Below are 53217 nucleotides of genomic sequence, written 5' to 3' on the forward strand. Positions count from 1 at the left end.
CAAGGGACAGCGCCAGTGGCTTCTGCGCCAGGATCGCCTTGATATGTGTCTGCTTCAGCGCATGGCGGATCAGCGCCGGCTGCTGGTCGGGCGGAAAGGCAAGGTCGATGATCTCGACGTTTTTGTCCTCGATGAGCTGTTCCGGCGTGTCGTGGACGGCCGGGATATCCCAGCGTTTGGCGACCTTCTCGGCGCTGGCCTTGGTCCGCGAGGCAATCGCCACCACGGGGAAACCGGCTTCCTTGTAGGCGGCAAGGTGACATTCGGCCATGATCATGCCGGCGCCGACGCAGCCGATCCTGTATTCCCTGGTGCGGACTTTAACGTCCGGCTCGAAGCCGTTGCCCACCATTTCTTGGCTTGCCATATGTTCCTCCCGAAGCTCGTTTCTTGCAGCCGCCGTCACCTTGCCAGCGCTCCCCCGCTTTGCCCGAAATAATGCACCCGGCCCGGCTCGCAGGATATCGCCACCATCGCGTCCGGCCTGATGTCAGGCTGGCCGCGCAACAGCGCCCGCAGACGCGCCTGCCCGGCGGCGAGCGTCACTACGGTGTAGCCGCCGAGCGGCTCGACCTCGAACACTCGCGCCGGGCGGCCCGCGCCCCCCTCCGACCAGGCCTTGACCTTGATGTCTTCCGGCCTGAGTCCGATTTCGACGGCATCGGCCGGCGCCGCCTTGTCCGCGATGCGGATCGTGCCTTCCGCCGCCTCCACGCCTTCAGCGCCGTGCACCGACTTCAATATGTTCATCATCGGGGAGCCAAGCAGCCGCGCCACATAGGTGCTGGCCGGCCGGTCATAGATCTCGGCCGGCGCGCCGATCTGCCTGATCTTGCCGTTGTCCAGAATGGCCATTCGGTCGGCGACCGACATCGCTTCTTCCTGGTCGTGCGTGACATAGATCAGCGTCTTGCCGAGCTCGCGCTGGATGCGCTTCAGCTCGATCCGCGTCTCCTCGCGCAGCCGGGCGTCGAGCGCCGAGATCGGATCATCCATCAGATACGCGACGGGATCACGCACCAGCGCGCGGGCGATCGCGACACGCTGCCGCTCACCTCCGGAAAGCTGTGCTGGCGGCTTGTGCAGGATATGGCCGATATGCAGCTTGGCCGCGACGTCGGCGACGCGCTTTTCGATCTCGGCTTCGGCGACCCGGCGTTCGACCAGCGGAAAGCGGATGTTGTCGCGCGCGCTCATATGCGGAAACAGCGCCAGGTTCTGGAAGACCATCGCGACGTTGCGTTCGGCCGGCGACACCGCGTTGACCGGCTTGCCACCGATCAGGATCTCGCCCGTGTCCGGGGTTTCCAGCCCGAGCACCAGGCGCAGTACCGTCGACTTGCCGGAAAGCGGCGGGCCGAAGAAGCAGAAGAACTCATTGTCGTTGACAGTGAACGAGGCGTCATCGACGGCGAGCGTGTTGCCGTAGCGTTTGGTCACATTGCGGAAGACGATATCGGCCATGGTCTCAGCCCGCTCTCAAGGCAAGGCCGGTGGCGGCGTCGAAGACACGCACCGCCTCCACCGCAGGTGCGACGACGGCTGTCTGCCCGATCGCCAGCCCGACATCATTGTCGAACACCGCCTTAACCGCGGTTTCCCCGTCGCCAAGGTGGATGATGGTGCGCGCGCCGATCCGCTCGACGAAACTCACCGGCATCGACAGGCCAGGGCCGTGTTCAGCCAGCTTCACCTGCTCCGGTCGAAAGCCATAAAACACCTCGCCGCGCATCCGGCGTGCGGCATCGGCGATCTCGACCGGCAGCGGCGGCGTCGCCCCGAGCGGGCCGAGATCGACGACCAGGCCACCGTCGCTCTCCGCCAGCCAGCCCTTGAGCAGGTTCATGCCCGGCGCGCCGATGAAGCGGGCGACGAAGACATTGGCCGGATCGTTGTAGACCTCGAGCGGTGTGCCGACCTGCTGCAGCACGCCATGGTCCATCACCGCGATGCGGTCGGCCATGGTCATCGCTTCGAGCTGATCGTGGGTGACGTAGACCATGGTCTGCCGGAACTGCCGCTGCAGCTGCTTCAGTTCGGTCCGCATCACGGCCCGGAAGGCCGCGTCGACATTGGACAGCGGCTCGTCGAGCAGGAAGATCGCCGGCTCCATGATCGCCGAACGGCCGATCGCGACCCGTTGCAATATGTTGACCGAAAGCCGGTCGGCCTTACGGTCGAGCAGCGGCGTCAGTTGCAGCATCTCGGCAATGGCGCCGACACGGCGGTCGATATCGGCCTTTGCTGCGCCGCGCATTTTCGGCCCGTAGGCGAGGTTCTGCCGCACGCTCATATGAGTGAAGATCGCATAGTTCTGGAAGACGAAGCCGACGCCGCGCCGCCCCATCGGCACGCCGGCCATGTCGCGCTCGCCGAACAGGATCTTGCCGCTGGTCGGCTCTTCCATGCCGGCAATCATGTTCATCGTCGTCGACTTGCCGCAGCCGGACGGCCCGAGCAGCGCCATGAACTCGCCGTCGGCAATGGCCAGGTCCATCGTCTTCAGTGCGGTGAAGTCGCCGAATTTCTTGACCAGGTTCTGCAGATGGATGGTGCTCATGCCGTCACCTCGCGTACCTGGGCCATGCGTTTCATGGCAAACACCGCGGCAATGGACAGCACGATCAGTATGGCCAGCGCGATTGCCGCCACATAGCCCCAGATCAAGTCCTGGGTGGTGAGCTTGTAGATGTAGACGGAGATGGTTTCGGTAGCGACGCCGGGACCGCCGCCGGTCATGATGTAAAGCGTGTCGAAGATCTTGAAGTTCTCGATCACCCTGATCGCCAGCGCGATGACGATGATCGTCTTCATCTTCGGCAGCACGATGGTGACGAAGCGCTGCCACGGGTTGGCGCCGAGCAGCGTCGCCGCCTTGATCTGGTCCTCAGGCACGCCGACCAGGCCGGCAAGCAGGATCAGGAACATCAGCGGCGTCCACTGCCAGATGTCGGCGACCATGACGGCGATGAGTGCCAGCGTCGGGTCCGACAGCCAGGCGATGGTGACGGGAAAGCCTGAGATCGCCGACAGGATGTCGTTGACCGGGCCGCCTGATTGAAACAACATGAAGAACATGTAGCCGGCCACCGCCGGCACCACCATCATCGGCATCAAGAGGATCGAGTAGAAGATCCGTTTGCCCGGAAACTCGTCGGCAAACAGCGTCGCGAGCGCCAGCCCGAGCAGGACCTCCGTCGGCACGCAGACGATCATGACGATGGCCGTGCGCTTCAGCGCGCTCCAGAAGCGTGCGTCGACGGCAAGGTCGGTGTAATTGGCGAAACTGTTCCACATCGACCAGGCATTCCACCAACCGGTGCCCGACAGCGGCGACCAGTCGGTGAGGCTGATATAGAGCTGCATCAGGAGCGGGAAGACGGCGATGAACAGCACCAGGATCTGCGCCGGCAGGGTCAGCTGGAAGCCGAGCCGTGCGCCCTCGTCCGGCAACACCGACGCCGCTTTGGAGGCAAGCATGTCGCCCTCCGAAATCGTCGCTGCCACCGCGCTCATTGCTTGAGCGCCCCGAAGGTCAGCCCGCGCACCAGATGGCGCTGGATGGCGATGCCCATGATCACCGGCGGCACCGCGGCGATCAGGCCGAGAGCAGCCTTGGCGCCGTAGAGCTGTCCGGTCATCGAGGAGGACAGCGAGGCCATGTAGACAGGGACCGTCACCCATTCGCGCGTCGTCAAAAGCAACGCGATCAGATAGTCCGACCAGTTGAGGATGAAGACGAACAGCGCCGCACTGGCCAGCGGCGCGCGCATCATCGGCAGCGTGATGCGGGTGAAGACGCGCCACCGCGAACAGCCCTCGACCAATGCCGCCTCCTCGATCTCGCGCGGCATGTCGTCGAAGAAGGTCTTCATCAGCCAGAAGGCGAAAGGCAGCGTGACGATGCCATAGATCAGCGACAGCCCCCACCAGCTGTCGGTGAAGTTGAGGAAAGCCCACATGATCATCACCGGGGTCATGACCGCCATCGGCGGAAACAGGCGAAGCTGGATCAGCGCCAGCGGCAGGTTCTGGCCAGAGCCGAAGCGCGACAGCCCGTAGGCCGCCGCGGTGCCCGCCGACATGGCGATTGCCGTGCCGAACGTGGCCGACAGCAGCGACGACAGGATCGGCTTGAGGGCGGTGCGGTCGAGCGCGACGATCAGATTGTTGGTCGATTCCCCGAAGACGAAGCGGAAATTGCTGAGCGTCGGGTTCTTCGGCCACCAGGTCAGGTCGGCGCCGGTCGCCGACCATTCGGCGATCGGCTTGAGCGCCATCGACACCATCCACAGGATCGGCACCAGCGTCACCGCCATCGCCGCAAAGATCGCGGCATAGCGGAATATCTCGAAAGGAACTGAACGCTTCATCTTGCGGCTTTACTGGGTCCTTCGTTGGGCGAGGGGAAGAGCGGCCGCTCCTCCCCTCCTTGGTAAGATCCTGCGAGGATCAGGCGATCGGATCGAGGACGGTCGGCCAGGCCTCCTTGTTGGTCTTGATGGCCTCGAGAAGCTTCTCCTCGCCGGTCCGGCGGGCAATCTTCTTCCACTCGGCCTCGGTGTCGGCCATCGCCTGCTCGGCTGTCTTGGCCTTGGTCAACGCGGCGACGAGGTTCTCGTCCAGCGCGTTGTGGAAGGCGGTGGCGCCGGGATAGTTGATGGTGGGCACGGTGCGGGCGACCGTCTCGCGCACCACGTCCATGTGGTAGGCGTGATAGGTCTGGCGAACCAGCGGATCGGAGAAATCCGACAGCCGGAACGGATCGAAATAGCCGCCCGGATTGGCGGTCATCCAGGCGTAGATGCGGCTTGAACCCAGCCATTGCAGGAACAGGTAGCAGGCTTCCGGGTTCTTGGCTTGCGAGGAAACCGACGCCGACAGGTTAAGCCACAGCACCGAACGGCTGACCAGTTTTCCGTCGATCTCGCGGCCGGGCGGCAGCATGGAGCCGATCTTTCCAGTGACAGCTGAATCCTTGTTGCCGGCATTGTCGAGAAATTTCGGCAGGTTGGAGAAGGCACAGGTCATGGCCGCACCGCCCTTGGCGAAATTGCCGTACTGCTCCGGCCAACCCCAGGAGATCGCATCCGGCGAATGATGCGAGAGCGACGCAATGTACTCGCTGGTCGCCGCGATACCTTGCTCCGAATTGATCAGCGGCTTGCCGGCATCGTCGAACAAGAACTGATTGGGCGAAGCCATTGAGACATAACGCTGATACCAATTGGTATAGCCCCAGCCCTGGTTGCGCAGATCGGTCGAGCCGAACAGGCCCTTGTCCGGGCGCTGGAAGAAGGCTGCGATCTCGTCATGCTGCTTCCACGTCTTCGGCGCCGCCAGTTCATACCCGTATTTGTCGGAGAAGGCCTTCTTCTCGGCTGCGTCGCCGAACAGATCGGTGCGGTAGACCCAGGTCTGGAAATCGCCATCCAGCGACACGCCGTAGGTCGAGCCGCGATACTGGTTGAGCAGCGACACGCCCTTGCCGCCGTTGACGTAGCCACGCTCGGGATCGTCCCATTCCGGCTTATATTGTGCAACGAAGTCGTCGAGCTTGAGGATGCCGCCGGTTTCGGCGAGGTCGCCAAGACGGTTCCATTCGACCGCGTAGATGTCGTAGGCTCCACCCTTGGTGGAGATGTCCTGCATCGTCTTGGTGAATTCCTGGCCGTTGGGCACACCGACGATCTCGAGCGGAATACCGGTTTCCTTCTCCCATAAATCCTTGATCGACGGCGCGCCCGCCGGAAACGGCTGCGTCAGCTGGCCGATCGAACCGTCGGACAGGCCGAGCACGATCTTTGTCGGCGCCTTGCCGGCGCCCTTCATCGCCTTGGCTGCCTCGATGGCGCGGCCCTCGGGTGTGTCGGCGCCATACTGATAGCGCTCCGAGCCGTCGAATCCCGTCGGGCCACCGATCATGCCGGGCGCCAGGGCATCGGCCGCATAGGCACGGCTTGGGCGAATGAATTTCGGCGCGATACCTGCGGCGGCAACAAGGACTGCCGCCTTTCCACCGGACGCCAGCAAACGGCGCCGCGACACGCGGATCAAATTCGACATTGGAACTCCTCCCTCAGGGCCTTGTTCCTCCACGGCCCTTATGATGGATATTGACGGCACTACACGAACGCTGTCAACATCATAAATAATCAAGACACATCATAATATCTCAAGGGACGGGAAAAATGGCGTTTATCGAGGCTCTCGCACTGAAGCCGGTGCTTGAATTTGAGGGAACCAGGCTGCCCACCTCGCAGCTTTGGTCCGCTTCGGAATTTGGTCTAGCGCAGCGGCTTGCGGATCGGCCAAGGCCGGTTACATCATTTCCCATCAGAATCGCGAGCGGCGATGAGGCCGCTCTCCGACATCGGACCTATGAAATGCGTAATCTCGATGCGCCTTTGGCACATTTTGGAATGAGGTGATCGACAGTGCGGTCCACCCTGACAGACATAGCCCGGGAAGCTGGCGTTTCCGCCGCCACGGTCGACCGTGTGCTCAACAACCGCGCCGGGGTCAGGGCGCGCACTCGCGAGGTCGTGCTCGAAACGGCACAGCGGCTTGGCTATATCGCTGAAAATTCAAACAGTCCGAGCTCGCTCAACGCGCTGCGCGGTGAGGTCATACGGCTCGATTTCGCCCTGCCCGCCGGCACCAATTCCTTCATCAAGATGCTGCACCGCCAGATCGAGGCGCAGGCGCAGTCGCGGCCTGACCTCGACGTCCGCGTCGCCACTATCGAAGGCTTCAATCCGGATCGGCTCGCCCGTCTGCTGCAGGAACTGCACGGGCAGACGCAAGGCGTCGGTGTGATCGCGCTCGACCATCCGACGGTGCGCGAGGCGATCCGCTCGCTTTCGGCCAGCGGCGTCAAGGTGGTCACCCTCGCTTCCGACATCCTGCATGTGCCGAGGGTTGCCTATATCGGCATCGACAACCGCGCCGCCGGCCGGCTCGCCGGCTACCTGCTCAACCGCTTCATGGGCGCAGGGCGTCCGGGCAAGGTCGCGCTGTTCGCCGGTTCGCTCTCCTACCGCGGCCACGAAGAGCGCGAGATGGGCTTCCGCCACATACTGACGGAAGAATCGCCCAATCTGCAGATCGTCGAGATGCGCGAAATGCTCGACGACCGGGAAAAAGCCTACTCTGAGGCCTCCGCCCTGCTGGACCGGCACCCGGACCTGGCCGCCATCTACAATGTCGGCGCTGGCAACACCGGCATCGCCCGCGCGCTGAAGGAACGTGGGCGCGCGCTGTCGACGGTCTTTCTCGGCCATGAGGTGACGGAAGGCACCAAGGAGCTTCTGCTCGACGGCACGCTCGACGCGGTCATCGACCAGAACCCGCGCGTCGAGGCCCGCGAGGCGCTCAACACCTTGACCCACGCGGTCAGGGGATTGCCTTACGAACTGCACCAGCCGAGGCTGCAAGTGATCTTCAGGGAGAGCATCCCGGAGATCTGAACCCAGGTGAATGGCTGGGTTTTGTGAATCTTGCCGGCGCGCTCATCGACGCCAAGATCGTCAGCGTCGTCTATTCCAGCCAGCCGCTGAACAACACGCCGCTCGACCGCTTCGGCGACGGTCGGCTTCAGGATACTGGAAGACCAGCTTACCGTTGGCGCGCAATATCTCAGCGTTAGCAAGATCACGCGCACCAACCGCAGCAAACCGGACGAACCGGCGCTCGTCGATGACGGCTTCGATCTGGTCAACGTTTTTGCCAACTGGCGCATCAACGGCCACGCCAATCTCGATTTCAGCGTCGACCTGGCGGCGGGGCGCGGCGGGACGATGGCCGGCTAGAGCTTGCTCACCATCGCTTGCGCATCTTCGCCCAGACCGATGGCGATCCGGTCGCCGGAGGCAATGCCTGATATGTCGCAGACGACCAGCGGCATGCTGATTTCGTAGAGGAATTCGGCAACGATGGCGCCGACGGCAAGGATCGGGTCCGGCCGCTCCAGGATAATACCGGCCGGCGCCGTTCCTCTGCGGATCGCTTCGGCCAGAACCGAAGACGAGGACGACGACCCCAGCCCGCTCGGCATCACCAGGATCCTGCCGGCGATATTGCCGCCCAGGTCCGGATGCGAATGGTCGATGATGTCGCCCGTTTCGACGTCGATCCCGCCCCAGAAGCTGAGCGCCTGCGAAAGCACCAGCGCCGGGCCTTGTGCGGAGCCGGCAAGGTGGAATGTACCGGTTCTGGCCGGCGCCTTCATGGCGCGCCTCGCACGACGCGGCCGGCCGCGGCCGAGCGGACGCAGTCTTCCATGTCGCCGAAGGCCACCGAGACACCGATGTTGCCAGGTGCGTAATGCGCCCATTTGCCCGAATTGGTCATCACCACGCCGTCGAGACGCTCGAGGATCGATGTGACATAGGTGCATGTGTCGGTGACCGGGACAAGGCCGAAGGCTTCCATGCCGGTCAGTGTGCCTTCGTCCTGCAGTCGCGTCAGCGTGGCACGCCCTGTGTTGACATAGATCGGGACGCCCCTGCCCGGCGCAACTTCGCGCAGCAGCGGCAACAGGCGCATCCACTCTTCATGGGAGAAATGCGGCGTGCCTAACGACACGGCTGCAAGCTGCACGCCGTCGGGGACGCTCGACAGCCTGGCCAGCGCATGGCGGATATCAGCGCGAGAGATCCGGATTTTTTCCTCCGGCACCAGGCCGTGCAACGCCTCATCCAGCGTCGTCGCCTCCGGCGTAATGCCGACCGCATGAAACAGCGCCACAGCGCCCGTCGTTGCCGCCGCCGCCCCCAGCGCCTTCAGTTGGTCCTCGTCGCGCGGCTGCGGCAGGCCTGATATGGCAGGAATGCGGTCGCCGCTCTTTTGCCCGACAAGTAGTCCGACACCCACGAACAGGGCGTCGCTGGGCTCGAAACCGCCAGTCAGCTCGAACAGGATCTGGCCTCGTCGATTTTCACTCAGATGCAGCCCCCAGGCCGGCGCGCGTCCGGTCATTGCGCAGCATAAATCGATGAAATCGCCATAACGGTTGGTTCGCGCCCCGATCACCGAATTGGCAAAGACGATGGCGTTGGACTCACCCCAGGCGATCTGCTCGCCGAACCTTGGCCGGAATCGAGTCTGATAGGGTGCGCAGGTAAAGGTCGCCTGGCAGCCGAGGTCCAGATGCGCCATCATCAAGCGACGCGCCGGCGCTTCTTGCGACATCGGCATCTTCACCAGTCCGGGATGGATGAGGTCGAACGAACCGACATTCAGCGTCGTCGGCACCCGAACGCGGCCGCCGCCCTCGATCAGCCTTTCGACGAAATCGAGGCTAGCCTGGCCGTGATAGAGGCAGCCGTCGATATGGGCACCGGCAATATTCAACAACTTGCGCGCGCCGACCGCCTTCGCGAAGGCGACCAGGATCTTCATGGCGGCAGCCGCTGCCGAGCCTTGCTCGCCATGCAGCATCGACTGGTCGCCGGCCGTCAATTCCAGCGTCATCGGCAAATTCCCGAGCCCGCACTATGCCGATCAAGCACTCCCTGATTGCGGAGCGTCTGGCAAGACAGAGCTTCGGATCTCTTCTACTTCGCGGCGATCAGCAGACCAGACGTTCACAGCTCATCGCAAAGCGAGAGAGACGCGAAGCACGGTCGGAGAGCGGGCGATCCACGGCGGAAACGGCGCTATTCCTTCTGGGACGGTCCGTCGGCCGTGCTGCGGTCGCCATCTGCAGAATGCGGCAGGATGCCGAAGTCGCGCGACTTGGTCCCATGCGCCGCCGTCAGGAAACCATCGGCTGTGAGACCTCGCCTCAAAAGCTCACGTACCGCGGCCGACCGGCTCGGCATGTGCTTTTCGAAGCGCCAGTTCTCCAACGCCGCCAGTTCATCGACAGTCAGCATGATCTGCAGTCGTTCCGGGCGTTCCAGTTCGGACATCTCGGCCTCCAGTCATACCAGCCTAAACGCAGCTGAGTTAGTATGTTCCTGATTTTGTGTAGAATTAGGTACGTGAGCAGAGTACGTCAAGACCTTCAGATGTGTGACTCATGCAGAAGTCCGATGAAGCGGATCAAGCATCAAATGGGCAATCAACAAAATACGCTAACTATTTGAGACGAAGCGATTTTTCAAGGGTCCTCGCTTGCCAATCACGAGCCCTGGGCGCATGGTAGAACACGAGGGACAAACCGCTCCTGAAAGGAAGGTTTTCCATGCGCTACGGATTTTCGGTTCGCCTGCACGAAGACGTCGGTTCCCGAGTTCGAGCTACATTGCGGTCCGGGATTGCCATCAATCTGACTGCTGTCGCCGAAGCCGTGCGACTGCAAAACCTCGCCGAGAATATTGCGCGCGAAGACATCGAATGGCTCGTCATGCAGGCAGCCCAGCTCCAAGGCGCAGCTATCGAGTTCGACGGCTTCGCGGAAGCCGATCTGGCGGAGTTTGCGTGCACTCAGCTGATGCAAAGCAGCCCCGCATTGGGCTGGGACGCCCTGGAAGGCGGGGTGGCCGTTTCGCCGGATCTTGGCCGTCAAACACATTGAAGCGCGTGCTCTTGTGAGCCCAGCCATGCTGCCGCCACGTGCTCGGCAAAAAAGCCCGCCGCAATGGCGGGCTTTGGACGGCTGGAGGTCTGGTGGACGAAGGCCTCTCGGCCCGTCCGACATTTCATTCCGATGTATTCGCCTTAGCGGCGCGCGATAAGCAGGCACAATTGGCGCAGATCGCTATCGAAAGTGCCTTCGCTACTCAGCACTTCGACGCAGCGCTTCTTCATCCTGGCCAACTTGTCGCTCGACATGTCTGCGACGACCCGGGGTAAGCTGGGATTGCTGGGATTGGACGGGCTGCCCGGGTTGGACGGATTGCTCGGATTGGTACCACCGATCCCGACACCGGCGCCGACATTGATGCCGCTGCCGACCCTGACGCCCGCGCCAGCCCCAACGCCGCTGCCGATACCTACCCCCGCGCCGGCGGCAATGCCGCTCGAACCGCCAACCGTTGCGCCGGCACCAGCGTTGATGCCGCTTCTGCCCCCGACCGACGCGCCGGCGCCCGCGGCGATGTCCCTGGAACCGCCAACCGTAGCACCGGCACCGGTGTTAATGCCGCTGCCGCCCAGCGACGCACCGAGGCCGGCCTTGATGCCGCCGCTGCCGCCAACCGTTGCGCCGGCACCAGCGTTGATGCCCTGGCGGCCGCCAACCGTCGCGCCGAAGCCTGCCTTGATGCCGCCGCTGCCGCCAACCGTTGCGCCGGCACCGGCGTTGATGCCGCCGCGACCGCCAACCGTCGCGCCGAGGCCGGCATTGATGCCGCCGTTGCCGCCGATGGATGTTCCAACACCAACGGCAATTCCGTTCGCGGCATTCACGGGCATCGAGAGCATGAAAAGCGCTACGCTGCCTGCCACTGCACCGGTGATTGTTTTGATGTTGATGGTCATAACATTCTCCCTGCTGTAGTTTCGCTGAGCAACCCGCGAACTCGCCGGTTGCATTACGCCCTAAGTGCAAGGAAGAAGATCGGTTTCTTTGCCGATCAACTTGCTGGTCCCATGGTGTATTTTCAAAGAACAGCCGCGTGAAATTTGTATTGAAATTTTCCGAAAGTTTGAAGCGATGCGAGAGTCAGCTGGTGGGCGCCGCAACAGACGAACGTCGCAACGGGTCGGCGGCCGAAAAGGCGAATTCCTAATCTGCAAACCACAACATCAAACCGACCCCTTGGCAATGGAAGAAGATCCGCGCTGCGCGGGTTTGCTTCACCGTGCTGCGTCATTTTTGACCGGTCTGGACTGTCTCTGCTGCCGACCGCGGACGAAAGTACAGAGCGCCGAATCGCGAGATCCAGCGTTGGAATCAAATCCGCGCGAGTTCACGCTTTGCGTGGTCGCGCCTTGGGTTTGGTTCCGTCCTTGGCGGCCGGCGCCGGCTTAGGCTGACGGGCTTTCGACTTCGGCCGGCTGGCGGTCTCTTTCGTGGCGATTTCTGCGTCGATTTCGGCGGTAGCCTGATCCCAATGCTGCTGATGCGCCCCGTCGGGCCTGCCTGCCTGTTCCCAGATCGCGTGTGCACGCTGGCGAATCCGTTCCTGTCTGTCCCTCACCGTTGCCTCCGTCGGTTCATGCGTAAGCAACTTTGTTCTAGCTGAAATTTCGACCGGCGTCTTGAGCCCCAGGCAACACCGTCATTGAACCTCTCTGTCACACAGGACGGCGACGCCGAGGAGCGCCGCCTTCTTGATGATCAGCCCTTCAAGGTCGGCGTCCGAGCGCTCGGTTCCGGTGCGTTCGCGCAACAGTGCAATCGCCGCCTTCATCGACAGCAGCCCATCGCCTCGTTCAGCAAGCAGTTTGTCGACGGCGGCGGCCACGTTAGCCCGCTCGACATGCGGCAGCATGGGAATGGCTCCTTTCCTTGTTTCGCGACGACAGCGGCTCCATCCCGATCGCTCGGGATGGAGCTCTTATTCGGTAATTTAAACCGTGACCTTTCCAAATCCGGTTCGCGGTTTGGGAGCGCCGATCACTCGATGACGTGCACGATCTTGCGGGTGCCTGGGTCGACGAGCACGGTGCGATTGCCGACGACAACGTATCTGTACTTCACGTCGGGAACATCGATCGGTTGCAGCTCGACCGTATCTGGCACCGTGGAACCGATATTGAGCTCCACGCCCAGAAGATTGATCGACGCCAACGGGTGCTTATGGACGTATTCGCGGATGACCGTCTGCTGTTCGGGCGTGACAATCACCTGGTCCGCGGTGGCCACGCCGACGCCGGCGAGCAACACCAATCCCGCCGCAGCAGGAACAAGGTGGATTTTCATCGTCTACTCCTGTTGTTACGGGCCTCGCCCTTAAAGTTGCGACGCGGCATTCCGGTCGAAGCGGCGAACCCTCTAGGCAAACGCCCACGCCACCTTGTTGTTCCGTAAGTGGCGGCTAATCGAATGGCGGTGAAGTGCCCGCGCGGTGCGGCGAATGAACTGCGAATGAGCTACGGTGGCCCGCGTCGCAAGACGCGGGCCGATCGGTTTCCCGATCAGCAGCGACACCGGAGGGGGTGATATCGGCTGCGCCTGAAACAACGTTTAGGACAAGCTAATGTTCCTAAGGGAGGGCAACAAACCTGCCGGTAAAGCGCGGCGTTACCACCCATGGGCAAGCCCCTGTGGCAGCAAATGAAGCGGCTACTGCTTGGGCGGTTGTGGCGGCACCTCGCCAGGCTTGAGCACCGGGGTCTTGCCCTCATTCGGCGGTGGCGCCGCCATGCCCTGATCGCCCGTTGGCGGCGGCTTCAGGACCCCACCGCATGGCTCGAGCGTGTCGGACAAATTGCTGCCGGCCGGCTTCTGCTGCTGGTTCTTCTGATCCTGCGGCTCGACCTTGCAGCGGTCGGATTGCGCCTGTTCGCCCGGCTGCGCGGCCGCCGGCGCCGCCAGCACCATCGCACCTAGCATATACGGCAAGAAAATGAGCGGTCTCATGTCGAGCTCCTTTCGCGCCAGTATCTTCTGAATGTGAAGGCGGGCAGGCGCGATTGGTTCCGTCGTGCGGCAATGCGCCCGGACCGCAGCGGCCCGGAACCGGCCGCCAGACTTATGAGTTCAACCACTGAGCCAGTTCAGGGCTGCCGACATTATGGAGAACCAGCGATGGAACCGCGCAGGAAAGAACGAACCGACGACGAGACAGAGAGCCCGACCATCCAGCAGCAGGACTGGGATGCCATCCGGAGCGGGAAAATTCTCCCAGACGGCGTGCCGCAAAACGGCGACATCCGTTACGACGTCGAGAAAGACGGCGAATTGCCGGAGGAGGACGACGACAACGCCTACCAGGACAGCGACGAGGCCTTGCCGGACGATACGGAGGAACGCGTTATTTCACGCGATCTCGCACGCGAAGGTGGTCCTTTCGACGAGGAATGGGTGATTGCCTTTCGCACTGCGCTCGCTGTCCGGGTAGACGGTCGGATGAGCCCCTGCTTTCAATTCGGGAGGTCGAAGACCGGCTCCTGGCAGCGATAGACCAGACATTGACCGTCACGCGTCTTGATATACGCGGCGCGCGGCACTTGCGGCCAGTCGCATTCATTGCCGAATTGGCGGACGTAACGGTCGTAGGTGTTCTGGCCGGTGGTCAGCACCACCGAGCGATGCCTCTGGATCAGAAGCTGCGTCTGTTCGCATGTCATCGCGCGGCTGTCCGGCCGGGCGTCGGCCGTTGCGGCAAACAGAAGCGCCCCGGCTGTAAGGACTGCCGCTTGTGTCAGGACTCTGCCAAGCATGAGACCATCTCCCGTGAAGCCTAACGCGCATCTTGGTTTCGCAAGCGCCGGATCGAGCCACCCTCGCAAAGAAAAGATCGTACAGATTGCCAGGAAAAATGCAAAAGCCCGCCGCACCTTTCGGCGCGGCGGGCTTCAACTGAACGTCACTCTTAGTCAGGCTTGGGCGGCTTACTCCTCCTTCACCGGCCCGAACCGGCGCACGATCATTTCGAAGACGATATCCGAGATCCACATCGCCGATACGCCAATCAGAAAGGCCGCGGCCAGCGTCGTGGTGTCGTCGTCCGGCGAGGGAAAGGGCAGGCCGGCGGCGCGGAAATAATGCACGACCGGCAGCGTCAGATAGGCCGCCGCCAGCGCGCCGCAGATCGGCGAGGCCACCATTTCGCGGACCTTGTAGCGGTGACGTGACAAGGCCCGCAAAATGCCGCCGGACAGGCCGGCGACCAATACCGGCGCCTTGATGCCCAGAACGTCGAGCAGCTCATGCATCATGGCGTCCACCCGCACCATCTGGCGCCCTGCCCGTTGAAGGCGTTCATCTCGTCGAGCTCGGGCCGGGTCATGGCGGCGACGACCGGGGCGGATGGCCGGCGTGGCTGACTTTGGTCGCACCAGACTTGCCGCGGATTGCCGGTCGGCGCGGTTGTCGTGCAGCCGGCCAGCACCAGGCAGAGGATCAGCGCCTTGCCCATTTCTCAGCCTCCGCTCTTGCTGCCGCATCGGTCATGCCGGCGGCCTTCCGCCCTTCGGCGGAAGCCTCGCGGTTCATTTCGAGGCGGTCCTCGGCGGCCGCGATTTTTGCCTCGGCCTGTTTGACCGCCTCCTTCTTCGCCCGGTTGATGCCGCCGGCAATGTAAAGGCCTATGCCGCCGGCCACAGCAGCGAATACCGTCATGACGACCTTGTTGCCGATGATGGCGCTGAGAATGGCGAGGAGCGCGGCCATCACAAATCCTCGGCGCGGCGGCGGCGCAGGAACTCGGTCAAGACGCCGTTGATCACAAGAAACCAGGGGAACCATTCCCCTGGGATGACCGGCGAAAGAACCTGAGGGTCGACATAGGTGACGATGCTCGCGATGATGCCGATAGCCGCCTGAAGCCGCGCCCAGAATATTGTTTCGCTGTCGCGGAAGAAGCTCTTGATCCGGGTCCACATGTCATTTCCTTCCGAATAGTTTGAGGATTGCTGATGATTTGAGGATGGTGGCGATCAGCGCTGCCCAGAAGCCGGGCTTGGCGGCAGGCACAGGAGGCCCAGGAGGCGCGAGCGTGGCGGCCGCTTGTGGAACGGGAATTGGGCTCGCTGGCTCTGGCGGAGCTGCAGGGACGACCGCCGACGACACCGGGCCGGCAGACGGGCAAGGCGCGTCCTTGATGCGCGACCATTTGCGATAAGCCTCGGCAAGCCTGGTATCGTAGGCGTTCTTGCGATAGCCGGCGCCGTTGTAGCCCTTGGCGAATCCCGCCCAGTCATGGTTGCGCAGATTGTCGTCGAGCTTGTTCGTCTTGATGAAGTTGATCGCGGCCTCAAGCTGGGCTTCCTCGTCGGCCATCATGGCTTCCACCATGGCCTGCACTGTCGCAAACCCGGCGGCGGCGTGGTTTTCGCCGAGAACCTGGCCAAGACCCCATGACGCGGATTTGAGCGCCGCGGTTTCGTCGATCGCACAAGCTGCCTTGAGCCGCGGGTAGCTATCCCTGGGATAGGGCTTCTCGCCCCACTTCGGATAGGCGAGGCCAGCGGCTACCGCTCTTGCACGCTTGGCACCCGACAGGTTGCGGTAGAAGACGTGCGGCTCGAACAGGATGACCGGCCGGCCAAGGGCGTCGAAGCCGTGCCCGCTCGTTTCAACATCGAGGAACGCGTGCATCTCGTCCTCGCCGACGCCGATCCGGGCGCCGAGTTTCGGCAAGTCTGTATCATCGAGGCGCCTGGCGGCGGCCTTGAACAAAAGGTCCATAGGTTTCCTTTCCGCCCTTGCGGGCAGGGTTTTGAGGTTAAACAGCAGTGCGTGGCGGCAGAGCAGAATTGGGCGGCAGCGCGCGCCGATGTGGCAAGCAAGGTTGATGTTTTCGACCCGTCATGTGAAATGGCCGCGGGATGGTGCACATGTCTGATGATGAACAAACCGCTGCGGCGCGCTGGACGGTGAAGTCCGAACTCCGCGCCGTCGGTCGCGACAAGCCGCTGCTGCTGGTGCTGGCGGCGATCCTCTGCCTCTATTGTGCGTTTATCGCCGGACCGATCGTCTACGCGGTGCTGGCCATCAACGGCATTGCGGATTTCTTCAAATGAAGCCGGTTCCGGCGATCTCGCTCCGGCCCGGTTCCTGCGTCCACCGCGCCCGAAATTGCTCGACCTGGATGAAATTGCTTAGCCGGGATGAAACTGTTCCCGTCTATCGTTCGTACCTGTAGCGGGTACGGGAGGACACGTGACGATAAGAATCAGGCTTCCAGGCGGGACTTTGAAGATCAAGAAAAGGGACGAGCTGCGGCGGCGCGAGCAGAAGCGCGAGGTGCCGGTTTGGCAGGTCGGCAATTATTTCGTCATCTGGTGGCCGAGCGGCATGTTCGATCGCCCATCGTCGTCCAACAAGTCCTCGCCCAGGAAATAGCCCGGGCACCCGACGATCCCGACCCGGCACTGATGCCTCGGTGCCGGATCAGGAACCGCCGTGCGCGCCAAACTTCCGAGACCGCTCGACAAATCCCAGAAAAAGTCAGCGGACAGCGTTGACTCTTCCGCCACGGAAGGTTTTGATGCTGCATTGCACAATCAGGCGGGGGCCGATGGCAGTACGTATCAGAATGCTAGGCGGCACGCTGAAGGTGAAAGTGTACCGCGAATTGCGCGATCGCGAACGCGCCCGCCGCATACCTGTCGTCAAGATCGGCCGGGTTTATTTCACCTGGTGGTCGAACCGCCAGCGACTCATTGACGACCAGTCGCCACGGTGAACGTCCCAATTCTTCCGACCTGGCATGCGCCTGGGAAGCCCGCTCAGCCGCCGCAGGCGAGCTCGCAAGATAAGTTGATGAGGCTGCTGTTGACTCTTCCGTGACGGAAGGTCTCTACTTACCGCATTGCACGAAAATTGCTGCGTTGCACAACGGGAGTTGGACCGATGGCGGTGCGTATCAGGTTGCCTGGCGGCACTCTGAAGATGAAGACCTATCGTGAGTTGCGAGCCCGGGAACGCGACCGCCGCGTGCCTGTGATGAAGATGGGTTCGCTTTATTTTGTCTGGTGGTCGAAAAGCCAGGAACCTCACCAGAAGCCGCAGGACAGCAGACGGTAGCGGCTCCGCCGGCGACGGGTCCGCGTCAGCGATAAACCCTGACAATTCCGAAATACAACTCCAGCTGTAGGAATTTTTGGTCGGCCGGCTGTGCCATTGTTGTGCGCACAGCATCCCGAGCGGCCCTCGCAGAGCAATTCTTCCGACGTCTTTTCGGCGATTTTCAAACGGCGTCCAGACTGGCGGGCGCGGGTGGTTGCAAGCTTGCAAACCGCCGCCGCTTGTCGCAATAGCTAGGTCGTAAAGAGACGCATGGATGATGGAGGCTGACCTGTCTATTGCGAACAGCCAATTTCGGTTGTCGGCTCAGTTAGCCGACGAGCCACCAATCCGACGTGCAATTATTGATTCGGACCTCGAAGATATTGATTCGGACCTCGAAGACGCGGCGCGGACATTCTTCGAAGGGGTATCTGAACACCAACATTGGAAGCATTTCTTCGAGCGATCGCAGCTTTTCGCAGAGAGGGTGCGAAAGTCGCGCTTCGGCCGCAACTGATATGCCATTCGTTCCACCATTCCTCTACCGCCTAGCCGGCATCAACTCCGGCCCCGAAACGAAGCTAAGTTTGCGGAGCGTCCGCAGTTTGCGGCGAGGCAAGCATGCGATCGGCGAAGAATGCATCATCAACGGCGTCTTTTCCTTCGATCGCGCCGATGCAAAGATCACCGTTGGAAAAAGATCCTATATCGGCAAGAGCCACCTCGTGGCGGCTGAGAAGATCGAAATCGGAGATGACGTGATCATTAGTTGGGGTACCACAGTCGTCGATCACAACTCACACGCGACGGGTTGGCAAGACCGCAAGGAAGATGTCGCCGACTGGCATCAGGGAAAAAAGGACTGGTCAAAGATCACCATTGCGCCAGTGAAGATTGAAGACAGCGTCTTTATCGGCTTCAACGTCATTATTCTCAAGGGCGTAACGATCGGCAAGGGATCGGTCGTTGGTGCGGGGTCTGTCGTCACGAAAGACGTGCCGCCCTTTAGTATGGTCGGCGGTAATCCTGCAAAGCAAATCGGCGGCGCTGCTGCTAGATCATTGACTTGAGCACAGAGCTCCGGCCATGTAGGCCATGCTGCGCATCGCCGTCTTGGGTGCAAACCTTAGAAATTCGGTCCGCAGTCTGTGTTTTACCCATCCTTTTTTTTCGCCAGCCAAATGCTGTTCATAGGCGAGGTCGTGCGCAAAAACCTTTAGCCGTTCTACCTTTAGCCCGGACGTTTTGAGAAGGTTTTCAAACGTTTGGGTCGTGTAAAAGTTGATATGCCCATACGGCCCTGACATTCGAATGGCCTTGCTGAGATCTCGCGTATGCTCCAAAGGCACTTCAATATAGAGCTTCTTGCAGACCCGAGCTGCCTCCCTCAGAAACATCCGTTCGTGCTCGACGTGTTCGACGACGTGAATGGCAAGCCCGAGATCGAACGACTTGTCGGGATGAGGGATGTGATAGCCGTCGAATACGTCGATGCTGTCCAGTTTGGCGATTTTTCTTGCCTTGATGGCCTCGACGCCGCTCTTCGAAATCTCGACGGCGCCAAGCTTCTTACCGAGCCCCTTCCTGTTCAGCTTATCCAGCACCGCACCTTCGCCCGCCCCGATGTCAAGAATCCTGTCGAAGAATTGGCCTTGAATGACCGCTTCGATGTGCCCGACCGACTGGTTTGAAGCTATGTCCCGTTTTGCGGCTACTTTTCCATCGGCGTAATAGTCGTCATAGATGTCGATGATGCTGCCGGCATGCGCCATGAGACAATCCTACAAGGATAGCCCCCGCCGACCTCATCCTGCCATTGCCTGCGAATGGCGTCCAGCGTCGACTACGCCGCCTACCCAGACCTCAACGAGACCCTCAATGTCGCCGTCAGGAACCGGGATTTCGCGGCTGTGTGCCGGATCCTTCGGCTTTGCGACCATGATCATTGCGCCCACCACCAGCCATTCCTCGCCCTCCTCGAGCTCGGTGATGATTTCGCCCTTATGCTGAATAGCGAATGCCATTGCTTATCCCCTTTCCGCGACTTGTTCGATGAAGCGCAGCGCATTGCCGTCATGGCCGGCATCGTTGAAATGCAAGCCCTCTTGATAGTTTCCCGAATTGATGTAGTCGAAGCCGTCGATCGGGATGGTCAGCACATTGCGCGATCGATAGGTTTGACGGATTGCGCCAAGGGCGGCATCATAGCTCCGACCGCCCGTGTAGCTTGCATCCCATGCGGCTGACGGCCGCGTCGGCGGCATCACAAGGATACGCGGTGCAGCGGCCGCTTCCAGCGTGTTGATGATTGTTGCGATGTTTGCCGATATCGTGGCCGGCGGCGTGCCAAAGCTGTCATTGATGCCGAGCGCCAGGATGGGCACGATCTTGCCGCCGGCGTAGCCGCATTGAGCGGCGGCCGATGTAAGACGCGCGGTGTTGAATGACGAGAAGGCATAGCTGCCGTGTGCCGCGCGCAAGGTGCGCAGGCGCGGACGCGAGCCGGCCGCCTTGACGCCAAGCCTGATGAGCCCGGTAATCTCGACAGGACCGCCGACAGCCGTAAGAGTGTAATTGCCGCTTGCCGCCTGCCCGGTGAGCGACGGCCCCGAATACCTATCAAGCGCCAGGGCGCCGGCGCAGTTGACGGTTTTGTACGCCGCGCCGCCGTTGAAGACAAAGGCAAGCGATCCCTGAGCGGCGTCCTGAGTGTAGTGGACGTCGACCTGTTCATAGGTGCCGGTAAACGCCAAGGAAGCGCCGGCGGCGAGGATGATGCTCTCGCCGATCGGCCCGCGCGACCCTGTCGACACGCTCCCGGCGACGGTAACGCCATAGAAAGTCGGAAGGTAGGTAGAGCTTGGCCGCAAAGCAGTCATGCCCGGTTCATCGTCGGCAATGCCGATATTGGCAAAACGCGTAACCAGGTTGAACCAGTGTTTCGGCCCGTCGCTGGCAAGCGCCCAATGGCCGATGCTATCGGCGATCAGGCAGAGCACATCGTTGTTGGCGATGTGTTCGGCCATCGTCGCGCGAAAGCCGTCATAGAGATTTTGCAGCGACGGCCGGCGCGGAATGAAGAAGCGCTTACTGTTGACGGCCGGCTTGCCAGGTCCCCAAAAACCGTCGCCAGATGCGGGAATGGCCGTCAAGGCGAAATTTCCAGGCGGCACATAGGGATTGGGATGAGCGCTCGCCGCGGACGCAAACAGCGCGGTCGCATCGACGACGCCGTTAGGATCGGCGCCAGCCAGCAGGTTCATGCCGGTATTGCTAGCGCCGCCGGTCAAGGCCCGGTCGGCATCGGCGAGCAGACCGGTCTTGATCGTAAAGCGGACCTCGTACCGATGCTGGGCGGACGATGCTACGGTCGCGCCATTCGACAGCGCGCCTGATTTGATCCATGCCGGGATGCCTTGCGGGTTGACGTTGTTTTGAAATTTGTAGGCGCCACCGCTGATCGCCGGATATTTGCCGGCTGGGATTGGGATACCCAGCGGGATATGAACGACCCCGTTGACCAGCGTCACCGCATATGTGCTTAGGATGTTGACCACCAACCCGCCGAGATAGTCCACTACATGAATGAGCGCAGCGCCGGCGCCAGCGCCAGCGCCAACGTCCACCGCTGTAATATGGCCGTCGGCCGGCGCTGGCGTCTGCATGATGACGCTGTAGCTGCCCGGAACGTCCGACCCCGTGTTGACCAGCGTCGGCCAGCCGATTTCCTGGCTAACGCCGACAGCGGAAACGAGACCGTTTGCCGTGGTATAGGCAGCACGCGCCTTGACGGCGACTTCGCCGGTGAAGGTCGCCTTCCACTGCGGACCATTTACAGCGCCTATAGTCTTGGCAGTGTGCGAGGCCGGAACCGCCGCCGTGAACCACTCGACTTCGCCGTTCGGAATTGCCCCGGCAGTGTAGTACCAGCTACCAGCGCCAGTGCGCTGGACGCCCATGACGCTGCCGGCAGGCTTCAGGATCGAAAGCCCTGAAACAACAGACGACGGGCCGGCTGGAACGGACATTGTCTGCTCGGAAACCAGGCTAAGCGTCCCGTCGCCCTCGACGTGGGCAATAAGGATGTGGGCTGTTCCCGGCACGATGCCAAATCCAAGCTCCAAGGTCGACAGATATTCATCGACCGTCGACAGCGATCCAGGCCAGAAATAGACGCTGTCGTTCGTAATCACCGTGCCGCCGACGGAACCCGTGATCGGAACGGGTCCGACGATCCTTGAGCTGATCAGGCCAATTTCCGCCGTTGCCGCCCGGACGCCCGTATCAACTGCTACCGGTCCGGCCCCAACATTGAACAACCCCAAAGAACCTGTCGAAACTTCGGTCCAGAAATACTCACCGACATCGACATTCCTGCCCAGCACCGCCGCGGCGGCGGCGCCGGCCAGTCCTGCCGACGCCGCAAAGCTGAACGTCGGCGCCACTGTGTAGGAGCCCGGCGCCGTGATCAGTATCTGCGTCAGCGCCCCGCCCGCCACCACGAAGCGGCCGGCAGCGCCCGAACCGGTGCCGCCGGTAAACGCCAGGTCGAACATGCCGTTGGCGCCGCCCGAGCCTGGCGTGATCGCACCGTTGCCGGCGACGCCGAAGCCGATTGCCGCAGCAGTCGTCGGGAAAATGCCCTTGCCGTAGAGCGAAGCGTCGCGTGCAGCCTGGGCACTGATGACTGCGGCCGCGGCGGCGACGGCATCGGAATTGGTCGCAGCCCGGTCGGCTGTGGTTTGTCCGGCATTCGCGGCGGAAGCGGCGGCACTGGCGGATGCCTGGCCGGCGCTGGCTTCGGCAGCATCCTTCAGCGCCTGGGTTTCATCGCGCAACGCTTCGACCTCATCGACCATGTCCGCGATGTCGGGCGGAACGGATGCGGCGACGGTGATGGCATCGGCGCCGACGGCCGGCTCGTCGGCCGTGAACTCGAACACGCGGCCGGCATTGACCGATCCGATCTGGGTGTGGACGGTCGTGCCCTTCTGCAGGGTGCGCGTAGTGCGGGCATCGGCGGCGCGGAACCATTCGCCTGCGCTCGCGGTGTAGATGCCATTTTGCGTCGGGTCGGCCTGGTCCTTGACCAGCACGCGGTCGCCGACCTCGGCCGGCACGCCGTCGATCGCCTGCAGGCCGTGCAGTAGGATGTCGGCCGTGGTCGCGAGGCGCACGGGTTCGCGTTCGCCGGTCAGGAGACGAACGGCGGCAGTTGCAGGTCGGGACATGAGGGCTTGCTCCATAAAAAAAGCCCCGCACAAGCGAGGCTGGAAGGGGTTCAGTGCTGTCGGTGGGAAACTTAGGCTACGCGGCCGGACACCGCCCTATCCGGCGCAGCCGGCGATTTTCCGGACAGAGAGCGGCAACGGGCTACAGCAATCCGCCAATGAGCCTTCTTGTGCCGCCCATTGCCGCCAGTCCGCAGGCCATGCCGGCGCAGTCGGCGACCCAGTCGAGGATATCCATATCGCGCGCGATCAGTTGGGCGCCCTGAAGAAGCTCGATCGCCGCGCCGGTGATGGCGAGGAGCAGGACCAGTCTCGTCTTGTGTTCCGGCCAGCCGAGGCTTCCAAGCGCCGCCAGCACCGCGAATGCCGCGGCGTGGTTGAGCTTGTCGTGGTGGAAGGTGAAGCCCAGGTCCAACTCCTGCAGGAAGCGCACCGGCGAAAGCGCGAGCAGGAGAACGCCGGCCAAGGTGAGCAGAAAAACGATCCTTGCCATGGTCGAAAAAGAGTCAGTGCGCAACAGGTCAATCCTTCGTCTGAAATGGGAGGCGATCCAGAAGGCACCACCGACTGGGATCGCTCTGCGGTTATCAGGCCATAAGCCAGCATCGTGACCACAATCAGACCGCTGGCCCGGTTGCGGCACGCTCTACTCGGGCCGTCCGGCCACAAAACCGATAGCGCGCATCACAGACCGCGGGGGGTTGCACCCCTTCAGACCAGAGGCAAATACCGCCTCTAGCCAAGCTTCGAACGGGAGTTCCCCAGTGGCAGATCAGCGGAAACCCTGTTTTAGAGAAGGTCTCGGATATTGACAGGTGTTCCCGGTGGCAGGTCTTTCACCTTCGCAATAAGTTGGCCCATTATGTGCCAATAGACTTCCAGGTCCGACAGCTCCTGGTTTTTGATTTCGTCCTTCCCGTTGAGAAACAGCGGTATCTTATAGCCGACGCACTGGTTAAAGGCTGGCTCGGCGCCGCCGGCCTCACGCCAATCTGAGTAGAGATTGGCGGCCAATGCTGCATCTTCGTCCTCGATGACATCGACTTCGTGGAAGGTCCGGATGTTGGCGGGCACCTGAAGAGCCTCGCCCATGCCCGGCTCGAACATCACGACACCAGGTTCCCCTTGTTCCAGCCTTTGGCTATCGACTGCAAGCGCCGTCCCCAGCCAATCATAACCAAAGCAGGTGATCCGGCCGGTGAATTCCGGAAAACCCAGGCAGACACGTGCGTTCCAACGTGCCACGTCCTGCGCCCGGATTATCCTGTACAAACCGTGCTTGAACGAAGCACCGCCGAAGCTGGTCAGCAACTCGGCTAACCCAGGCACTTTCGTATCCAGGGAGAAATTGCCGGTGTCCGCGGGCACCCTGCTATCCACCGGGAAGTTTTGGCGAAATGTCTCGAACATTGCGATCTCCAATCTACCAGCCCGATCAATCTGACGGTGCCTAACCTACTCTTGCGGAAGGTGGAACGGTTTGATCGTAGCGGAAGGGAGACCTCGTTCATCAAACACATCGAAGACTCGCTCCGATAAGACGAGGTTAAAATTCTTGGCGATGCCGAAGTCATCGTGACCCGCTTTCCCGCTCACCTTCAGCCACACGAAAGATGGAAGCTCTACCTCGGGCTGCTGTTCGCGGAAATCTTCGGACGTTATGACTTCAACAGGGGCGAATGCCGCTCCGGTGAAGCCGATTTTTGATAATGCGTGCGCGGCCTCTTCCGTCACGAGAAAACATGGAAAGCTTGTTATAAGAACATCACCGATCCATCCCTCCATCTGGTACACAAGCTTGCTCACGATAGGAGGGTGGACACTGGTATCCATGATAGTGCCGTCACCCAATCCACCGGCCACATCGGGCAGAATGTCATAGTATCTCATCAGTCACCTATTGGTGGATCGAACAAATGTCCATACTTCTTGTCGATTTCAGTAACATAGTCAAGGACCTTCTGGCGGGTAGCGTGAGGGTTGTTCTTGTAGAAATATTCCCACTCGTTCCGAATTACCTTCTGGTGCAAATTTATGTCGAACTCTTTCCGGATTCCGCGAAGATTCTCGATTGAATGCAGCTCTTGCTCTGTAAAAAGCCCGGGATACCTTTTAAAAACTCCCTGCTCGACGCCATGATGCACTATGTAGTCGCTTTTGTTGAGACTAGGATTCGCGTCGAAAAAGGTTTTTCGATAGTCCTTGAATGGAGACCACCCAACCTTCGCCTCGGCATGTTTAACTTTGGACGTATCCCTAGCAAGCATCGCACCTAGTAACGCGGTATCAAAGGCACTATCGGACATTTCACCGGCTCGCGCCTTCCGGCGTGGGCTTGGTGGCGAGACCGAGCGCGCAAGCGCTTGCTGATGTCTAAGGGTTTCGGCATCTACACCATGAACAAGCGCCTCGCCGCCTTCGGCTAGGCCAGTTGGCAGCCTCGAAAATATTGGGAGTTTCTCTACCCATGGCTTGGCAATCTTCGCGGCAGCGCGTTCCAGGGCCACCGCCGCCAACCTATTGCCAGGAATTGCGCCCGCGGCATTGAGCAGTATTTCGTCGTAGTTGCCCTCCAGCGCTGCATTTCCAGCCTTCTCCAGTGCAAATGACGTCCCCAACGGCGTGAAGTCGGCCACCGAGATGCTGTCTTCGCCAAGCCCATCGGAGCCCACGAGTTTTTGCGCGAGAAGACGCCCTAGGCTCCCCCGCTCACTGTCGCCGGCTATCAATTTCCCGAGCCACTCTTGATTCGTCGGGAGGTAGTTGGTGAGTTCCGCGTTTGCTCCCGATCGTCCTGGCTCGACAGTGTTGGCCAAATCGAGCAGCATCATCGGGTCGACTACAGCTGCCCGGAACGACCTGTCCGCGATGCTGTTGTCCGTTTGGGATACGCTGGTCTGAAGCAGGTGGTTCAGTACCGCTTCGCGCGCGACTTGATTCGGTAGTGCGGCGAACACATTGCGCAGCTCTGCGGTCTGGTCTTGCGGCTGGGCCTTGAGTCTGCCGACAATGTCCTCAGCAACGGAGTTGGGTAGCGGCTGGGCGGTCTCAAAACCCAACTGTTGCTGGGCGGCGAGGGAGCCAATGATCGCCGCCTGATAGTCTCCCGGCGTCGACAGGTTGCTCCAGGCCGCATCAAGGTTCGCGAATGCCTCCCGGACATAGCCGCCGGGGTCGGCCCGCCTGGCCTTGAACGTCAGGTCCGCGGCGGTGGCGATAGCGTCGTGCCGCGCCTTGTCCTCTTCCGGCGCTGCACTGTCTGCCGCGGGGTCGGCGTCCTTGACCATGGCTCGCACGGCGTTGTTCGCAACGTCGCGCATGTCGTGGAAATGACGACTGACGTCGATGGTCCTGTTGAACGCCTCGAAGCGCCTGGCGCCCTCGGTGGCGCCATAGAGAGCGACGAACTGTTCCGACGTTGGGATCGGGCCGGAATAGGTTCCGGTGTCCCTGATGGCGACCGGCGCATTCTGCTCGGCTAGGCCAATGCTGATACGTGTGCCGATTTGCCGTGTCGCATCGGCAGCGTGGGCTCGCCGCACCAAGGCTGGCCGCTCTTCGGACGGAATGTCGTCCCGAAAAGCCTGCGCGACTCTTTCGTTCGGCGTAAGCTTGCCTACGCGGTCACGGGACGTAACCGGTGTGGCAGACCCACTCGCCCGAGGTCCGCCCACAGCCTCGATGATATCGTCCTTAGTCCTGCCGTCCGTTGAGACCGGCCCAGTCCCCAGCATCCCGGCGGCGCGCCTCGGGTCTTGGGCGATCATCGCCTGGACAAGCGCCTTTGCCGTGTTGCTGCGCCAGGCGGCCTCGGCCGCTTGCCGGGCAAGCGGGTTGCCCATCTTGCCGATCAGGTCGAGCCCGCTCTGCCTGATCGCCTCGAATGTTTCTGTGTCGTTCGGGTCGCTTTGCGCGATCGAGCTGGTATAGATTTGCTCGACCTTGCTCCACTCGGCCTGCTCATAGGTCTGGCGCCGCGCGTGCTGCTGCGCGGCCATGCGCGCCGAGCCGGCCAGCCGCAACGCCTGCTTTTGCGCGAGGAAATTCGCGCGTTCGCCCTGCGGCACTTTCGCCGCGGTGTCGTCGAAGATCTGGTCGAATAGGCCGGGCTTGACGACGCCGTCGCTGCGCGGATCGAGCTGGCCATACATGAAGTCGTGCAGGCCGCCGCCGTCGGCCGGCGCGGTCTGCACCGCCACGGCCTCGGCGTGCGCTATGCGTGCGTTCAGCTCGCGGCCGATAATGCCGGCGTCGAACGCATCCTGCTGCTGCTTCTGCTGCCGGAAGCGTTCGGCAATCGCCGACAACTCGTCGCCAAAGCCTTGCATGGCGGCGCCCACCGGCGAGCCGTTGGGATAGGAGGCCACAGTGCCGGTGTCGAGGCGGCGCTGGGCAAGCTGGAGCGGGATGGTGGCCATCAGTAGAGGCCTCCACCCGGCGCCGGCGGGAAGGCGCTTCTGCCGAACGTCACCGTCTTGGCCGGGTCGTAGAGGCCGGAGATGCCCGACACGAGGCTGCCGCCGGCCTTGAAGATCGAGGCGCCCACCGCCTGCTTGCCGGAAAAGCGCGCGATCGCCGCTTGCGTGGCGAGACCGTTCTGGCGCAGCTGCGAGCCGTACTGGATCGCCTTGAGGTCGAGCTGGCCCTGCCTGGCATTGGCCGTCAGCACCTCGGTCGGGGAACCAGAAATGGCGACGCCCGAAGTGCCGGCCTGGGCACGCGCCTGAGCCTGGAGGAGATCCTGTTTGTGGCGCTCCTGGCCCTGCTCGAAGGCCGAGCTTTGGGCGTCGGCCCGCGCCTGCTGTTCATAGGCCTTGGCCTGGTAGTCGGCCATCTGCTTGGACTGCTGGCCTTCCGCCAGCGCGCCGCCGACGGAAAGCGCCGTACCGATAAGAGCTAGTGTGCACATGGTCAGCCTCGTTCGCCGGCGGGAATGAATTTGCTGTTGATGCCGTCGACCGGTGCGCCGATCGCGGGGCGCCGGTCGAGCACGCCGCCGGGGCTGAGGAAGGACAAAAGCAGTCGGTCCGCCTGGATCGCCGGACGGCTGAGACGCGATGGTGTGGTGGCGCGAGGACCGGCCATGGCGGTGCGCCGGATGGTGGTCAGGTTGACCTTCAGGTCGACGGCGCCGTCGGCATCGAAAAGGCCGTTGGCGGCGGTGACGGCTCGGCTCAAGGCATCGGCCGCGAACAGCTCCTGGCGCAGCTGCTCGATCAGCTCGTGAACGCTCTTCCAGCGCTCACCGAGGGAAGCCGCCTTTGTTCGGATCTCGGCGCCAAGCGCTTCAATGTCGACGCGGGCTTCGCTTCGGGCGGCGGCGATGCGGCGCTTGTCCGCTGCCGCGATGGTCCTCTCGACGAGCGCAATTGCATCGTTGCAGTCGTCTAATGCGGCACGGGCTGCTGCCAGGTCGCCCTCGCCGAAAATCGCGCGATCCTCGGCCTGTTGCAGCTCCTGCTTGCGGGCGATCGCATTGTTGAGGTCGGTGTCGAGCAAGGCGCGGATGGCAGCGAAATCGGCAGCCGTCCGCGCCTTGCCGAGTTGCTCGGCATGGGGGATTTGAGTCACGGTAGGTTCCTTGGTTGGGGAAGCGATGGAGGACAGAGAGGTGATCTCCCCCCTCGAGGGGGAGATGGCCGGTAGGCCAGAGGGGGTCGTCTCGCGTGGAGCGCCAACCCCTTCAATTCGCGATGGGAGGCCGCGTCAGGACGTGCCGACCCCCTCTGTCGCCTTCGGCGACATCTCCCCCTCGAGGGGGAGATTAACTAAGGCTCGGCGTCGAACACCGGCGTCATCGCCCTGATCGTGCAGGGCGTCGGGTTGACATGACGAATGCGCACCCGCCCCTGCCCTTCCCAGCTATCGTCGATCGGCACCTCGACATTGCCGGTGAACAATTTCGCCATGCCGTCGGGTGCAACCACGGACGGGATGCGAACCTGCTCCCAGCGGCCGCGGATGAACGACTGGACCTGAAGCCCGGTTGTGTCGGTTTCCAGCAGCGAAAGAATGAGCTTGGCCACCTTCTTGCGCCGCCCGACGATCGATCCGTCGCGGCCGCCGACATCGAGCTCCAGCGTGTTGGCTTCGGACTGGTAGCCGAGCCCGACCTGCCATGTGACTGCCGTAGCTCCACCGGGCAACGAAACCGCGCCAGCCGCCACTAGAAGGCCCTTGTAGACCTTGCCATCGGCAAGCGCGTCGACTGTTTCGCCGTTGAGATGACCAAGCCCTGAGACCGTGCCGACAGCGACGCCGTCATAGGTCAGGCCGCAGTCGATTTCGAATGCATCCTCGATCACGCCATACTCAAACGCCGCGGTCTTTATTTCGATATAGCGCCTGGTCACGCCGCCGATCGTGCGCTTGACGATCAGCCAGAGATCGTCGTTGCCGTCCTGGCCGGGCGTCACCACGGCGCTTTCGACAACAGCCCAGTTCGATCCGGCGAAGCTTCCGGCGATCTGGTGGATATGCATGCCGCGAACGTCTTGCGACGGCTGGTGCGTGTAGCCGCCGAGCTCGCCATCCCCGAGCGGAAACCACAGCAGCGGGTCGGGGTCGGTCTGGAAGGCGAGTTCAACGACGCCTTTCTTCGGAATGTGCTCGGAAATCTGCCCGACATCATCCGAGGTGAAGCGGCCGGTGGCGTTTTGCGTCAGCTCGGCGATCGATTTGCGGGAGCGGGTCACATAGAGGAACGACTGCCCGGCATCGACGGGACGCAGCGGGGCACAACCGAAAGTCCGGGACCGGCGGTTCTTGAACGAGGACGGCGTCAGCGCCTCGTCGATGCCCGAGCCCGACAGGGCCCTCACCCCGCCAAGCGTTCCGATGATCAGCGCACCGTCCGATTCCGCCACCCACGTAATGTCATTGGCCTGACCGCCACCTGCCTGCACGAATTCCAGCGCGTCGGTGTCTTTCTCACCGGTGGCGAAGTTGTCGAAATCGCCGGTTTGCGAGGCATAGACCGAGAATTTGCGGCTGAACGCCAGACGCTCCTCGTAAAGCGAACCGCTCTGGACGTACTTGCCGGGCACGAACGTGCCGAGACGCCAGCGGATGATCGGGCTGAGATCGGGCAGAGCGTGCCCGTATAACTGGACCGTGACTACCGTCGTGCTGGGCCGGCCAACGACCTTGGCCCAGCGCCAGAAGCCATCCGCGCCAAGCAGACGAATGGCGCGACCGATATCGCTGGTCTGGAAGCCGATGCCGTCATTGATGCCGACGATCGAGGATGCCGAAAGATCGAACGGCGTTTGCGACGGCGCGTATTCGTGCAGCGCCAGTTCGGCGATAGCGGTTCCGTCGCTGCCGCCACCTGAAAACAGCAGCTGATAATATTCGTAGGCAACCGTGTTGTTGAAGCCGTCGAAGAAGCGGGTTTCCGACTTGGACCAGCCGGTCTCTCCGTCCCGGCTGTCGAGCGTCGTCCAGTCGGTGCCGTTGTGCGAGGCCTGGAATTGCCACTGGGTCGGCGATGCAGTGTCTGAGTGATCATTCGTGGCGGTAATCCAGTAGGCGTCGACCGTCTTGGTCCCGCCGCCGCCGAACTGGTAGCGCAGATACCCGCTCGGAAAGCCCGCTATATTCTCTCCCTTCTGCTTGTCGCCATCGAACACCTGCCACACGTCGGATGAGCCGTTGCTGTTGCTGACCGTGCCGCTTGGCAGCGTATTCGAGGCCATGACCGGCATGGCGTTGCCGGTTGCGGCCGGTGTCAACGTCGTGGCGGTGGTGTTGATCTTGTCGTATGGGCCGTCGAGAAAGACGAAATCGGCGAGCGTCCAGGTCGTGTGCGCGGTGCGCGTCAGCACTTTGACCGGATGATCCTTGTGGGTGATCCACATCTGGTCTGCCGACTGGACGAATTGCAGGTCGAACAGATCGGCCTCGAGATAAGGCGAAACGACTTCGACCGTGCCGACACGCGCACCATAGGCATAGACGCGGATGTAGAGATCGCCGAATTCGAGCGCATAGGCCTGGTCGGCCGAGAAGATGAACGGGATCAGCCGTGTCGCCTTTGACGGAGCCTTCACCTCAGCGCAAAAATACGTGCCGCCGCGCTTCCTGATGCCGCCATGCGGCAGCGTGACGAAATTGGTGCATTTCGACAGCGCCGCCCGGTAAAGCTCGAGCGAGGCGCGAGCATGCAAGCGGGGAGAAATCTCACCGCGGATGAAAGCGTCCTGGACCGGATAGAGCGTGGTCATCGGCCGACGAACCTGTTGTCGCCGCGCTGGAGAGCCCAGGAGGATCTGCAAAATCTGCCCCCGCGCTGGATGGCATTGGCCGAGTAGGCGGCATCCAGCGCCCTCTCATAGGCGCTGCGGGCGACGTCGATCATGCCGGCCTTGTGGGTCAAGGGATGCGCGATCTTGACGGCGAGCGCCGCCACCATCACTTCGCTGAACAGCGCATCCCAGTCGTTCGGGTCGGTCAGGTTGGCGACATAGCGGATGATGCGCGGGCCGGCCTGATCGGAATAGATCAGCCCGGCCTCCTGCCGCCATGAGAGCGGAACGCCGTCCGGCTCGCCATTCCCCGTCAGCGGCAAGGGCCGCAGGCAATCGGCGGGAAGCTCATAGGCAAAGTTCAGCGTGCCAGCACCGCTGCCGGTGTCGAAGCCGGCGACCGAGGCTGCCAGGATGGCGAAGACAAAGGCATGTTTGGTCAATTCGGCCTCGCGGGTCAGGTCGAAATGCAGATTGAGCAGGCGCGCCGCCTTGGCGTCCTGGTCGAGGCTGTCGATCGGCGCCTCGTCGAGCACGGCGAGCGCCATGTTGGCGATGTCGAGCGGGGTGATGGCCATGGCTCAGGCCTCCGGCTGTGTGATTGGTCGGGGAAAACGGGACATGGTGCCTCCACGGCAAAAAGGCCGCTTCGAGGCGGCTGGGGATTTCTTGTGATTTGTGGCTTGGGCAGATGTTGCACGTCTCGTGCATGAGGCCGTCACGCCACCAACCGCCCATCAGGAAATGGCGTGGCAGACGCTTCGTCAGTCGTCTTTTCCCATCGAGCAAGGAAGACGGCAATGCTTGGGCTATTGCAGTTTCACGACACCGCCGCGCAACGCGGCGATGTCTTGCCTTGATTGTGTCAGCCGACGCGTGCGCTGGTCGCGATCCACTGCCCTGTTTCGGCTGACTTGACAAAGGCGCCTGATTTCACCCTTCCGGCACCTCCTGCCATGGCCAAGCCCTTGTCCAGGGCATTCTGAAGACTTGGTGTGTAGTAGGCGGTGTTTTCCAGACCGCTGAAGAAGTTTATGCGATGAACGTTCCCCTTCTTGCTCATGACAATGCCCGCTTTTCGGAGCACTTCCTGAACTGTCTTGTACTTCATGTTCATAGTTACCTCCCTTGCCGAGACAGGCAGCATCGCCCTTTCTTGTAACTGTTTGGTGCCGTCGATTGACCAGAGGGCAACATGAATGTTGTAGCGAACCCCAAATTCACATCACTCTGACGCAGCGCGGCGGGTGAACTTGGGATTCGCCACAGTGGCCGACCTGGCGTCCCGAAGGGGCGAGACGTCGGACGCCCGCCCCTTCGCCGATCAGGACTCGGTCGTCTTCAGCGCGATGAACGTCATGTGCTTGACGCTCGAGGCCGTGCGGTCCCAGTTTGCCGCCAGTGCCAACTCGACATCGGTGGCGAATTCGCCGGCCGAGGACGCGTCGAGAAAGCGGGTGCCCGGCACATGCGGCACGAAATGCCGGCGGCCGACCATTTCAGTGACGCCGCCGCCATGGCCCTGCCGCGGCTTGCGGTCGAACTCGAGCGGCCCGCCTTCGGTGTTTACCGGCAGCTCGTTCCACAGAATCGCCTTGTCCTTGAACATGAACGCGGTGTAGACGCCGCCGGCAACCGGAATGTCGTCATCGACGACGGCCCTCAGCCCCATGTAATAGGGGATCAGCGGCCCGCCCTGCTCGGACGACGGCACATAGTCGATGAGGTCGGCGAGTTTCAGCGCCTTCATCTGTTTCGAATGCATCCAGATCGTCTTGAACTTGTCGGCGCGGTCGCCCATCAGATAGGCGGCCTCGATGATGTCGGTGTCGACGATGGAGGCGCCGGTGACGCGCACCAGGTCGCCGGCGTCATTGGCGATGTTGTCGGCCAGCACGCCTTTCAGGATGCCGAGCAGCGTCAGCTTGTTGGCGCGCTGCCAGTAGTCGGTCTGGCGACGCACGATGAGCTTCTGCGGATCGTCACCGGCAAGGATCGAGGTCAGGTCCGGGATGCCCCAGGCCTGCGCACGCACATTGCGGGCCGCGACTTCGCGGCGCGCGCCGATCTTCTTCATCTCGATCGAGTCGGCCGGGTCGTCATTGACCGGCTCGGAGGGATCGTTGCCGAGGTCCTTCCAGCCGGGCATGTCGACCGAACGACCGCCCAGGCTGAGCTTCGAGGCGATCGACGGGTCGGAAAACAGGATCCCGGCCTGGTAAATCTCCAGCGACTGGACGTGCTCCTCGAACGAGTATTGCGCGTAGACGGACGGAACGATCGCGTCCGCGATACGGGTGTAGGCGTCTGCCATTTTTGTCTTCCTTCAGGTTTGGGGTCAAAGAGGGTTGTTGGGCATCCACAGGTCGGGGTTTTCGCCGGCCTCGCGTGCCAGCCGCCGGGCGCGGGCGGGGTCGCTTTTGACCAGGGCCGAGATGCCAGTCAGGTTGCGCTCGCCGGCGGCATTGCGCTTGAAGGGGTTGCCTCCGCTCAAGGCAGCATTGCCGTCGATCGTGTCTTCGCGGAACATCGCCTCGCCGATAGCGTGGAACGCCTTGGCGATCTGCGGGTCGGTCAAGGCGCCGTCCGGCAGAAGGATGCCCTTCGCCTTGTAGGCATTGACCAGGCCGAGCTTCTTCATCGCCCGGTTGGCGACCTCGAGCTTCTGGCGAAAGCCATCGCTCCCGGTCGGTCCCCAATCCCGCACGAGGTCGTCGTGCGTAGTCTCGACCGAGCGGGCAACGGCGATTTGCTGTGCCTTGGCCTGCTCGGCCATGTAGCCGACGAAGCGGTCGTGATAGGCCTGTGCAACCTTCGGGGTAGCACCTGCCTCGACCGCCCAGGCCTTGGACGCATTGGCGAGCTCGTCCGAATAGGCGAAGTTTTCGGGGAGCCCGTCGGGGCGCCGGTACTCGACCTTGTCGGGCGAGGTCAGCGGACGCATCGCCTCGGGCAGCCGGGCATGGAACCTGTTCCAGTCTTCCGCGGCTGCATCGGCTGCCGGAACGCGCAGGCTCTCACCCTGCTGCCGCTCCAGCTCCGCATAGGAGGCGAAAACCCGATCGAGGCTTTCAGGCTTGGTCCAGCCCTTGGTTTCAGCGAGCTTGCGGTTGCCTTCGGAAAGACCGTCAAACCAGCTTGCGGCCTTAGGCGGGGCGGACCCGTTGTCCCCGTTGGCCGGTGGCCGTGCAAGGTTGCCCGCCGGTGGCGCCGCCACCACGGACCCGGCGTCTGCCAGATCTGTCATGAGAAGATTCCTTTTGCTGAGAGTTTGAAGGCCGGTGATGAGAGCACTGGCGGTGAAACTTGGTATCTCCCCCCTCGAGGGGGAGATGGCCGGCAGGCCAGAGGGGGTAGCCGCGCGTGGAGCGCCGACCTCATCTGTCGCCGGGGGTCGCGCCCGGTCGAACCGACCCCCTCTGTCGCCTTCGGCGACATCTCCCCCTCGAGGGGGGAGATTAGCGCCTACGCATTGTCGCCCCAGTTCTCCCAGAGCAGCGTGATCGTGCCGGTAACGGCAATCGTGCCGTCGGCATCGATGTCGGTGCCGGTGGCAAACGCCAGATTGAGATAGAGGTCGACCGGCGTCACGGTGCCGTCGAGCGTCAAGGCTGCGGCAACATCGGCAATCGACGCGCTCGACGGCGCGGCACCGGCGCCATCCAGCGTGCGGCCGGTCGCGCCCAGCACATTGACCATGGTTCCGGCAAGCACAGCGCTCGACCCTGCCGCCGAGCCGAGCGACCAGGTCAGCGCGGCATTGTCGTTGATGGTCGACGCGCGGGTAGTCAGCACCGCAAACTGCAGCCGGGCCGTACCGCCCTTGATACGGATCTTGCCATCGATGAAATCGAACAGCTTCTGGCTGGCAAAGGCCTGCGCATCGGTGACCGGCACCGGCATGGCATTGAATGAAAAGACCGTGCGGTAGGTGCCGCCCTGTCCGCTCGTCCTGGCGGAAAGTCCGGCCCTGGGCGGGGCAAGGCCGGCTTCTCTGGCGGCGGCACGCGAAAGCGTCCGGGCAAGACCTCGGGTCATTTGGTTTCTCCATTTTTGGGATTTGAGGAAGAGTTAGCCGCTGCGTAGAAAAAGCAGATCGGGCACATGGGCCGTCAAAGATTAGTCTCGTTTGGGCATCGTCTTGCCGAGCCGTCGTCTCCGGCCGTCAGACAAAAACAACCATGTCTTATTTCGTGAGGCACGGTGCCTATGTTCCGCCGCAAATGCGACCCTACTTGGCAAAATCAGCCTGCGTATTAGTTCATAGACTTCAAGGGAGTATCAGACGATGACCGTATCCAGAGCCATTGCCGCCATGTTCGTAACCGCCGCGCTGGCAGGCTGCGCGCAGACCGAAGCACAGCAGAGAACCAGCACCGGTGCGCTGCTCGGCGCCGGCGCCGGTGCGCTCGCCGGCCAGGCCATAGGCGGCAACACCAAAAGCACGGTTATCGGTGCAGCCAGCGGCGCCCTGCTCGGTGCGGTCGTCGGCAACGCCACCACCCCGCAACCGCGCGGCGAACAGCTCTGCCGCTATCAGGATCGCTACGGCCGCATCTACACCGCGCCCTGCGACGACCGTTATTATAACGGTAATTATTGAGCGTAACGAAGCGCCGGCGGCAGCCGATCTCCCCCCTCGTGGGGGAGATGTCCGGCAGGACAGCGGGGCGCCGTAGGCGCCAGCCATAACAGCAATTCCAATCAATGCAGAACATTCAATCCACGAAATTTTCGTCCACGAACATCTCGGCAAATTTCTGGGGTGGAGGGTTACGCCATTGACGCGAGCGATTTCGAGATTCCTTGCCACATATCCCGGATTGCTGCCGGCATCCCCTGCGGTATGTGGATAGCCTGGGCAATTGCGTCATGCCATTGTCCCTCGCCGCCATAGATAGATTGCAGTTTGGGGGCCATCCTTTTCAAGCCATCCTCCGACTCTTGAGAAAGTTCTCCGATCGCCCAGAGCACATAAACATCGAGCAGCCTAAGCAGCGGCTGTCCGTCATAACGTGGGTTAGTCAACATTTAACCTTTCACGCATCATAGGTGGCATAATAAATAACCCGTTCGCAGATGGCAGAAATGCTTGGCTTTTCTTTCTGCGATGCAACCAAAGCCTCGGTAATCTCGATCGCAAGGTTGATTTCGAGAAAGTATGCCAGGCCCTCTTTAGCTGCCTCGGGTGGTACCAACACCCCATCCTGCTGAGGCAGAACCATCGCGTCTGAATCCTCTGTCCAAGGCTCCGCCGCGTAGATTGTGGGCTCCGCTGCGTAGACCGGGTCCTCCTCGTCAAATTCCGACAACCGCCCAACGATATCCAGCAACTTCATTTTTTTCCCCATAGGGAAAATCCTCCTCGGCCATTCGGATGCAGTGCTTTCTGGAAGATACTCCCTCGATCATGTTGAGATCTAGGGACGAGTTGCATTACACCGGGTTCGTAAACTTGCACAATGATCGGCCGAAAGCGTCATGGCCTCCGCAAGGTCAGTGCTCCCCGCACCCTACCCATCCGCCGGTGCCGCTTTCTCCGGCGCCGCCTTAAGCAGAATCCCGATAGCTCGATTCCAGTAGCGCACCGCCTCAAAATGCCCTTGTCTGGTCAACCAGATCTTATTCTCCAAACTGACTGGATCGCCGATCTCAAACAGCTCCATGCCCTTGGGGCGTAAATATCTATTTTGGTCGGGCATTTTCAGTCCACCAACCGAGCAAATAGATCGGCGAGGTCACGCGCTATCGTCTCAGCGGATTGCCGATTCATACCTATGAATGGGATGCGTACGATTCGCATGGCCGCATCTTCAGTGTCGAAGCCATAGCCTTCACCTCCTCCGTCAGATGCGAATAAGAAGATGCCTGGCTCATATTTTTCAACCTCATATCCGCGGTTGAAGTCAGCCAGTTCTTCGGCTTTAAAAAAATAGTATAGTTATTGCCGATGAAACCTTCGCCTCCATTATGCTCTTTGAGGAAATCATGTAATCCTTGGCAGCACGACTCCCAACCGTGCGGACAGGCCGTCGACGACTGCGGATTCAGCCGGTGCGTCGAATGTCCCTCAGTTAAATATGTCCCATTGCTATCGTCCCAGGTCGCTCAGCAACTGGTTCCACCACGGCATACCCCTGTTGTCGGTGAACTGCCGCCAAACTTCACTGGATTGATTTCATGCACATCCACTACGGCGCGAACTATGGCAACAATAGCACTACCGACCGTCGTAGGGCTCAATCGTCGCTGACGGAATACCAAAGCGGTCGAGTAGATTCAGCACACGCTCTATATGACCACACGCAGATCGCCAGCAATGATAACATCGCCGAACCATCCTTCCATCTGGTAGGTGAGTTTGCTCACAACAGGGGGTGAACGCTTGTGTCCATGATGGTGCCACGGCCTATTCCGCCGGCGACATTGGGCTTTATGTAAAAATAGTCCACCATTCACCTAATGAGGATCAAAAAAATGAAAGCCCAACCTCATTGCTACTTACCATCGTAAGGCTCGATGACAGCAAACGGTATTCCCAATGATTCCAGCAAATCAAGAATGCGTTTCGAGATGACGAGGCGATAGTCCGCTGCGATCCCGAAATCGTCCCGGCCGGCCTTGCCATTCACTTTAAGCCAGACGAAGGGTGGAAGTTCCTGCCCAGGTTGATCCTCATGAAACTCTTCGGATGTTGTCACTTCGGCGTCGGCGAACGTCGCGCCTGAAAAACCCATCTTTTGCAGTGCGCGCTGGGTGTCTTCGGTGACGAGGTAACACGGGAACGTCGTAACGATCACATCGCCAAACCAGCCCTCTATAACGTAGTGAAGCTTGGTCACGATTGGCGGATGGACACTCGAGTCAAGAACGGTGTTTTCACCAAGTCCACCAGCGACGTTCGGCCATATGTAAAAATATTGCATCACTCACCTATTGGAGGATTGAACAGATGTCCGTATTGTTTGTCGATATAAGTCACGTAGTCCAGCACCTGCTGACGCGTTGGCTGGGGGTGCGACGCATAAAATTTATCCCATTCGAATCGGAAAACGATCTTGTGCAAAAGGTTATCTAATCCTTTTGGTATGCCGCGAAGATTTTGAAGAGAGTGCATCTCATCTTCAGCAACAAGGCTTGGATATCTGGTCCATATCTGTTGCTCTGCAGCGTGATGGACGACAACCTCTCCCTTTAGATTCGGGTTCGCATCAAGAAATGTTTTGCGGTAATTTTTTGAAAGAGCTTTGCCAAACGATGCTCCCGGATGCCTAATCTTAGAGGGGTCTCTGGCGATCGACTTTATTATCGCAAGAAGCTCAGCCTTGTCAGGCTTGACGCCGGTGCTCAAGAGGTAAGCGGCCTCTTTTGCTGCATTTATTGCACGAGACTCAACCTCGGTCGTCTGGCGAACCGCCGCTCCCTCAACGGCGAGTTCTGATGTGGCCCGCGACCCACCGGCCGTAAGCTCCTCTAACGGCTTGGCAAACTTGCCCGTCCCGGCGCGGACAATGGCCAGTCCTTTTGCAACGGCTTGGCCGAGTGACTCGAACGCCAGGCTGCCCTCTGCAGCTAATCCGGAGGCAGAAGTGACCGGCAGTTGACTGAGCGCGTCCAAAGGATCGTCGCGCAGATCCTGAAGAAACAGCCCAATGTCGTGCGGGGCTCGGCCTAGGCCTTCAAAACCTTCGGTGAGGTAGTCGCCGAAGTCCTCCGCGGCGAGTTCCAGTTTCGATTGAGGCTTCCTGCGGTTTGAAGGAGCAGGCGGTTGATTCTGCTTCCCGGCGATCACAGGTGCAACAACGGGCCTAGCCGGTTGGCTTTCGACCGATTGAGGAAGCCCGGCTTGGACGAGCTGTTGGGATAAGGCTGCTCGGACCTCTGGATCGGACGCCCCACCAACGAGGCTGTACAGGATGGTGTGCTTGTCCGCCTGTGGCACGCTCCCGTCTTTGAATGTCGTGGCGATGTTCTTGAGAACAGACCATGGGAAAGGTTGATAGTTCTCGATGCCCAGTTGCTTTTGTGCTGCAACTGAAGCGGCGATTGCTCGGACATAAGTTCCTCGGTCGTAGGTGTCCGGCCCTCCTTCACGATTCCATGACTCGCTGTCGGGAGTGGTGATCTCGCTCCAGGCTGCGTCGACGCTCGGAAAGACCTTGCGAACGTATGCGGCAGGGTCCGTCCGTCTGGCGTCCAGCGTCTGAAGCGCGGCGGCGGCCGTGACGTGATACCGCGCCTGCTCCCCTTGGGAACCTGCAGGACCAGGTTCGGCATCGCGTAGCGCCGCATGGATTGCTTGGTTCGGCATGGTGCGCATGCCGAAGGCCTGACGACCAACATCAATCTTTCTGGCAAAATCCCCGTACTGCTTGCCGCCCTCCTCGACGCCATAGACAGCGATGAAGGCGTCCCGACCAGGCATCTTGCCGGAATAGGCGCCAGTCTGTGCGATGGCGCCCGGCGCGTTCTGCTCGGCGAGACCAATGTTGGTGCGAAACTCAACCTGCTGAGCAATGTTGGCCGCCTGCGCCTGTCGGATCAGCGCTGCCTGTTCCTGTTGCGGAAGGTCGTCCCTGAACGCCTGCGCCAACCTTTCATCCGGGGTCTGCATGCCGACGCGGTCACCCTTCGCTGCCGCCGCATTGGGCGCACCAAAGGCGCTGGAGCCGCCAACGACTTCGGTGGTGTCGTCCTTAGTTCGGTTTCCAGCCTGCGCGGCACCCAGCATCTCTGCAGCACGTTTCGGGTCCTGGGCGATCATCGCCTGGATCAGCGCCTTGGCCGTATTGCTGCGCCAGGCGACTTCCGCCGCTTGTCGGGCAAGCGGGTTGCGGAATTTGGCGATTAGGTCAAAGCCGTTCTGCCGGATCGCGTCGAAGTTCTCGGTGTCCTTGGGGTTGCTTTGCGCGATGGCACTGGTTGAGATGTTGTCGACCTTGGTCCACTCGGCCTGCTCATATTCGTCGCGCCGCTGAAGCTGCCTCGCAGCCATCCGTAGTGAGCCGGCCTCGCGCAATGCCTCCTTCTGCCTGGCGAAATTGGCGCGCTGGCTTTCGGGCATTTTCGGCAGGGCATCGGCGAACAGCGTGTCGAAAAGGCCGGTCTTGATCATCCGGCCGGTGCGCGGATCGACCTGGCCATACATCGCGTCATGCAGGCCGGCACCATCGGCCGGCGCGTTTGCCGCCACCTCGTCTTCCGCCTGCCCGATCTGGCCGTTGAACCGACGGCGCGCGAGGTCGGCGTCGAACGCCTCCTCCTGCTGCTTCTGCTGCTGGTAGCGTTCGGCGACGGCAGAGAGCTCGTCGCCAAAACCCTGCATCGCCCTGCCGACCGGCGATCCTTCGGGATAGGAGAGCACATTGCCGGCATCGAGCCGGCGCTGGGCAAGCTGGAGAGGTATGGTCGCCATCTATTTGTGTCCTGCCATGAGCGCGCCGGGGATCGTGGCGCGGCGCTGCCGCGCGCCGGCCCCGTGCCGCCGCCTTCGTCGGGTCATGAATTTTGGAGAGGTCGCCAATGAGAGTGTCGCCGGCACTGAAGATGCTGGCGGTCTGCGCCGTCGGCTAAATGCCTCGGCAAAATATTGTCATTCCCTTATGAGTTGGCCGGGCTCGCGGACTCCCGCGAACGATCGGTCGGAGCAGGCCATGACTGTGGCAAGGCCGCCGGTCCTAAGCCCGCTACCCTTCCAACCGCGCCGCCTTCTCCAGCGCCGCCAGCTGCGCTTCGTCCAGCGTCAAGAACCCCATAATGTGCTGCACCACTTCGGCCCGCGCGTTGCTGAGCGCGCTGTGCAGCTCGAAGCCGTTCGGCGTCTTGGTCTTGGCCAGCCATTCGCCGTAGGACGGGCGGCGGTAGTACCCGGTGACGCTGGCTAGATCAGCCAGCACCATTTCGCCGTCCTGGCCTGAGAACACTCTGAGATAGGCCTTGGCCAGCGCATCCCGCGCCTTGGCCGGGCCGCCGGCCTGGCTGGAATGGGCGAAGCGTTTTTGGCTCATGCCCCGCCACCCTGTACGTCGCCACTCTGCACGTCACCGCCCTGCGGCATCCGCCCGCCGAGCCCATCGAGCAGGCCGCTGTCGCGCGCCTGCACGGCCGCCGGTACTGCATCCCTGGCCACCTTGCCGGCGGTGGCGACCGCCGCCATGCCGGCCTGCGCCTGCTGCGCCTTGGCTCTGGCATCGCGAATGCCCGCCACCTCGTCCTGGCGGCGGAAGATGCGTTGTGGGCTGCGGCCGGCACTCTGCACGATCTTCAGCGCCTCGTCGCCGTCGATGTTGTCCATCACGCCGGGATCGAACTGCGCCATCTGTATGGCGGTGGTGACAACCTGGATGGTGTCGCGTGCCTCGGCCGAGCGGCGCAGCACGTCGAGCGGGCCGGTGAAGGTCGGCCGCAGCGCCTTGCCGGCGAGGCTCGCCGGCGGCAGGAAGCGGCTGTCTTCCTCGTAAAGTCCCTTGTCTTCCAGAATACCCAGCTCGCGGTCGAGATTGCTGGCAAAACCCGCCTGGATGATCGAGCCGGAGGGGCCGAGCAGCGCGCCCTTTTCCTCCTGCCGGATCAAGGCCTCGGTCGCCGTCATCTGCGGATTCTGCACCAGCGTCTGGAACAAATTGACGAACATCATGTCGCGGATCTCCTCGGCCCGGCTGTCGGCATAATTGAAGGCATAGGTCGGGTTCTGGCCGGTGACGATAGGCGCGATCAGCGGCCGGCCGGCATCGTCGATCAGGCCGGGATAGTTCTCGCCGGGATTGAGCACCGGCACATAGTCGAGCCGCGCCTTGGAGGCGGTCGCCGGATCGGTGATCTGCTGAAGTGCGCGCAGGCCGGAGCGCCGCACGGCGTTCTCTTCGCGCACCGTCGTCAGTGCCTCGATGGTTGGCGAGATGCCGTAGGGATCGCCCTCATAGCGGCGCCAGTTGAAGCACGATACCGGGAAGGAGCGAAAACCGCTTTCCCTGACGATCGCCTCCTCGTCCTCGATCACATGATAGGACGCGAACGCCGTGTCGAGATACTGGTAGGAGCCGCTCAGACTGTACATCTTGCGCTCGTCGCGCGGTTGGATGCACTGGATCAGCGAGATTTTTGTCTCGCATTTGGCGGGGTCGTCGACCAGAACTTTGATCCGCGCCGGCAGTCTGTCGTAGCCGAGCAATTGCGCCGCCTGTCTTGCGGTGCGCTCGTAGCGGCGGTGGAAGATATCGACCTGGCCCCAGCGGTTGCGCGAGAGATAGCCTTCGACCACGGGGATCGAGGCATAGCGGATCAGCGTGCCGCCAAAACCCTCCTCGGCATAAAGATAGGCCGGGCCGTAACGCACGACATTGCGCAGGCAGGCTTGCGTTGCCGGCACGAAGTTCGAATTGGCGGAGTAGCGCAGCGAAAACAGGAAATCGCGCAGCGCTTCCGCCCATTCCTTCTCCTCGTCGGTTTCCTCGTCATTGATTGCCGCGGTCGACAGCCCATGCCATTTCTCCGACTGCGGGATGATCAGGCTTTCCAGCCCCGCGGCCAGCCGGTTGGCGGCCGAGTTGATGGTATTGGCGTAGACACGCGCACCGCGCCGCTCCTGCCGCTCGGCCTGCGAGTCCGCGCCGGCCTGCCGGCGGCCGCTCCACATGTCGGGCGCATCGGGGTCGCAGAATTCGGACACCGCCTCCCAGACATGCTCATACTGGCTGCGTTCGCTCTCCAGTTCAGCCTGTCGCGACAGAATATCGCGAGCACGGGAATCGCTCATGGTCAGCCTCGCTTGATGGAATTGATTGAAAAAGAAAACGGCGGGACGCCGAAGCTGCCAATCTCCCCACTTGAGGGGGAGATGTCCGGTAGGACAGAGGGGGTCGTCTCGCGTGGATCGGCGACCCCCTCTGTCGCCTTCGGCGACATCTCCCCCTCAAGCGGGGAGATTGGAAGCGCCTTATTCCGCCGGCGTCGTCTCCAGCGCGGCTTTGCGCCCAAAGCGCTGCACCACGAAACGTCCCATCTTCTGGCCGGGCACTTCGATCAGCGTATAGGTGATCCAGGACAGCAGGCACACCACCGGTAAGACGACGACAACAACGATCGCGAAGCGCAGCGGCGCCGACAATTCGTGGCCGAACTGGGTGATAACCAGAGCCGCCGCCGGCTGGAGAACCAGCAGATGGATCAAATAGATGCTGAAGGAAAGCTCACCCATCAGATGAAAGAACCTGTTGGCGAGCGTCATGGCGATCTTTCTGGCCATGATGCCCGCTATTCCCGGCAGCATCCGGTAGAGAACCAGGGCAAAGAAACCCACGACGAGCGCTTCGCGCATCAAAAACTTGCCAAGCCCGTAGCCGCCGCCGAAGGGCAGCGCGGCCAGAGCCATGGCCAATGTCAGATGCACGAAAGGCCGCTTTTGCCCTTGATGGACGACGCCCGCCAGCAGCATCCCGCACAGGAAAATCTGCATCTTCAGCGGCAGGAACGACGGCATCGGAAAATGCACCGACAATTGTCCCATCAACAACACGATCGCGCTGCCGATCGCCGCGACCAGGATACCGCTCCATATCCAGTCAAGCCTGCGCACCAGCAGCATAATCGCCGGGAACACTGCATAGAACTGCATCTCCAAGCCAAGGCTCCAGTCGGGCAGCGGCGTGCGATAGGCGAAATTCGGCACCAGGCCGAACAGGAACAGCAGATGGGCGCCGATGTTTTTCAAGCCGCCGTCGAGATAACGCTCGGGCGCCTGCGGCGACCGCAGCAGGAACTCGTCGATGACCATCCTGGACTGGTAGAGATAGGGGCCAAGCGCCAGGGCAGCGAACAGCATGACGTAGAACAGCGGCGCAATCCTGAAATAGCGGCGGGTCCAGAACTTCAGCCAGGTTTCCGGCCTTTGCCAGGGCTCCTTGTCCTGGCGCAGCTGGTAGTGGAACACCATCAGGAAACCGGACAGCATGATGAAGAGGTCGACGCCGAGATCCGGCTCGCCGAGAATAGGAATATGCCAGCCGGTCAACAGCAGGCAGTGTCCGATGAGCACCCAGATCGCGGCGAGCGCCCGAAGCCCGTCTAGGCACTCGATGCGCGATGACCGGGCTTCTGTCATGCCGGACTCCTCGATAGCCATGTTGCATTGCAGCATGGCGGCTGAGGAAGGAATGTCAACCGTGCGGAAGGAACACGAATTGCGCTCGGCTGTTACGGAAAACGCGGAAGCTGCGATCTCCCCCCTCGTGGGGGAGATGGCCGGCAGGCCAGAGGGGGGCGCGAAGGAACGCCAAGCTCAGTTTCGTTCCCACCGGAATGAGCCGATGGCGGTAATTGCAAATTGATCACCGAGGCGGCGGGATAGCGCCCCCTCTGCCCTGCCGGGCATCTCCCCCACGAGTGGGGAGATTGGCAGCATCACCGCTTCTTCGCCAACCTTGCGTGCCGGCGCCAGTACCACCACGCCAGCACCCGGTTGCGGAACACTCTTCTCATGGCGCCCATGTCAAACCCCCAGCAGCACGCGGCGCTGGCCGGTGAGGTCGCCGGGCGACAAATCGGTCTTCACGGTTCCTGCAGTGCCATCATTGGCCGCAAGCTGAGCCCGTAAAGCGGCTTCGCGCGCCTGCACGTCCTTGTCGGCAATGGTCGGTGTCGGCGCCAACGGCTTCAGCGCCGGCGGCTTTTGAAAAAGGCACATGGTTTTCTCCAAAGTGAGAGCTTCTTGTCCAGTCGTAGAGCAGAAAGTCCTCGCCGTTCCGGCCATAGCCCGGCAGGCGGCAGCGTTGCGTCGCGCCCAGCCGGGCAAGCCAGCGCAGCGCCAAACCGTTGGCGGCCAAGGCGCGGGCCTCGACCCGCCAGGCGCCGCGCGCGGCAACCTCCGGCCCGAGCACCGCGTGAAAGAACTCCGTAATAGCAGGCACGCAGCGCCTCATGCGGCGAGTGCCCCAACTCCAGGCGATCCACAATCCGCTGCGCTGCTCGGCAGCACCGAAGCCGGCCTCCGGATTGCCGTCGAGCTCGGCGACATGGGCAAACCCCTGCAGTGCCGTCATCGCCAGCAAAGCCGGCGACCATGCGTCGAACTGGCAGTCGATCTCTGCGCGGTCCTCGGGCCGGAGGTTGGCGGCGATGTAGCTGAGGTCGCGCAAAGTGGCGGGGATGATGCGGACAGTCATGCGGGAGAATAGGCCATGGCCTGCCTACCTTTTCTTGCTGGAAGGCGAGCCGGCGAATTTGCCCGGCAGTATTCGTTTCGCCGCGGCCGCTGGAAGCGCACGCTTCGATCCCGATCAACGCCTACTTGGTGAATGCCAACGCGCCATTTTCGATGTCAACTGCTGTCAGATAGCCACTGAATGCGTGAGCTTTCAGCAATCTGTTGGGCCTCCCGACCCTGGGCGGCCGCCCAAAGCGGGTGATCCGGACAGCCATGAGGGGATGATGAGGGACGTTTCCGTCGGCAGAGAGCAAACAGGCAGCCGTTCTTTGTAGTTGAACTCAACGAGCAACCGGAAAGCGTAGTCTATTTTGGCTTCCTCAGCGGACTTGCAGTATTAATGACCATGTTTTGGAATATATTATCAATCTTCTCCCTAGAGATAGGGATTACCGTCTTATTGTCATCCTCAAATTTCTTTATAGTTTTTGTCAACACTTCTGCCAGTAGCTTTGCTGATGGCAGCGTGGCAAATATTCCTACCTCTTCCAAAATATCATCTTGCTTACTGGCATCTTCATTTATCCCAAAGCGAATGATTAAGTCATTTCCAGTTACCTGAATAACGTATGCGTTTGCATATACGTATCTGAAATCTTTAGATTTTTTGTTAACCTGCGTAGACACGAGCGTTACCTTCGGAGTTTATGATTCTAACTGCTGCCTTTGATCCCGCTCCGACTGTGGCCGAGATCGCCATATTTGATCCTACAGCATGGTGTACGGTTGCTTTTGCATACCAATTTTCACTTGCCACATTGGGACAAATATCTTCAGCGAAAGACTGTACTGAAAATCGTTTATCTCGATCATCGATGGCCTGCTTGAGCACGCCACTGAACGGCACAAACGTAACTGCCAACCCTACATCGAAAGCCGACGCGATCCTTTTTAAGGTTGTAATATTTACCCTGTCATAAGATGGGTCTTCCAAAAGCGATATTCTCGACTGAGCCATTCCAGTTGCCGCAGCCAAATCGGACTGTGTCCAGCCGCGATCCTCCCGGATGGCAGAAATCTGGGCGGCGATGGTGTTGGAGATTTGAGCGCTGGCAAAAGCCTCCCGATACAGCTTATTTTGAAACTTCTCCCAAAGACGCGAGAGCCTAGAACTCGTGTGGTTTTGCACGTGTCGGATCCTTCAACAGTTGCTTTCTTCGCCTGTCAGCCGATTCAAGGTGGCGACGAGGCATTTCGTTACCCTTCTCTACCGCACCACCCAAAAAGAACGAACCTTCGATTCGGCTGATACACACCGAGAGGCCTATATTGGACCCCTTTGAATCCCACCCTCAATTCGACAAGCCCGTTCCAATTTACCAGTTTTGTGGCCCATTTATCCGACCACACTTCCATCCCTTCCATAGCTAAGAGTCGGGATGCGATCGCGGCTTGGGCATCGACAGGCAGCCCCCCGAGCCAAATGGCTACGAAGTTCCTGCCCGGAGGCTCCACATAATCCAAGATCGTCCATGCTGGCATTGAATATATAACAAAAATATTATTTTTTGCAACGCTCTGCCGAGTCGCCGTTATCGTCTTTTTATTATATCCGATTTGAATTCAGCGCTAGCCTAGGGTTGCAGTTTGCCACTCCTCAACCGCGACAAGGCTATCGTTCACATGCTCACCGAAACGCCCCCAGCGGATCGGCTTGCCCGGCCTTCCGCCGCGCCGCCTTGAATATCGCCGGGTCGACCTGCGCTTCTCTCAGCATCATCACGCCATACCGTGTCGCGGCCATCAGGTCGTCGCGCAGCTTCACCACCTGGCCGTTCCTGCGGTGGTAGAGCCGGAACTCCTCGAACCAGGGCAGAAGCGTCGAGAACACCTTGAAGCGGCCGCTCTGCATGCGGTCGAGCATGTCCATCAGCCCGGCCTCGACCGAGACCGAACCGTCGGCAAACTGCGCATGGCTGGCGAGCATGTTAAGCCCATGTGCCGAATATTGCCTGGCAAGCGCGGTGCCGGCACCCTCCAGCGTCTCGCGGCGGCCGTCGCGCGGCCATGCCAATGGCAGCCATTCGCCCCATGGTTTCAACGTCAGCGCCTGCATGGCGGGAGTCTGCTGCGAGGCACGGCAGGCCTTCGTGACATAGACGACATCGGCTTCCGTGTCCCAGGCGAGCTCGACCGCGGCCGAGGGATGGTCCCAGCCGAAATCGAGAGCGCCGAGCCGCGGCCAGTAGCGCGGCAGCCGGAACGGCTCGCAGGCGATCAGCTCCTCGGCCACCGGAAAGATGCGGCCGGAGCCGAGCACCGGAATGCCCTTGGCCCGCGCCTCGCGCTCATGCGCCGGATAGGCGGCAATGATCTCGGCGCGCTGCTGCGGCGTATAATGCTCGGCGTCGTCGATGGTCATGAAGGTGACGTGGCGGGTCATTGTTTTCACCCTCGCGGCATTGAATCATGGTGGCAGGTGTTGGACGTATGCTGCTGTTCGGTAAGATGTTTTCATGATGGCGGGACAGCGCCCCCCTCTGTCCTGCCGGACATCTCCCCCTCAAGGGGGGAGATGGCAGCTTCAGCGTCTCGCTTATCCACAAGCATTGGAGATTGGCGAAAGCCAATGCGACATCCAATCTCCCCACTAGAGGGGGAGATGTCCGGCAGGACAGAGGGGGGCGCGAAGGAACGCGAGTTGCGCGATTTCGCAGCCCTGTCATCCCCTCCCCATCCCTCCCACCTGCTCCGCGGACAAAAACAACAGCACCACATCGCTCATGCCGAGCAGCGGCGTGAAGGTGACGATGGTGATGCCGCCGGTGGCGTTGGTGCGGGTCAGCCCTTCGGAATAGATGTCGAGCGGCGGCTCCTCGTCGAACCAGACGCCGTGCAGCGTCTCGCCCTGCCACTTCTCGCGGCCCTTCTCGTAACTCTTGAACGACAGCACGGATTCGCCGGCCTGCACGTCGCCACCGCCGCCCCAGGCCACCACGACGCTGTCGAGCGCGCCCGGCGCCCGCCCCGCCATCGTGCTGAGGATCGCGTCGGCCGGGATCATACCGGTGCCCCACGCCGCCTGCTGCTGCGGCGGGCCGATCAGGATACGCTGCGGGTTGTCGCGCGTGCTTTCGCCGGTGACGCCGGCCGCCCACATCCGAACCGGACAATCGAAAACCTTGCCTTGCCACCAGTCGGGATAGCGGCCGGTGAGGTGCATCGCCCACTCGGCGCCGCCGGCCCTGGTCTTGCCGAGCTGATTGCCGGCCATGAACAGGCGCTCGCGATTGGTCGCCCCGGCGGCGTGGAATTCGGCCTGTCGGGGATAGGGCCGATAGGCGGCAAGCTGGTTAGTGCGGCGCCTCCGGTCCAGCTCCGCCAGCAGGCTGAGATATTCCTTCCTTGCCGCCCGGCTGTGCGAGGCCTTTCGCGAGGCCCGGCTTCTCGAGGAACGGCCTAAGGACGGCTTCGAGGCCGCGGATGCGCTGCCTGATTTCGTCATCGCTCAATGCATCCAGATTGTTGATGTTGACACTAAGATCCTTGGGCAGCACCGACAGCACGAGTTTCAGATACTGGTCGGGCTTTTCGGCGCGCACCTCGGCGATGACGCCGGCGCCATGGGCGCGGAAATCGGCGCGGATCGCTTCGAGAAAGCCGTCGGCCAGCGTCTTCTTCGCCCGCCTGGTCTGCTTGCCGGGTGCTTGATCGTGCGGCTGCGGATCGCCGGCGGAAGGAGCTTTGGCCATGCCCTACTCCGCCGTCCCGGCGGAGATCGCCGGCTTCTTGTTGCCTGGCCGCACGATGCGCTTGCGCGGCTTCGCTTTCTTGCCGGCGCGCGCCGACTTCGGCTTCGGCGGCTGGCTTGCCGATTTCGCATCGGTCGTCGTGCCAGGCCCCAACGTACTGGCGTCGGGCAACGCATTCAGCCTTGCCCTTAGAATTGCTGCCGCCTTGCCGTCGAGTGCTCCCAACGGGAAGCCGAAACCGCCGACCGCGTCGCCGGGGCCGCCGCGCACCATGCCGATCCGCACGCCGACGACAACCTGCTCGAAGCGGCCATGGCGTGCATAGGGTGCGGCGCCGGCGAACTCGCCAATAGCGCTGACGACCTCTCGGCCGTCATCGTCGATGATGATGGTGGCGTAACGGTTGGACATGGGGATGTTCTCTGGAGATGGGCGCTCAGTGGCGCGTTGGAAAATTTACGATTGGTGAGATTTGCAGTTCCGACGATCGCCAGAGCCGCGTTCCTTCGCGCCCGCCGACTTAATAGCCGGCAGTTCACGTAGCGTTTGGTCGAAAAATGAAGGCTGAAACAAAAAACCCGCCTCGGCGGGCGGGTCGTTGGAGCCAATTAGCACCATACCCAAATTAGTAGCATAGCTGCCGGCACAAAGCAAGAACAAAATGTGGCGCACCGGCAGAAAAATGCGATTTCCTTTGCCCGCCGCGAGGTTGGTGCTCAAAGGACGGTCGTTAAGGTGGTGTTCCTTCGCGCCCCCCTCTGTCCTGCCGGACATCTCCCCCACGAGGGGGGAGATCGGCAGCTTTGGCGGCAGCGCCTTTTTGCACCTACAAAATTGGCGAAAGCGGCAATGACAGCCAATCTCCCCACTGGAGGGGGAGATGTCCGGCAGGACAGAGGGGGGCGCTGTCCCGCCGACTTCATAGCCAGCTCACGTAACGTCTGATCGAAAAAGAAGCCTGAAACAAAAAACCCGCCTCGGCGGGCGGGTCGTTGGAGCCAATTAGCACCATACCCAAATTAGTAGCATAGCTGCCGGCACAAAGCAAGAACAAAATTCACCTGAGACGCGAAAAAACGCAGAGTAGCCGATTGGGCGAAGCACACTGGAATGTCCGGCGAGACGCCACCGTCCGGATCAGAACAGGCATTCGCGCGTTTGACCCTTAGCCAATGGGAGCAAAAATCATGAACGTCGCCAATCTGCAACTCGAAGGCCTGCTTATGGCCATCGCATCGATCAATCAGGTCCTGGTCCGCAAGGGCGTGCTCTCCGTCGAGGATATAGATATCGCATTGCGCAAGGCCGAAGCCAGCGAGACCAACGAGGAAAGGTCCGAGGGCATGTCGGCGTCGAGCCGCGACGCCGTCAACTTCCCGATCCGACTGCTGGAGTTGGCCAATCAGTGTCAGCCGGAGACGGACATGCCGTCCTTCTCGAAACTGGCGCGCATGGTTGGTCAGATCAAGGAACCTTACAACGACCAGATGTGAAGCGGCGATCGAGGATGACCGCCGCAGCAAGCTTTGGCATCATCCCCTGCCAAGCCTCAGCGCCAGGACGCGGCCCGGCCCGTGCACGGCGGCAAACAGCAGCCCGGCCAGGAAGGTGAAGTGATCGACGAAGAAGCCGAACTCCGCCTGGTTGCCGGCCCAGTGCGACGGCCCGTGGAAGGCGAAGCCCAGGAACAGCACATAGGCGCCGGCGACGAGTGCTGCCCATGAGAAGAAGGCGCCAGTCAGGAAGCATAGAACGAGGACGACCTCAAGCAGGGCTGCGCACCAGGCCAGGAAGAGCGGGAATGGAAACCCGGCCGCCGCGATATAGCCGGCGGTGGCGCCGATATCGACGAATTTGAAGATCACGGCCATCAGGAAGACGGCTGCGAAGATCAGGCGGGCGATGAGGATTGCCGCGGTCTGCCACGGCGACTGGACGGTTGATTGAGCGGTTTCCAAGGTCACGACCTCCTCCCAAGAGTTACGATGGTTGTGCCCCAAGGACGCACCACCAGCCGCAAGCCCGACATCATCCCCCGAAAAACCTGCAGGAGACAAGTGCGCGGGGAGAAGGCCTCGCAAGACCAGGTTCCTCGCCCCCATTCATGGGGGAGAGGTGGCGCGGCGAAGCCGCGACGGAGAGGGGACTGCGCCGGCAAAGAAAGGCCCTCTCCGGCCGCTTCGCGGCCCTCTCTCCGCCGCGAGGCGAGGAACCCGAGCCTGGAACTACCCTAAGTTCACCCCCGGCTTGCTGATCGGCTCCCGTACGGTTCCATACTGGCTGCCCCAGCGGTCGGTCATCGCCCAGCGTATGTCCCACAGTTCCGGGAAGAAGCGGTGGCGGGCGCCGGCCTCCAGCAATTCGACCGGCCTGCCCTTCAGCGATTTCGCGCCGAGGCCGATCGTGCGGTGGATGAGGTAGAGGTGGTTGGCGCGGAATTTCTGGAACAGCTCGTCGAACTCGACCAGCGCTTCGGCAACGACATAGCTGTCGCCGTGATCGTAGCCGGTATCGTAGACATCCTCGACCGAGAGGCCGCGGCCGTCGAGGTATGACGCCTTGAAGGCCCGCCACAGATCCGGCGGCAGACGCAACAGCTGCTTGAAACCCGGCGATTCCTGACCGCTGCCATTGCCGAGCTGCAGCCGGATCTGCTGGTATTCCTTGGGCGACATGGTTTCGAGCAGGTCGAGCTGCGCCGTCATCAGCCGCATCAGCCGGTGCACGCGCCCCATCAGCGTGACGATGCGATGCGTGTCCTGCTTTTCCAGGAAATCAACGACGTCGATCAGCGTGTAGGCGATGAGCTTCATCCACAGCTCCTCGACCTGGTGCACGATCTGGAACTGCAGCTCGTCGGCATTGACCATCTCGGCCAGCGGCTTCTGGCAGGCCAGCAGCCTGTCGCATTTGAGGTAGACGCCATAGTCGCGCATCTCAGGCGTTTCGATGCGGGCATAATAGTCCTGCTTGTCCATGGCCATGCTCCTTGCCGCGGCCGTTGGGCCGCAGGCGTTTGTTGGATCCCGGTCCCCGAGTCTAATCGCTTTCTTGCCGAACATTGTCCCTTTCTGTTATTCGATTGGCGAGAAATGAAGGACGAAAGCTGCTTCTGAAGCAGACAGGAAGAACGAATGATGCTGGATGCGGTCGACCGGAAGATCGTCGCGGCGCTCGAACGCGATGCCCGCACCTCCTTTGCCGCGCTCGCCGACGAGGTCGGCTTGAGCAAGACGCCGTGCTGGAAGCGGGTCAAGGCGCTGGAGGATGCCGGCGTCATCCGCGGCTACTCGACCCGCATAGACCCGGCCAAGCTCGGCTTCGGCATCGAAGCCTTCATCCAGGTGTCGATCGATTTCGAACTGTCGGACGCCTTCGAGGCGGCGGTCAAACAGCATCCGCTGATCCGCCGCTGCCACGCCACGACTGGCGAGGCCGACTATCTCCTGCAGATCGTCACCGTCGACATGATGGCGCTCGACAGGATGCTGCGCGAGGAGCTCAGCCGGCTGCCCGGCGTGCGGCGCACGATTACCTCGATGGCGATGCGCGAGATCAAGGGCGGCATCTCGTTCGCCAATGCCGTCGGGCATACGCAGACCAAGCGATAGTCAGGCCCTGGTCATCAATTCGCGTCCCAGCCGCTTCGGTTGCTCGGCGCGCAGAACCACATTTGTCGTCACCGTGCCGTACCGGCCGATGCTGTCGACGATGCTTTCAAGGTCGGGCGGTGACGGGACCACGACCTTGACCAGAAAACAATCCTCACCGGTCACCCGCAGCACCTCGACCACCTCCGGCAATTGGGCGAACTTCTTCAGGCAGGCCTGGATATGCTCATGCGTGGTGCGCAGGCGGATGACCGCCATGGTGCCGAGCCCGAGCGCTGCCGAATTGATCACCGCCTTGTAACCGGTGATGACCCCGCGCTCCTCCAGCCGCTTCACCCGTTCCGAGGTGGCGGGCTGGGACAGTCCGACGCGGCGGCCAAGCTCGGAGATGCCGATGCGGCCATCCTCCTGCATGATCTCAATGATCGCCAGATCGGTGGGATCGAGCCTTGGCCGGTAATCGCCGTTCCGCATGATCGCCTTTAATCCATCGGATTTCTTTGCCGCTTTCCGATGATCTCTCATTCCGCCGCCGGGGAGAAGACCTAGAATTGCACGCGCTGCATCAGGAAAGAAGGGCTTCGCATGACCGAATTCATCATTGTGCCGGGCATCGACGGATCGGGCAAAGCCCACTGGCAGACTCATTGGCAGCAGGCAAACCCGGC

68 protein-coding genes (2 of these 68 cut by a window edge) are annotated in these 53217 nt (G+C 61.6%); 14 read left to right on the forward strand and 54 right to left on the reverse strand.

Going from position 1 to position 53217, the window contains the following annotated elements; genetic code table 11:
• From NKJ12_RS22500 to NKJ12_RS22525, 6 genes are all read right to left on the reverse strand, one after another.
• Window positions 1-352, reverse strand: the beginning of a protein-coding gene (locus NKJ12_RS22500) for a Gfo/Idh/MocA family protein (protein WP_352705289.1). The gene continues 737 nt to the left of window position 1, outside the view; only the first 352 of its 1089 coding nucleotides appear in the window; its start codon is at window positions 350-352; the stop codon falls past the left edge of the window.
• 50 nt (window positions 353-402) lie between these two features.
• The gene (locus tag NKJ12_RS22505) at window positions 403-1464 is read right to left on the reverse strand and encodes an ABC transporter ATP-binding protein (protein ID WP_352705187.1); all 1062 of its coding nucleotides are present in this window, start codon (window positions 1462-1464) and stop codon (window positions 403-405) included.
• A 4-nt stretch (window positions 1465-1468) separates the two neighbouring features.
• On the reverse strand, window positions 1469-2560 hold the full coding sequence (locus NKJ12_RS22510; RefSeq protein WP_352705189.1) for an ABC transporter ATP-binding protein: 1092 nt from the start codon (window positions 2558-2560) through the stop codon (window positions 1469-1471).
• On the reverse strand, window positions 2557-3516 hold the full coding sequence (locus NKJ12_RS22515; protein WP_352705191.1) for a carbohydrate ABC transporter permease: 960 nt from the start codon (window positions 3514-3516) through the stop codon (window positions 2557-2559). The genes NKJ12_RS22510 and NKJ12_RS22515 overlap by 4 nt, the downstream gene beginning before the upstream one ends.
• Entirely contained in the window at window positions 3513-4373 is an 861-nt protein-coding gene (locus NKJ12_RS22520; RefSeq protein ID WP_352705193.1) for a carbohydrate ABC transporter permease, read from the reverse strand. The genes NKJ12_RS22515 and NKJ12_RS22520 overlap by 4 nt, the downstream gene beginning before the upstream one ends.
• Window positions 4374-4452: 79 nt before the next feature.
• Window positions 4453-6066: an extracellular solute-binding protein gene (locus tag NKJ12_RS22525; protein WP_352705195.1), complete on the reverse strand. Its 1614-nt coding sequence runs from the start codon at window positions 6064-6066 to the stop codon at window positions 4453-4455.
• Window positions 6067-6437: 371 nt separating this feature from the next.
• On the opposite strand from NKJ12_RS22525, the gene NKJ12_RS22530 reads away from it, so the two are divergent.
• Window positions 6438-7469 carry a LacI family DNA-binding transcriptional regulator gene (locus NKJ12_RS22530; protein ID WP_352705197.1) on the forward strand — a complete coding sequence of 344 codons (1032 nt, stop codon included), beginning with the start codon at window positions 6438-6440 and terminating at the stop codon, window positions 7467-7469.
• A 23-nt stretch (window positions 7470-7492) separates the two neighbouring features.
• Window positions 7493-7648, forward strand: coding sequence for a hypothetical protein (locus NKJ12_RS22535; protein ID WP_352705199.1), 156 nt, complete (start codon window positions 7493-7495; stop codon window positions 7646-7648).
• Window positions 7649-7807: 159 nt separating this feature from the next.
• On the opposite strand, the gene NKJ12_RS22540 is transcribed toward NKJ12_RS22535, so the two are convergent.
• From NKJ12_RS22540 to NKJ12_RS22550, 3 genes are all read right to left on the reverse strand, one after another.
• Window positions 7808-8230: an aconitase X swivel domain-containing protein gene (locus NKJ12_RS22540; protein WP_352705201.1), complete on the reverse strand. Its 423-nt coding sequence runs from the start codon at window positions 8228-8230 to the stop codon at window positions 7808-7810.
• The gene (locus tag NKJ12_RS22545; protein ID WP_352705203.1) at window positions 8227-9474 is read right to left on the reverse strand and encodes an aconitase X; all 1248 of its coding nucleotides are present in this window, start codon (window positions 9472-9474) and stop codon (window positions 8227-8229) included. The genes NKJ12_RS22540 and NKJ12_RS22545 overlap by 4 nt, the downstream gene beginning before the upstream one ends.
• Window positions 9475-9659: 185 nt before the next feature.
• Window positions 9660-9914, reverse strand: a complete 255-nt coding sequence (locus NKJ12_RS22550; protein ID WP_254820505.1) for a hypothetical protein — start codon at window positions 9912-9914, stop codon at window positions 9660-9662.
• A gap of 275 nt (window positions 9915-10189) precedes the next feature.
• On the opposite strand from NKJ12_RS22550, the gene NKJ12_RS22555 reads away from it, so the two are divergent.
• A complete protein-coding gene (locus NKJ12_RS22555) occupies window positions 10190-10522 on the forward strand; it encodes a hypothetical protein (RefSeq protein ID WP_352475482.1) in 333 nt (110 codons plus the stop codon).
• A 143-nt stretch (window positions 10523-10665) separates the two neighbouring features.
• Here the strand turns inward: NKJ12_RS22555 and NKJ12_RS22560 are convergent, their stop codons facing one another.
• The 5 genes from NKJ12_RS22560 to NKJ12_RS22580 form a co-directional block, all read right to left on the reverse strand.
• A complete protein-coding gene (locus NKJ12_RS22560; protein ID WP_352705205.1) occupies window positions 10666-11427 on the reverse strand; it encodes a hypothetical protein in 762 nt (253 codons plus the stop codon).
• 431 nt (window positions 11428-11858) lie between these two features.
• The gene (locus NKJ12_RS22565) at window positions 11859-12089 is read right to left on the reverse strand and encodes a DUF2934 domain-containing protein (RefSeq protein WP_352475485.1); all 231 of its coding nucleotides are present in this window, start codon (window positions 12087-12089) and stop codon (window positions 11859-11861) included.
• Between the two features lie 81 nt (window positions 12090-12170).
• Window positions 12171-12383: a hypothetical protein gene (locus NKJ12_RS22570; protein ID WP_254820502.1), complete on the reverse strand. Its 213-nt coding sequence runs from the start codon at window positions 12381-12383 to the stop codon at window positions 12171-12173.
• A gap of 125 nt (window positions 12384-12508) precedes the next feature.
• Entirely contained in the window at window positions 12509-12814 is a 306-nt protein-coding gene (locus NKJ12_RS22575) for a DUF1236 domain-containing protein (RefSeq protein WP_352475486.1), read from the reverse strand.
• Window positions 12815-13177: 363 nt separating this feature from the next.
• A complete protein-coding gene (locus NKJ12_RS22580) occupies window positions 13178-13474 on the reverse strand; it encodes a hypothetical protein (RefSeq protein WP_352705207.1) in 297 nt (98 codons plus the stop codon).
• Window positions 13475-13642: 168 nt separating this feature from the next.
• On the opposite strand from NKJ12_RS22580, the gene NKJ12_RS22585 reads away from it, so the two are divergent.
• Window positions 13643-14017, forward strand: a complete 375-nt coding sequence (locus NKJ12_RS22585) for a hypothetical protein (RefSeq protein WP_352705209.1) — start codon at window positions 13643-13645, stop codon at window positions 14015-14017.
• Here the strand turns inward: NKJ12_RS22585 and NKJ12_RS22590 are convergent.
• The 6 genes from NKJ12_RS22590 to NKJ12_RS22615 form a co-directional block, all read right to left on the reverse strand.
• The gene (locus tag NKJ12_RS22590) at window positions 13978-14277 is read right to left on the reverse strand and encodes a hypothetical protein (RefSeq protein ID WP_352475489.1); all 300 of its coding nucleotides are present in this window, start codon (window positions 14275-14277) and stop codon (window positions 13978-13980) included. The genes NKJ12_RS22585 and NKJ12_RS22590 overlap by 40 nt on opposite strands.
• A 171-nt stretch (window positions 14278-14448) precedes the next feature.
• Entirely contained in the window at window positions 14449-14772 is a 324-nt protein-coding gene (locus NKJ12_RS22595; RefSeq protein ID WP_352505661.1) for a hypothetical protein, read from the reverse strand.
• Window positions 14772-14975, reverse strand: a complete 204-nt coding sequence (locus NKJ12_RS22600; RefSeq protein ID WP_352687447.1) for a hypothetical protein — start codon at window positions 14973-14975, stop codon at window positions 14772-14774. The genes NKJ12_RS22595 and NKJ12_RS22600 overlap by 1 nt, the downstream gene beginning before the upstream one ends.
• The gene (locus NKJ12_RS22605) at window positions 14960-15229 is read right to left on the reverse strand and encodes a hypothetical protein (protein ID WP_352687445.1); all 270 of its coding nucleotides are present in this window, start codon (window positions 15227-15229) and stop codon (window positions 14960-14962) included. The genes NKJ12_RS22600 and NKJ12_RS22605 overlap by 16 nt, the downstream gene beginning before the upstream one ends.
• Window positions 15229-15441 (reverse strand): hypothetical protein, encoded by a 213-nt coding sequence (locus NKJ12_RS22610; protein WP_352475492.1) that lies wholly within the window; start codon window positions 15439-15441, stop codon window positions 15229-15231. The genes NKJ12_RS22605 and NKJ12_RS22610 overlap by 1 nt, the downstream gene beginning before the upstream one ends.
• Window position 15442: 1 nt before the next feature.
• Window positions 15443-16246, reverse strand: a complete 804-nt coding sequence (locus tag NKJ12_RS22615; protein ID WP_352687444.1) for an N-acetylmuramidase family protein — start codon at window positions 16244-16246, stop codon at window positions 15443-15445.
• Window positions 16247-16395: 149 nt separating this feature from the next.
• Here NKJ12_RS22615 and NKJ12_RS22620 point away from each other — a divergent pair, with 149 nt between their 5' ends.
• The 6 genes from NKJ12_RS22620 to NKJ12_RS22645 all read left to right on the forward strand — a co-directional run bounded on the left by NKJ12_RS22620 (window position 16396) and on the right by NKJ12_RS22645 (window position 18639).
• Entirely contained in the window at window positions 16396-16581 is a 186-nt protein-coding gene (locus tag NKJ12_RS22620; protein ID WP_254820493.1) for a hypothetical protein, read from the forward strand.
• Window positions 16582-16753: 172 nt separating this feature from the next.
• Entirely contained in the window at window positions 16754-16903 is a 150-nt protein-coding gene (locus NKJ12_RS22625) for a hypothetical protein (RefSeq protein ID WP_352687443.1), read from the forward strand.
• Window positions 16904-17078: 175 nt separating this feature from the next.
• Window positions 17079-17246, forward strand: coding sequence for a hypothetical protein (locus NKJ12_RS22630; RefSeq protein WP_352505487.1), 168 nt, complete (start codon window positions 17079-17081; stop codon window positions 17244-17246).
• Window positions 17247-17413: 167 nt separating this feature from the next.
• Window positions 17414-17587, forward strand: a complete 174-nt coding sequence (locus NKJ12_RS22635) for a hypothetical protein (RefSeq protein WP_023675754.1) — start codon at window positions 17414-17416, stop codon at window positions 17585-17587.
• A gap of 256 nt (window positions 17588-17843) precedes the next feature.
• Window positions 17844-18086 carry a hypothetical protein gene (locus tag NKJ12_RS22640; RefSeq protein ID WP_352705211.1) on the forward strand — a complete coding sequence of 81 codons (243 nt, stop codon included), beginning with the start codon at window positions 17844-17846 and terminating at the stop codon, window positions 18084-18086.
• 1 nt (window position 18087) lies between these two features.
• A complete protein-coding gene (locus tag NKJ12_RS22645) occupies window positions 18088-18639 on the forward strand; it encodes an acyltransferase (RefSeq protein WP_352705213.1) in 552 nt (183 codons plus the stop codon).
• On the opposite strand, the gene NKJ12_RS22650 is transcribed toward NKJ12_RS22645, so the two are convergent.
• The 15 genes from NKJ12_RS22650 to NKJ12_RS22720 all read right to left on the reverse strand — a co-directional run bounded on the left by NKJ12_RS22650 (window position 18628) and on the right by NKJ12_RS22720 (window position 35084).
• On the reverse strand, window positions 18628-19341 hold the full coding sequence (locus NKJ12_RS22650; RefSeq protein ID WP_352705215.1) for a class I SAM-dependent methyltransferase: 714 nt from the start codon (window positions 19339-19341) through the stop codon (window positions 18628-18630). The two genes, NKJ12_RS22645 and NKJ12_RS22650, sit on opposite strands and share 12 nt — an antisense overlap.
• 33 nt (window positions 19342-19374) lie before the next feature.
• Complete coding sequence (locus tag NKJ12_RS22655; protein WP_254820489.1) at window positions 19375-19593, reverse strand: hypothetical protein; 219 nt, start codon at window positions 19591-19593, stop codon at window positions 19375-19377.
• 3 nt (window positions 19594-19596) lie between these two features.
• Entirely contained in the window at window positions 19597-22800 is a 3204-nt protein-coding gene (locus NKJ12_RS22660; RefSeq protein ID WP_352705217.1) for an SGNH/GDSL hydrolase family protein, read from the reverse strand.
• A gap of 142 nt (window positions 22801-22942) precedes the next feature.
• On the reverse strand, window positions 22943-23317 hold the full coding sequence (locus NKJ12_RS22665) for a hypothetical protein (RefSeq protein ID WP_352705219.1): 375 nt from the start codon (window positions 23315-23317) through the stop codon (window positions 22943-22945).
• 272 nt (window positions 23318-23589) lie between these two features.
• Entirely contained in the window at window positions 23590-24210 is a 621-nt protein-coding gene (locus NKJ12_RS22670; protein ID WP_352687438.1) for a DUF1851 domain-containing protein, read from the reverse strand.
• Between the two features lie 45 nt (window positions 24211-24255).
• The gene (locus NKJ12_RS22675) at window positions 24256-24690 is read right to left on the reverse strand and encodes a hypothetical protein (RefSeq protein WP_352705221.1); all 435 of its coding nucleotides are present in this window, start codon (window positions 24688-24690) and stop codon (window positions 24256-24258) included.
• Entirely contained in the window at window positions 24690-27218 is a 2529-nt protein-coding gene (locus NKJ12_RS22680) for a hypothetical protein (protein WP_352705223.1), read from the reverse strand. The genes NKJ12_RS22675 and NKJ12_RS22680 overlap by 1 nt, the downstream gene beginning before the upstream one ends.
• Entirely contained in the window at window positions 27218-27709 is a 492-nt protein-coding gene (locus NKJ12_RS22685; protein WP_352644935.1) for a hypothetical protein, read from the reverse strand. The genes NKJ12_RS22680 and NKJ12_RS22685 overlap by 1 nt, the downstream gene beginning before the upstream one ends.
• A 2-nt stretch (window positions 27710-27711) precedes the next feature.
• Complete coding sequence (locus NKJ12_RS22690; protein ID WP_352705225.1) at window positions 27712-28371, reverse strand: hypothetical protein; 660 nt, start codon at window positions 28369-28371, stop codon at window positions 27712-27714.
• 197 nt (window positions 28372-28568) lie between these two features.
• On the reverse strand, window positions 28569-31025 hold the full coding sequence (locus NKJ12_RS22695; RefSeq protein WP_352705227.1) for a phage tail protein: 2457 nt from the start codon (window positions 31023-31025) through the stop codon (window positions 28569-28571).
• Window positions 31022-31624, reverse strand: a complete 603-nt coding sequence (locus tag NKJ12_RS22700) for a phage connector family protein (protein WP_352687431.1) — start codon at window positions 31622-31624, stop codon at window positions 31022-31024. Before NKJ12_RS22700 ends, NKJ12_RS22695 begins: the two co-directional genes overlap by 4 nt.
• Before the next feature lie 287 nt (window positions 31625-31911).
• Window positions 31912-32163, reverse strand: coding sequence for a hypothetical protein (locus NKJ12_RS22705; protein ID WP_352687429.1), 252 nt, complete (start codon window positions 32161-32163; stop codon window positions 31912-31914).
• Window positions 32164-32370: 207 nt separating this feature from the next.
• The gene (locus NKJ12_RS22710; RefSeq protein ID WP_352687427.1) at window positions 32371-33360 is read right to left on the reverse strand and encodes a Coat protein; all 990 of its coding nucleotides are present in this window, start codon (window positions 33358-33360) and stop codon (window positions 32371-32373) included.
• Between the two features lie 24 nt (window positions 33361-33384).
• Complete coding sequence (locus NKJ12_RS22715) at window positions 33385-34293, reverse strand: hypothetical protein (protein ID WP_352687425.1); 909 nt, start codon at window positions 34291-34293, stop codon at window positions 33385-33387.
• A gap of 218 nt (window positions 34294-34511) precedes the next feature.
• Window positions 34512-35084, reverse strand: a complete 573-nt coding sequence (locus NKJ12_RS22720; RefSeq protein ID WP_352705229.1) for a hypothetical protein — start codon at window positions 35082-35084, stop codon at window positions 34512-34514.
• 250 nt (window positions 35085-35334) lie between these two features.
• Between NKJ12_RS22720 and NKJ12_RS22725 the strand changes: the two genes are divergently transcribed.
• Complete coding sequence (locus tag NKJ12_RS22725; protein WP_352687421.1) at window positions 35335-35649, forward strand: YMGG-like glycine zipper-containing protein; 315 nt, start codon at window positions 35335-35337, stop codon at window positions 35647-35649.
• Window positions 35650-35819: 170 nt separating this feature from the next.
• Here NKJ12_RS22725 and NKJ12_RS22730 read toward each other — a convergent pair whose 3' ends face one another.
• The 16 genes from NKJ12_RS22730 to NKJ12_RS22805 all read right to left on the reverse strand — a co-directional run bounded on the left by NKJ12_RS22730 (window position 35820) and on the right by NKJ12_RS22805 (window position 49658).
• Window positions 35820-36077, reverse strand: coding sequence for a hypothetical protein (locus NKJ12_RS22730; protein ID WP_352691822.1), 258 nt, complete (start codon window positions 36075-36077; stop codon window positions 35820-35822).
• 8 nt (window positions 36078-36085) lie between these two features.
• The gene (locus NKJ12_RS22735; protein WP_164759187.1) at window positions 36086-36385 is read right to left on the reverse strand and encodes a DUF7716 domain-containing protein; all 300 of its coding nucleotides are present in this window, start codon (window positions 36383-36385) and stop codon (window positions 36086-36088) included.
• A 174-nt stretch (window positions 36386-36559) separates the two neighbouring features.
• On the reverse strand, window positions 36560-36748 hold the full coding sequence (locus NKJ12_RS22740) for a hypothetical protein (protein ID WP_352475512.1): 189 nt from the start codon (window positions 36746-36748) through the stop codon (window positions 36560-36562).
• Window positions 36749-37543: 795 nt separating this feature from the next.
• Window positions 37544-37972 (reverse strand): hypothetical protein, encoded by a 429-nt coding sequence (locus NKJ12_RS22745; RefSeq protein ID WP_352475513.1) that lies wholly within the window; start codon window positions 37970-37972, stop codon window positions 37544-37546.
• Window positions 37972-40461, reverse strand: a complete 2490-nt coding sequence (locus tag NKJ12_RS22750) for a hypothetical protein (protein ID WP_352705231.1) — start codon at window positions 40459-40461, stop codon at window positions 37972-37974. Before NKJ12_RS22750 ends, NKJ12_RS22745 begins: the two co-directional genes overlap by 1 nt.
• A gap of 271 nt (window positions 40462-40732) precedes the next feature.
• Complete coding sequence (locus NKJ12_RS22755; RefSeq protein WP_352475515.1) at window positions 40733-41053, reverse strand: Bbp19 family protein; 321 nt, start codon at window positions 41051-41053, stop codon at window positions 40733-40735.
• Window positions 41050-42801, reverse strand: a complete 1752-nt coding sequence (locus tag NKJ12_RS22760) for a portal protein (RefSeq protein ID WP_352705233.1) — start codon at window positions 42799-42801, stop codon at window positions 41050-41052. The genes NKJ12_RS22755 and NKJ12_RS22760 overlap by 4 nt, the downstream gene beginning before the upstream one ends.
• Before the next feature lie 180 nt (window positions 42802-42981).
• On the reverse strand, window positions 42982-44145 hold the full coding sequence (locus NKJ12_RS22765; RefSeq protein ID WP_352705235.1) for an acyltransferase family protein: 1164 nt from the start codon (window positions 44143-44145) through the stop codon (window positions 42982-42984).
• Window positions 44146-44611: 466 nt separating this feature from the next.
• Window positions 44612-45205: a hypothetical protein gene (locus tag NKJ12_RS22770; protein WP_352705237.1), complete on the reverse strand. Its 594-nt coding sequence runs from the start codon at window positions 45203-45205 to the stop codon at window positions 44612-44614.
• 347 nt (window positions 45206-45552) lie between these two features.
• Window positions 45553-45873: a DUF3467 domain-containing protein gene (locus tag NKJ12_RS22775; protein ID WP_352691833.1), complete on the reverse strand. Its 321-nt coding sequence runs from the start codon at window positions 45871-45873 to the stop codon at window positions 45553-45555.
• Window positions 45857-46375, reverse strand: a complete 519-nt coding sequence (locus tag NKJ12_RS22780; protein WP_352691834.1) for a helix-turn-helix domain-containing protein — start codon at window positions 46373-46375, stop codon at window positions 45857-45859. Before NKJ12_RS22780 ends, NKJ12_RS22775 begins: the two co-directional genes overlap by 17 nt.
• A 498-nt stretch (window positions 46376-46873) precedes the next feature.
• Window positions 46874-47629 (reverse strand): phage terminase large subunit family protein, encoded by a 756-nt coding sequence (locus NKJ12_RS22785; protein ID WP_352705238.1) that lies wholly within the window; start codon window positions 47627-47629, stop codon window positions 46874-46876.
• A gap of 279 nt (window positions 47630-47908) precedes the next feature.
• Window positions 47909-48460 carry a terminase large subunit domain-containing protein gene (locus tag NKJ12_RS22790; protein ID WP_254819621.1) on the reverse strand — a complete coding sequence of 184 codons (552 nt, stop codon included), beginning with the start codon at window positions 48458-48460 and terminating at the stop codon, window positions 47909-47911.
• A gap of 79 nt (window positions 48461-48539) precedes the next feature.
• On the reverse strand, window positions 48540-48938 hold the full coding sequence (locus tag NKJ12_RS22795) for a hypothetical protein (RefSeq protein WP_352705240.1): 399 nt from the start codon (window positions 48936-48938) through the stop codon (window positions 48540-48542).
• A gap of 3 nt (window positions 48939-48941) precedes the next feature.
• The gene (locus NKJ12_RS22800; RefSeq protein WP_352705241.1) at window positions 48942-49349 is read right to left on the reverse strand and encodes a hypothetical protein; all 408 of its coding nucleotides are present in this window, start codon (window positions 49347-49349) and stop codon (window positions 48942-48944) included.
• A gap of 45 nt (window positions 49350-49394) precedes the next feature.
• Window positions 49395-49658 carry a hypothetical protein gene (locus tag NKJ12_RS22805; RefSeq protein WP_352705243.1) on the reverse strand — a complete coding sequence of 88 codons (264 nt, stop codon included), beginning with the start codon at window positions 49656-49658 and terminating at the stop codon, window positions 49395-49397.
• Between the two features lie 467 nt (window positions 49659-50125).
• Between NKJ12_RS22805 and NKJ12_RS22810 the strand changes: the two genes are divergently transcribed.
• On the forward strand, window positions 50126-50431 hold the full coding sequence (locus NKJ12_RS22810) for a hypothetical protein (protein ID WP_254819625.1): 306 nt from the start codon (window positions 50126-50128) through the stop codon (window positions 50429-50431).
• A 39-nt stretch (window positions 50432-50470) separates the two neighbouring features.
• On the opposite strand, the gene NKJ12_RS22815 is transcribed toward NKJ12_RS22810, so the two are convergent.
• Both NKJ12_RS22815 and NKJ12_RS22820 read right to left on the reverse strand, forming a co-directional pair.
• Window positions 50471-50902 (reverse strand): DoxX family protein, encoded by a 432-nt coding sequence (locus NKJ12_RS22815; RefSeq protein ID WP_254819626.1) that lies wholly within the window; start codon window positions 50900-50902, stop codon window positions 50471-50473.
• A 261-nt stretch (window positions 50903-51163) separates the two neighbouring features.
• Entirely contained in the window at window positions 51164-51916 is a 753-nt protein-coding gene (locus NKJ12_RS22820; RefSeq protein ID WP_352705245.1) for a tryptophan 2,3-dioxygenase family protein, read from the reverse strand.
• A 156-nt stretch (window positions 51917-52072) separates the two neighbouring features.
• Here NKJ12_RS22820 and NKJ12_RS22825 point away from each other — a divergent pair, with 156 nt between their 5' ends.
• The gene (locus NKJ12_RS22825) at window positions 52073-52549 is read left to right on the forward strand and encodes an Lrp/AsnC family transcriptional regulator (protein ID WP_254819628.1); all 477 of its coding nucleotides are present in this window, start codon (window positions 52073-52075) and stop codon (window positions 52547-52549) included.
• Here NKJ12_RS22825 and NKJ12_RS22830 read toward each other — a convergent pair whose 3' ends face one another.
• Complete coding sequence (locus NKJ12_RS22830; protein ID WP_352472087.1) at window positions 52550-53023, reverse strand: Lrp/AsnC family transcriptional regulator; 474 nt, start codon at window positions 53021-53023, stop codon at window positions 52550-52552.
• 111 nt (window positions 53024-53134) lie between these two features.
• On the opposite strand from NKJ12_RS22830, the gene NKJ12_RS22835 reads away from it, so the two are divergent.
• A protein-coding gene (locus tag NKJ12_RS22835) for an RBBP9/YdeN family alpha/beta hydrolase (RefSeq protein WP_352705247.1) crosses the window boundary here: on the forward strand, window positions 53135-53217 show its 5' end (the start). 484 nt of this gene lie beyond the right edge of the window; only the first 83 of its 567 coding nucleotides appear in the window; it begins with the start codon at window positions 53135-53137; its stop codon lies off the right edge, out of view.

This window comes from Mesorhizobium sp. M0195 (genome assembly GCF_040322115.1).
Taxonomy (GTDB): Bacteria; Pseudomonadota; Alphaproteobacteria; order Rhizobiales; family Rhizobiaceae; genus Mesorhizobium.

Coding starts and splice junctions, on each gene's coding strand:
- NKJ12_RS22645 (WP_352705213.1), top strand. CDS start 18,088: ATGCCATTCGTTCCACCATTCCTCTACCGCCTAGCCGGCATCAACTCC.
- NKJ12_RS22725 (WP_352687421.1), top strand. CDS start 35,335: ATGACCGTATCCAGAGCCATTGCCGCCATGTTCGTAACCGCCGCGCTG.
- NKJ12_RS22560 (WP_352705205.1), bottom strand. CDS start 11,427: ATGACCATCAACATCAAAACAATCACCGGTGCAGTGGCAGGCAGCGTA.
- NKJ12_RS22700 (WP_352687431.1), bottom strand. CDS start 31,624: ATGGCCATCACCCCGCTCGACATCGCCAACATGGCGCTCGCCGTGCTC.
- NKJ12_RS22750 (WP_352705231.1), bottom strand. CDS start 40,461: ATGGCGACCATACCTCTCCAGCTTGCCCAGCGCCGGCTCGATGCCGGC.
- NKJ12_RS22715 (WP_352687425.1), bottom strand. CDS start 34,293: ATGACAGATCTGGCAGACGCCGGGTCCGTGGTGGCGGCGCCACCGGCG.
- NKJ12_RS22755 (WP_352475515.1), bottom strand. CDS start 41,053: ATGAGCCAAAAACGCTTCGCCCATTCCAGCCAGGCCGGCGGCCCGGCC.
- NKJ12_RS22825 (WP_254819628.1), top strand. CDS start 52,073: ATGATGCTGGATGCGGTCGACCGGAAGATCGTCGCGGCGCTCGAACGC.
- NKJ12_RS22740 (WP_352475512.1), bottom strand. CDS start 36,748: ATGCCCGACCAAAATAGATATTTACGCCCCAAGGGCATGGAGCTGTTT.
- NKJ12_RS22745 (WP_352475513.1), bottom strand. CDS start 37,972: ATGCAATATTTTTACATATGGCCGAACGTCGCTGGTGGACTTGGTGAA.
- NKJ12_RS22555 (WP_352475482.1), top strand. CDS start 10,190: ATGCGCTACGGATTTTCGGTTCGCCTGCACGAAGACGTCGGTTCCCGA.
- NKJ12_RS22585 (WP_352705209.1), top strand. CDS start 13,643: ATGGAACCGCGCAGGAAAGAACGAACCGACGACGAGACAGAGAGCCCG.
- NKJ12_RS22510 (WP_352705189.1), bottom strand. CDS start 2,560: ATGAGCACCATCCATCTGCAGAACCTGGTCAAGAAATTCGGCGACTTC.
- NKJ12_RS22705 (WP_352687429.1), bottom strand. CDS start 32,163: ATGAACATGAAGTACAAGACAGTTCAGGAAGTGCTCCGAAAAGCGGGC.
- NKJ12_RS22795 (WP_352705240.1), bottom strand. CDS start 48,938: ATGGCCAAAGCTCCTTCCGCCGGCGATCCGCAGCCGCACGATCAAGCA.
- NKJ12_RS22790 (WP_254819621.1), bottom strand. CDS start 48,460: ATGGCCGGCAATCAGCTCGGCAAGACCAGGGCCGGCGGCGCCGAGTGG.
- NKJ12_RS22615 (WP_352687444.1), bottom strand. CDS start 16,246: ATGGACCTTTTGTTCAAGGCCGCCGCCAGGCGCCTCGATGATACAGAC.
- NKJ12_RS22620 (WP_254820493.1), top strand. CDS start 16,396: ATGTCTGATGATGAACAAACCGCTGCGGCGCGCTGGACGGTGAAGTCC.
- NKJ12_RS22605 (WP_352687445.1), bottom strand. CDS start 15,229: ATGGCCGCGCTCCTCGCCATTCTCAGCGCCATCATCGGCAACAAGGTC.
- NKJ12_RS22635 (WP_023675754.1), top strand. CDS start 17,414: ATGGCGGTGCGTATCAGGTTGCCTGGCGGCACTCTGAAGATGAAGACC.
- NKJ12_RS22595 (WP_352505661.1), bottom strand. CDS start 14,772: ATGCATGAGCTGCTCGACGTTCTGGGCATCAAGGCGCCGGTATTGGTC.
- NKJ12_RS22505 (WP_352705187.1), bottom strand. CDS start 1,464: ATGGCCGATATCGTCTTCCGCAATGTGACCAAACGCTACGGCAACACG.
- NKJ12_RS22525 (WP_352705195.1), bottom strand. CDS start 6,066: ATGTCGAATTTGATCCGCGTGTCGCGGCGCCGTTTGCTGGCGTCCGGT.
- NKJ12_RS22710 (WP_352687427.1), bottom strand. CDS start 33,360: ATGGCAGACGCCTACACCCGTATCGCGGACGCGATCGTTCCGTCCGTC.
- NKJ12_RS22515 (WP_352705191.1), bottom strand. CDS start 3,516: ATGAGCGCGGTGGCAGCGACGATTTCGGAGGGCGACATGCTTGCCTCC.
- NKJ12_RS22785 (WP_352705238.1), bottom strand. CDS start 47,629: ATGACCCGCCACGTCACCTTCATGACCATCGACGACGCCGAGCATTAT.
- NKJ12_RS22650 (WP_352705215.1), bottom strand. CDS start 19,341: ATGGCGCATGCCGGCAGCATCATCGACATCTATGACGACTATTACGCC.
- NKJ12_RS22800 (WP_352705241.1), bottom strand. CDS start 49,349: ATGTCCAACCGTTACGCCACCATCATCATCGACGATGACGGCCGAGAG.
- NKJ12_RS22580 (WP_352705207.1), bottom strand. CDS start 13,474: ATGAGACCGCTCATTTTCTTGCCGTATATGCTAGGTGCGATGGTGCTG.
- NKJ12_RS22590 (WP_352475489.1), bottom strand. CDS start 14,277: ATGCTTGGCAGAGTCCTGACACAAGCGGCAGTCCTTACAGCCGGGGCG.
- NKJ12_RS22735 (WP_164759187.1), bottom strand. CDS start 36,385: ATGAAGTTGCTGGATATCGTTGGGCGGTTGTCGGAATTTGACGAGGAG.
- NKJ12_RS22765 (WP_352705235.1), bottom strand. CDS start 44,145: ATGACAGAAGCCCGGTCATCGCGCATCGAGTGCCTAGACGGGCTTCGG.
- NKJ12_RS22720 (WP_352705229.1), bottom strand. CDS start 35,084: ATGACCCGAGGTCTTGCCCGGACGCTTTCGCGTGCCGCCGCCAGAGAA.
- NKJ12_RS22640 (WP_352705211.1), top strand. CDS start 17,844: ATGATGGAGGCTGACCTGTCTATTGCGAACAGCCAATTTCGGTTGTCG.
- NKJ12_RS22655 (WP_254820489.1), bottom strand. CDS start 19,593: ATGGCATTCGCTATTCAGCATAAGGGCGAAATCATCACCGAGCTCGAG.
- NKJ12_RS22830 (WP_352472087.1), bottom strand. CDS start 53,023: ATGCGGAACGGCGATTACCGGCCAAGGCTCGATCCCACCGATCTGGCG.
- NKJ12_RS22660 (WP_352705217.1), bottom strand. CDS start 22,800: ATGTCCCGACCTGCAACTGCCGCCGTTCGTCTCCTGACCGGCGAACGC.
- NKJ12_RS22680 (WP_352705223.1), bottom strand. CDS start 27,218: ATGGCCACCATCCCGCTCCAGCTTGCCCAGCGCCGCCTCGACACCGGC.
- NKJ12_RS22770 (WP_352705237.1), bottom strand. CDS start 45,205: ATGACTGTCCGCATCATCCCCGCCACTTTGCGCGACCTCAGCTACATC.
- NKJ12_RS22545 (WP_352705203.1), bottom strand. CDS start 9,474: ATGACGCTGGAATTGACGGCCGGCGACCAGTCGATGCTGCATGGCGAG.
- NKJ12_RS22810 (WP_254819625.1), top strand. CDS start 50,126: ATGAACGTCGCCAATCTGCAACTCGAAGGCCTGCTTATGGCCATCGCA.
- NKJ12_RS22600 (WP_352687447.1), bottom strand. CDS start 14,975: ATGGGCAAGGCGCTGATCCTCTGCCTGGTGCTGGCCGGCTGCACGACA.
- NKJ12_RS22610 (WP_352475492.1), bottom strand. CDS start 15,441: ATGTGGACCCGGATCAAGAGCTTCTTCCGCGACAGCGAAACAATATTC.
- NKJ12_RS22730 (WP_352691822.1), bottom strand. CDS start 36,077: ATGTTGACTAACCCACGTTATGACGGACAGCCGCTGCTTAGGCTGCTC.
- NKJ12_RS22520 (WP_352705193.1), bottom strand. CDS start 4,373: ATGAAGCGTTCAGTTCCTTTCGAGATATTCCGCTATGCCGCGATCTTT.
- NKJ12_RS22550 (WP_254820505.1), bottom strand. CDS start 9,914: ATGTCCGAACTGGAACGCCCGGAACGACTGCAGATCATGCTGACTGTC.
- NKJ12_RS22685 (WP_352644935.1), bottom strand. CDS start 27,709: ATGTGCACACTAGCTCTTATCGGTACGGCGCTTTCCGTCGGCGGCGCG.
- NKJ12_RS22570 (WP_254820502.1), bottom strand. CDS start 12,383: ATGCTGCCGCATGTCGAGCGGGCTAACGTGGCCGCCGCCGTCGACAAA.
- NKJ12_RS22630 (WP_352505487.1), top strand. CDS start 17,079: ATGGCAGTACGTATCAGAATGCTAGGCGGCACGCTGAAGGTGAAAGTG.
- NKJ12_RS22540 (WP_352705201.1), bottom strand. CDS start 8,230: ATGAAGGCGCCGGCCAGAACCGGTACATTCCACCTTGCCGGCTCCGCA.
- NKJ12_RS22575 (WP_352475486.1), bottom strand. CDS start 12,814: ATGAAAATCCACCTTGTTCCTGCTGCGGCGGGATTGGTGTTGCTCGCC.
- NKJ12_RS22820 (WP_352705245.1), bottom strand. CDS start 51,916: ATGGACAAGCAGGACTATTATGCCCGCATCGAAACGCCTGAGATGCGC.
- NKJ12_RS22760 (WP_352705233.1), bottom strand. CDS start 42,801: ATGAGCGATTCCCGTGCTCGCGATATTCTGTCGCGACAGGCTGAACTG.
- NKJ12_RS22695 (WP_352705227.1), bottom strand. CDS start 31,025: ATGACCACGCTCTATCCGGTCCAGGACGCTTTCATCCGCGGTGAGATT.
- NKJ12_RS22675 (WP_352705221.1), bottom strand. CDS start 24,690: ATGAGATACTATGACATTCTGCCCGATGTGGCCGGTGGATTGGGTGAC.
- NKJ12_RS22670 (WP_352687438.1), bottom strand. CDS start 24,210: ATGTTCGAGACATTTCGCCAAAACTTCCCGGTGGATAGCAGGGTGCCC.